Origin of the sequence: Bradyrhizobium sp. 21 (genome assembly GCF_023073335.1) — a bacterium.
Lineage (GTDB): Bacteria > Pseudomonadota > Alphaproteobacteria > Rhizobiales > Xanthobacteraceae > Bradyrhizobium.
The window spans coordinates 819,739-875,217 of the sequence record NZ_JADPJG010000035.1 but is presented as its reverse complement, the minus strand read 5'-3'; the positions used below and the strand labels follow the sequence as shown (position 1 = coordinate 875,217).

Here is a 55,479-nt window from a genome sequence, read left to right as displayed (position 1 = left end):
GCCTGCACCCACGCGGTCTTGGAGCGGGCACCGTGCAGGGGCTGGATCGCGCCGGGCCGGAACATGTAGGCGCCCTTGAACGGCAGCTTGAGCAGATCGTTCTCGGTCTTGCCCTTGACCCGCGCCCACATCCGCGGCCCCTGCTCGGTGGAATCGGTACCGGCGCCTGTGACGTAAGTGAAAATCATCTGCGGATTGAGCCGCACCAGCGTGGTCGCCGCCGCAAGCGTGAGGTCGTAGGTGAGATGGCGGTAGCGATCCTCGCTCATGCCGATCGAGGAAACGCCGAGGCAGAAGAAGCAGGCGTCGTAGCCCGTGAGCTGCGTTTCGATCGCCGAATAGTCGAGAAAATCATCGTGTGTGATCTCCGTGAGCTTGGCGTTGCGGACGCCGGTCGGGCTGCGGCCGACCACAAGCACGCGGTCGATGCCGGCATCGACCAGGCACTCACGCAAAACACCCTGCCCGACCATGCCGGTCGCGCCGAAGATGATGACCTTCATCGGGACGTCCCATCCAAGTCGCGGCTCATGCGGCGGCCGCGATCTCGTCGAAGGATATACCGGTCAACGTCGCGGAGACATCCCAAAGCATGGCTGCCGAGGCGACATCCTTTGCGTGCGGCACGATCTTCGCCGCCACTGGCGGCCCCTTCAATTCGTAGAACCCGTTCGGACCGTAATAGCCGCCGGGCCCAGCTGCCGGCGAGGTCGCCGCCAACAAGGTCGGCAGCGCGCCTTCCGCGGCGGACTGGCTGATGAAGGGCTGCAGCCACCGGCTCACACGCGACTGGAACGTGTTCGCACCCGGCCCGTTCCGAATGAGATCGGTCCGCGCGTAGCCGGGATGTGCGGCAAGGCTCGTCAGGCCCCAGCCGGCGGCGAGGCTGCGGCGCTGCAACTCCAGCGAAAACATCAACATCGCCAGCTTCGACTGACAGTATGCGCGCCAGGGGCGGTATGAATGCTTGCTTTGCAAATCGTTGAAATTGATCGCGCCGGAGCGGTGCGCGAGGCTCGACAAATTGACGATTCGAGCCGCCTTCGCCCGGCGAAGCTGCGGCAACAGCCGCGCCGTCAGCGCGTAATGGCCGAGATAATTGATGCCGAGCTGCATCTCGAAACCGTCCGCCGTCTGCCCCCGCTTCGGCAGCGCCATCACGCCGGCATTGTTGACGAGCAGGTCGAGCTGCTCGTTGCCGGCGGCAAAGCGCCTGGTAAAATCGGCGACGGAGGCGAGGCTGGCGAGGTCGAGATGCTCATAGGCGATCAGCGCATTGGGAAAGCGCTCGCAAATGCCATCGATCGTGCGCAGCCCCTTTGCGTCGTTGCGCCCGGTGAGTATGACAATGGCACCGGCGCCCGCCAGCGCCATCGCCGTCTCGTAGCCGAGACCGCCCGTCGCTCCGGTCACGACCGCGGTCTTGCCGCTGAGGGAGGGGATGTCTGCCGTGGTCCAGTCGGTCATTCCAGATCTCCGTTCGGGGCTGGAAAAGGCCCGCGACCGGCCCTAAATGTGCACTGGGTGCAAGTTTGCAAGAGGTGAAATGATTTGAAGGTTTCGAAGCTCGCCAGGAAATCGGTCAGCAAGCGCACCAAGCCATTGCCGGCGGGCGTAAAATCCTCCGATGGCTCCGGCCTGCGCCAGCGCAAGCTGCAGGCGACCCGCGAGCGGCTGGCCCGCGCGGCGATGGCGCTGTTCCTGAAGCGCGGCTTCGAGGCCACGACCATCGACGACATCGCGGCCGCGGCGGACGTGTCGCGACGCAGCTTCTTCCACTATTTCGCCTCCAAAGAGGACGTGGTCGCGGCCTGGCAGGAAGGCGCCGCCGCCGCGCTGGTCGCGGAGGTCGCCGCGCGGCCGGCGGACGAATCCATGCTGACCGCGGCGGAGAATGCGATCGCAACGGCCGTCAAGCGGATTGATCCAGGGGAGGCTGCGGCGATGTCGCGGCTCAAGCGCGACAATCCCGCGCTTCGGGCCCGCGACCAGCTCAAATACGAGAAGCTCGAACGCGCCTTGGCCGAGGGGCTTTCGCAGCGCGCCAAAAACAAATCGGACAAGCTGAAGGCACAGCTCGTCGCCATGATCGCCACCGGCGCGATGCGCGTCGGCGGCGAGAGCTGGATGGGCGAAGGGGCGCGGGAGCAGCCGGAGGTTTTCGTCAAGCGCACCTTCGATGCGATCAGGGCGATTTTGAAGTGAGGCGCCTGCTCACTCCTTGAAGAACGCCAGCAGGTCCGCGTTGATGGTCTCGGCGTGCGTGGTCGGCATGCCGTGCGGGAAACCCTTGTAGGTCTTCAGCGTGCCGTTCTTGAGCAGCTTGGCCGACAGCGGCGCGGAATCGGCGTAAGGCACGATCTGGTCGTCGTCGCCATGCATCACCAGCACCGGCACGTTGATCTTCTTCAAATCCTCGGTGAAGTCGGTCTGCGAGAACGCGACGATGCCGTCGTAATGCGCCTTCGCGCCGCCCATCATGCCCTGGCGCCACCAATTCTGGATCACCGCTTCCGACGGCTTTGCGCCGGGACGGTTGTAGCCGTAGAACGGGCCGGCGGGGAGATCGCGATAGAATTGCGTGCGGCTGGCGGCGAGTTGCGCCTGGAGACCGTCGAACACGCTCTTCGGCAGGCCGCCGGGATTGGCGGCGGTCTGCACCATCAGCGGCGGCACCGCCGAGAGGATCGCGGCCTTCGCCACCCGGCTCTCGCCGTGGCGGGCGATGTAATGCACGACCTCGCCGCCGCCGGTGGAGTGGCCGACATGGATGGCGTTCTTGAGGTCGAGATGGGCCGTCACGGCCGCCAGATCGTCGGCATAATGATCCATGTCGTGGCCGTCGGCGACCTGCGATGAGCGACCATGGCCGCGGCGGTCATGCGCGATGACGCGGTAACCGCGCGCGACGAAGAACAGCATCTGCGTGTCCCAATCGTCTGATGACAGCGGCCAGCCATGGCTGAACACGATCGGCTGGCCACTTCCCCAGTCCTTGAAAAAAATCTCGACACCGTCTTTGGTGGTGATGGTGGGCATGAATGGCTCCTTGAACGATCAGACGAATGCCATCGGCTTGTAGCGGCGCCAGGCGCCGATGGTGAGCAGCACGAAGAACACCAGCACGATGCCCTGCACCACGGCGAACACCGGGCCTCCCGGCGGCGCCGGCGCCACGGCGGGTGCGAGCGCGGCAAGCGCGGGCACCTTGAGGAACGATTGGATCACCAGCACGAAGACGTTGAAATAGAGCGAGACCATCGCGGTCACGATGTAGACCGGACGCCAGACGCCTGCGCGCTTCATGCCGTAGAGCGCGATGCAGGCGATCGCGAGCAGCACCAGCGAGATGATGCCGATGATATGCGACGGCAGCAGCTCCTTGAACGGAAACAGGAAGCCGGTGGCGCTGGTGAGGATCGTGAACAGCAGGAAGATCGCGGTGAGGCCCGGCATCGGCTTCGAGCCGAGCAGGCCGAACATGACGACGAGGCCCGCCGCGATGCCGATCAGACTGATGATGACATGGACGATCGTAAAGGCGGGCAAGCTCAGTCCAAGAACCATGACATCTCTCCTACTCGTCTCGCATTGAGATCAGCGGATTGATATTACGGTCCTCATCGGATTGCCACCTGCGCGGCTGTCACATATGCGCGTGCAGCCATGCGTCGTCGTGCGAATCGATAAACGCATGGCTGAATTTTTTGCAACGCTGTCACAAATGACGGCAGACTTTCGACGAAGGTTGAATCGCTCACACTTCCTTGGTGTCGAAGATCAGAAGGTCGGCGCCGCCGCTGGCGAATTTCGGCACGTCGGCGCCGGTCGCCTTGCCTTCTGGGCTGGCGAATGCCGCCTGGATGTCGGCCGCGCTGTCAAAGGTGAGAATGGCGACCAGATGAACTCCGGAGGGACCGGCGGGGGAGCCGACCGGTCCTTTGCTGACGGCGTATTTCTTCAGGCCGGGAAGTTTCTTCGCGAGCGGAATGTGGGTCTCGACATAGTACTTGTCGAAGGCCGCAGCATCCGTGGGCGTCTTGTAGAGCACGACGATTTCAGCCATTGAGTTCCTCCCATTTGAATCTTTGTTTTGTATCAAACCCTCATGGTGAGGAGGCGCCACAGCGCCGTCTCGAACCATGCAGGCCCGGCCGTTCGTTCCCGGGCCTCGATCCTCGAGACGCCGCTATCGCGGCTCCTCAGGATGAGGGGATAGTCTGTGGGACGCGGCAAGATGGCAAGCCACATTCGACTTGCCATTCCCTTGTCTTGTCCTTGATCAGAGCGCCGGTTTTGCGGCGTCGCCGAGATAGCCGTGCAGGGACGCCACGACCTGCGCGCCTTCGCCGATGGCGCCACCGACGCGCTTGACCGAGCCGGAGCGGACATCGCCGACGGCGTAGACGCCGGGGACGGAGGTCTCCAACGGCGCCACCAGCCGGCCCTGGTTCTGCTCGGACTGTGAGCCTGTGACGACGAAGCCGCCGCGATCGAGCGTCACGCCGCAGCCGTCGAGCCAGTTGGTGGCGGGATCTGCGCCCACGAACAAAAAGAGATTGCGGATGTCGGCGGAATCCTCCTCCATCGACAGCCGGCTCTTCCAGCGGATGCGCCGCAGCAGCGAGGCCTCGTCGCCCTCGAGCGCCGTGATCTCGGTATTGAACAGCAATTCGATGTTCGGCGTCGCTTCGATGCGCTCGATGAGATAGCGCGACATGCTGGCGCCCAGGCCGCCGCCGCGGATGATCATCAGCACCTTCTTGGCGTGCCCGGACAGGAAGACCGCCGCCTGCCCCGCCGAATTGCCGGCGCCGACGAGGGCCACCTCTTCGCCGGCACAGAGCCGCGCCTCCACCGGCGAAGCCCAATACCAGACGCCGCGTCCCTCGAACGTGTCGAGGCTCTCGATCTCCGGCCGGCGATAGCGGGCGCCGCTTGCGACCACCACCGCGCGCGACCGCAAGGTGTCGCCGCAATCCAGCGCCAGCGCGAAGGTGCCGGCACTGCGCGAGCAATCCAGCGAACTCACCGACATCGGGATCATGATCTCGGCGCCGAACTTCTGCGCCTGGGTGAAGGCGCGCCCCGCCAGCGCCTGGCCCGAAATGCCGGTCGGAAAGCCGAGATAGTTTTCGATGCGCGCGCTGGCGCCGGCCTGGCCGCCGAAGGCGCGGGTGTCGAGCACCGCCACCGAGAGACCTTCGGAGGCCGCGTAGACCGCGGTCGCAAGTCCTGCCGGACCGCAGCCGACGATCGCGACGTCGTAGATGCGGTCGTCCTTGGCACCGCCGATCATGCCGATGGCGCGGCCGAGCTCGGTTTCGCCGGGATTGCGCAGCACGCTGCCGTCGGCGGTAACGACCAGCGGCCAATCCTCCGGCTTCGGGGAATAGCGCGCGATGATCTCGGCGGCGTCATGCTCGCTGTTGGGATCGAGCAGATGATGCGGCTGGCCGTTGCGGGTGAGAAAGCCTTGCAGGCGCACCACGCCGGCGGAGTTCGACGGCCCGATCAGCACGGGGCCGCCGATGCCGCCCTGGATCAGATTGACCCGGCGCAGGATCAGCGCGCGCATGATGCGCTCGCCAAGCTCGGCTTCGGTCACCAGCAGTGCACGCAGCCGGTCCGGCGGGACGAGCAGCACCTCGACGTCGCCCTCGGCACGTCCGTCGACCAGCGCCGGCCGGCCCGAGAGCTGGCCCAGTTCGGCCAGGAACTGCCCCGGCCCCTGGTCGATGACGGGAGTGACGTGGCCGAGCCCGTCGCGCTGGGTGATGGCGACATGACCCGACAGCACCACGAACATGCCGGGTCCCTGCTTGCCGGTCTCGAACAGGAGCTCGCCGTCTTTATATCGCCTGAGCGTGCCGAAATGGCGCAGGCGCTCGATCTCGGCAGGCCCCAGCGTCGGAAAGGTCTGCTCGGGGCGCGTGAACTGCGCCATGAGCGCGTTCCTGTCGGTTCGTTGCACCTCGTCCTGCGCCATCGTCATTCTCGCTCATTCCAAAACATTAGCCGCCGGATTTCCCGGCGGTCCCCTCATCTAGGGAACCATCTTCATTCTGCGAGGGGTCGGCACTTGCGGCGCGTTCGCGCGCCTGCAGCTTCCGCCGCTTCAGGTTTTCGCGCAGCGCCGATTTCAGCCGGTCGTCGCGGGACGCCCTCGCCTGTCCCGGGTCTTGCTTCGGGTCCTGCTTCGGGTCCTGCTTGGGGTCTTGCCTGGTGCTCTTGCCGTTCTCGTCAGCCATCACGGAGTCCATCACAACGACCGGCGATAACATGCCCCAGGATTTCTGCCCAAGGACTCATGCCCAAAAGATTCACGCCCAAGGAATGCGGCAGCTCAAGAGGCCCGTGCGATCCGATCGTGCGAAACGCGAAATGGATCGAATCCGGCGCATCGGGCAACTGGCCAGTTGGGCGGGGAATATCGGAACTCGAATGGGCGGAAAGTCGGTCGATTCGAGCCAAAATCGCCATTTCGGCCTCGATATCGACCCGATTTTCTCGCTTTGCCAGGTCCTGCAAGCTTGCACAGGAGGGGGGCTTGTGGCAGATATCGGCCCGCTTGGTAGGCCCCTCGTGGCGGCCGATTCTTATCCCAGCACATGCTGCCGTAGCTCAGTGGTAGAGCACTCCATTGGTAATGGAGAGGTCGACAGTTCAATCCTGTCTGGCAGCACCATTCCCTGGGTCACATCACACACAGATCAGCGTTCTCGCGGCACCGGACGCCCGAGTTTTGCTCTTTTCCGTCACCCTCTTTAAGTGAAGAGGGCGCAGGGAAGGCCGGGTGCCGGCTGGCACCCACGGTCCGCTGCGCGAAAATGTAGCGCAAAGAGACCGCACAGCAGCATACAGGTGTAGCCCATCACTCGGCCTTCCCTGCGCAGTGGGTTGACGGCTTATGTCGCGCTCTCCCCGGCGACGAGTTCCTTTTTGTCACCGTCGCCTTGCGAATTGACGATGCATCGAGACCCGGTTGAGCCCGATCCATCTCCGCAAGGCTTGACCGTAGCAACGACGGCCAGGACCACACGATTTTGCCGTACGCAGCGATCCGGCTTCGCCCAAAGGCTTCGCCGGACACAGGCGCCGTTCGTCCGCACGCAACAGGGCCTCACGAGGTTCATCTCGCCCTGGTCCCGCCTTCGCGTGCCCGACGCTGCCGCGTCCACCGCACCCCGATCCACGTTCGTTACGACGGACGATCGCCCCTCTCCTTGGGCCGGGATGGGCGATGGATACCGCAATTCCGAATTTCGGTAAAGTGGAATATTTTTGCGGCGGGGGATTGACGAAATTCTGAGGGGAGGCGGGTGTTTTGCCCGACGGGTTAAGTCGACGCAGGCGGTATCTGCCCCAGTTCGTAGGATGAGTAGAGCGAAGCGAAACCTATCACGCAGGCAGCTCGTGAGGATGAATATCGCTTCGCGCCACCCATCCTGCGCGAACTAGAAGACCTTGTCGCAAGGCGCCGACACACATGCAATATATGGCGCCGATTGTCGATGCTGCGGAACTAGGGGATGAGGGATGCCGGCTTACGTCGTTGGGTTGCACCAGATCACAGACCACTCCAAGTTCGAGGAGTACAAGGCCGGAATAGGACCGATGGTCGCAAAATATGGTGGCCGCTATCTGACGCGAGGTGAAAATCTCAAGATGCCCGAGGGCGGATACTGGACGCCAGAGCGTGTTGTGGTGATCGAGTTTCCGAACATGGCCGCGATTGATGCCTGGTACACATCTCCCGAATATCAACCGTTGATCGAGCTACGCAAGGCCTGTCAAAGCACGAACGACATGACGTTCTTCATGGACGGCATTTAGGAGTTCGTAGGATGGGCAGAGCGACTCGTCCGCCGTAGCTCGAAGAGCGAAGGCGGAAGCGAAACCCATCGAGGCCTTGCCTGATGACGAAACACGATGGGTTTCGCAAGGGCTCTACCCATCCTACGCGCCATCAATTGTCGTCACCCGCCTGGTGTCCTGCAAAACGATCGTCGGCGCGGCGCAGCCGTCGGCATAGCTCGCGATTGATGTTTTGCAGGACGATCACATAGGCGTGGATATCGGTCTTGTAGCAGGCGTAGAGATTTTTGGCCGTCAGCTCGTACAGCACCGTCGGAGACTCCGCGACCACCGTGGCGGAGCGATTTTGCATTTCGATCAGCGTCATTTCACCGAAGAAATCGCCGGGTTGCAGAACGGAAATCGGGATGATGCTGCCCGCATTTGCCCGCTTGCTCACCGCCAGCCGACCGGATTTGACGATGAACATGGAGCGTCCCGGCTCGCCTTCCGCCACGACGGTCGCGCCACCATCAAAGCGGCACTCGACCAGCATCGACGTCAGGAGGTCGAGGCTTGGGTCCGGAAGACCGCCGAAGAACGGCGTCGCGAGCAGGAACGTTTTCAGGTCGGGGGCACTGACAACCATCGGGCAAGGATATGCTCCCCGGCTATCTGCGGCAAGCAAGGCGCAGACCGGAACCGATGACGCCTCTCGTGTTCAAACAATGCGATGACGGGACAGGACAGGTTTTGCAAGTGCTCTGCCCATCCTACGCGCGGCAGATCTACCGCCGGCCTCTGCGCCATGACGCACCGATCAGCCAGAACACGAACCTGACAAACATGATCGCGGCCGTGATCTGGATCCAAAGGAAACCACCGAGCTCACGCAGGACAATTTCGGCTTGGGCGCCCCAATAGCCGGGAAGCGAATCACCGACCGCTTCAATAGCGTGCGTGCCGGTCCGCAGGGCCCATCGGAGCCACTCAGGCTTGTAAAAAAGCGTAGCGCCGAGCAAAACCCACGTCAGCAAAGCAGTGCTGACTCTAAAGGAGTGCACCTTGGCGTGGTGCTTGATCGCCGCGAATCGTCCATTTTCTGCGGCAGGGGCCATGTTACTTTCCTATTCGAAGCCTACGGTTCCGGCGCGTAGGATGGTGGAGGGAAAGCGAAACCCATCACACATCGGCGGCGTGCAAGCATGATGGGTTTCGCAAAGTGCTCTACCCATCCTACGCGCGCAACGTCCGCCTTCTCCAGAGATCGCCGATGACCTTGATGGTTGCCGCAAGCACGGCTGCGCAAAGCGCGACCTTCGAGATTGTCTCCATCGTCCCCTCGATCAGCAGGCAATGGGCCACGCTTCCTGCGACGATGACGATCGCGAGTGGAATATGGACGATGCGCCAGGTTCGCAGGCGCAGTCCCAATCGCCGGCGCAGGAGCGCCAGCAGCGCGACGGTGAAGATGGCCCACATGGCGATCACGCCAAAGGGGGAGAACGGCGTCGGCGACGAGAAGGTCAAGGCGTCGATCATGTCGGGCGGACTGGTGATCCAGAGGCCGGCGACATGAATCACCACCGCCAGCACCAGCGCGCCGCCGATCCAGTGATGGGCGCGCCGTCCACGATAGGCTGACAGGCCCGGCAAATATCCGCCGACCAGAAGGGGCTGAACGAGCACGAGACCCAGCGCGATGATCCCGGCGAAGCCGGCCAATATGTAGACCGGACCGCGCCATGCGAGCTGCTCGCTTCCCGCTGCAGCAGCGATCGGCACGCCGATGGCCAAAGCAAGGGCGACCCAGATCAGGGTCACCTTCGCCCGTCCCCACCCCGTCTTTCGCAACCCGGTCAGGCCGGCTGCAGGACGAAGTGCGCCTCCAGGCTGGTTTCCTTGGCGCTCCGCATCACGGGACGGAGAAAGACGGTTTTGAATTCACCGCTGTCATAGGCGAGGTGACCATGCGGCTGGCCGAAGATGGGAATGATCTGCGGCATCTCCAGCCGGAACTTTCCGTCCTTGTCGGTGAGCGTCGCGCCATGACTTTGCGGCTCGTGCTCTTGCCCTTCGGTCGTGTGCGCCCAGATCTGGATACGCTGCCCGGCCAGCGGAGCCCCGTCGCCGGCGCGGCGCACGGTGCCAGACATCCAGAAGCCGCCCTTGCCGATCCGCTCCACGATCGCCGCGCCCTTGCGATAGTTGTTCGCGCCGCCCGACATCGTCTCGGTCGGCGCGAGGCCGTCCGCGCGGGCCGGCAACAGCAGGCCGGAAGCTCCCGCTGCCAGGATGGAGCCGCCTGCGACGAGGAGACTTCGGCGGTTGAGTACGACCATGGTCATGTCGGTTCCTCCTGGCGGCGTGCGATTGCTCTACCGATGATACAACACCAGGGGACGCAACTGGTCGCAATAACGGTGTTGTGAACGGTGACGCAGGCCGCTCGGAGGCCGTAAGATGGGTAGAGCGAAATCCATCAGGGCCTTGTGCGATGAGGACACATGATGGGTTTCGCAAGTGCTCTACCCATCCTACGCGCGAACACTACATGTGATGCTTGCAGACGCATCGCATCCATCCGGTAGCCCCATGATCCCCTTCTCCGTGCTCGACCTCGCGCCCATCCGTCAGGGTGGCGATGCGTCGCAGGCGTTTGCCAATTCGCTCGATCTCGCCCGGCATGCCGAGGGCTGGGGCTACGAGCGGTTCTGGCTGGCCGAGCATCACAACATGACGGGCATCGCCAGCGCGGCGACGTCGGTGGTGATCGGGCACATAGCGGGCGGGACCAGGACGATCCGAGTCGGGTCCGGCGGGATCATGCTGCCGAACCACTCGCCGCTGATCATTGCCGAGCAGTTCGGCACGCTGGCCTCGCTCTATCCCGGGCGGATTGATCTCGGGCTCGGCCGCGCGCCCGGCACCGACCAGCTCACCGCACGGGCGCTGCGGCGCGACCTCGCGACGAGTTCGGAGAACTTTCCGCACGACGTGCTGGAATTGCAGGCGCTGCTCGGCGACGTCAAGCCGAACCAGACCATCCGTGCCGTGCCCGGCATGGGCACGAAGGTGCCGCTCTGGATCCTGGGATCGAGCACCTTTGGCGCGCAGCTTGCGGCGATGCTGGGCCTGCCGTTCGCGTTCGCCTCGCATTTCGCGCCGCAAATGATGATGCCGGCGCTGCGCGAATATCGCGCGCGCTTCGAGCCCTCGGCGCAGCTCGACAAGCCCCATGCGATGGTCGGCGTCAACGTGTTCGCTGCCGACAGCGACGCGGAGGCGCAGCGCATGTTCTCCTCGCTGCAGCAGCAGTTCATCAATTTGCGCCGCGGCACGCCCGGCCCGCTGCCGCCGCCGACTGACGACATGGACGCGCTGTGGTCGCCGGCCGAAAAGGCCATGGTCGCCCAGTCGCTGTCCTGCTCCGCGGTCGGCTCGCCTGAAATGGTCGAGCAGAAGCTGAAGGCGCTGATCGCCGAGACCGGCGCGGACGAGCTGATGACCACGGGGCAGATCTACGACCACACCGCACGGCTGCGCTCGTTCGAGATCGCGGCCGAGATACGGGACAGGCTGGCGGCGTGAGCAGCGGTTTCGCCTGCGGCCCATCCTTCGAGACGCCCGCCTTAGGCGGGCTCCTCAGGATGAGGACGGAGTGCTCGGCAGGCATTTGACGAGCAGCGATGCGGCTTAGCCTCATCCTGAGGAGACCGCGGAGCGGTCGTCACGAAGGACGAGGCGTGCGCTCAGAGCCTCAGTCGGCAAACCCAAACAGTTTCGCCGGATTGTGCACCAAAATCTTCTCCAGCGTCGCCTGGTCGGGCGCGTAGCGGTACATCAGTTCGAGCAGATCGGCGTCGTTGGGCGGCTGCTTGACCGAGACCGGATGCGGCCAGTCGCTGGCCCAGACGCAGCGGTCGCTAGCGGCCTCGATATAGGCGCGCGCGATCGGGATCACGTCGTCGTAGGGCGGGCCGGCCTTCGAGGTCTTCTCGCCGAGCGACAGCATCACCCAGAAATTACCCTTGGCGAGCAGCTCGAGCATCTTGCGCAGGTTCGGATCGTCCTTGCCGGCCTCGGGGTCGGGCCGTGCCATGTGGTCGATCAGCACGGGCACGTCGAGATTTTCGTATTTGGCGACGCTGGAGACGATGCCGTCCTTCTCCGGCTGGATCTTGACGTACCAGCCGAGCTCGCGGATACGGGCGATGGCACGGGCAAAGTCGTGATCCGACAGCACGGCGCCGAGCTCCTGGCGGAAGCTGAAGCGCGCGCCGCGCACGCCTGCATCATGCAGCCTGGCGAGATAGGAATCGTTCGCCTCCGCGAACACCAGCGCGTTGGCGCAGCCACGATAGTTCGGGCCCATAGCGACGAGGCCGTCGAGCACGACGGCATGATCGGCGCCATAGGTGGTGGTCTGCACGATGATGCCGCGCTCGATGCCGAGCGTCTTGTGCACGCGCAACGCCGCTTCCCAGGTCGCGGTCGGCATCCGATAGGCAGCGCCGGGACGCTCCGGATATTTGTCCACGGGACCGAGCACGTGAAACTGGCTGTCGACGGTCTTGGGCGGCGGCGCCTTGACCGGACGGCGCGGGTTAGGGTCGAACGGCAGATAGGTCGGCATGCGCAAAACTCCCTCAGTCGATCACGGCAGTGAAGTCGCACTGCACCAGCGCGCCGCCGTCCATATTGTCCATCGACAGCGCGTGGCGCGCCGGGCGCGAATGCTCGTCCGGAAACATCTTGAGCCACTCGACATTGACGGGGCCGCGCTGCGTACGGTCCTTCAACCACACCGTCATCTTGATGATGTCGTCCATGGTGCCGCCGGCGGCCTCCACCGTTGCCTTCATATGCGCGAACATGTTGGCGCATTGCGCGTCGAGACTCTCCGGCATCACGCCGGCGCCATCGCGGCCGAGGATGACACCCGACATCACGAGATTGCCGATGCGGCAGGCGTTAGGGATCGGATTGGCGTGCTTGAAACCGCCGATATGAATGCTCTTGCGCCGCGTGTGGCCCGTCATGGTGCGCTCCCGCTTTATTGTTGGTTCAGACGAACTGGCACGACACCGAGCCGAATGCGCCATAGTCGGCATGAAACGTATCGCCGCGGCGGATGTCGACGGGACGCGTGAACGATCCCGCCAGCACCACCTCGCCGGCCGCGAGATGTTCGTCATGCGGCGCGAGACGGTTGGCGAGCCAGGCGATGCCGTTCGCCGGGTGATTGAGCACGCCGGCGGCAAGTCCGGTCTCCTCGACCTCGCCGTTGCGGAACAGCAGCGCACCGATCCAGCGCATGTCCGCATCCATCGGGCGGAACGGCCGGCCGCCGAGCACCAGCGCGGCGTTCGCGGCGTTGTCCGAGATCGTGTCCATGACCTTGCGCGCCTTGCCCGTTTCAGGGTCGACGCGGTGCATGCGCGTCTCCAGGATCTCCAGCGCCGGGGTCACGTAGTCGGTGGCGTTGAGGACGTCGAAGATGGTGCAATCGGGCCCGCGCAGCGGCGCCTTCAGCACGAAGGCGAGCTCGACCTCGATCCGCGGCGCGTGAAAACGGTCGAACGGGATAGGCGTGGCATCGGCATAGAACATGTCGGCGAACAGCACGCCGTAATCGGGCTCTTTGATGCCGACCGCGTTCTGCATCGCCTTCGAAGTGAGGCCGATCTTGTGGCCCTTGATGATTCGGCCGCGGCCGAGCTGGAGTTTTGTCCAGGCCCGCTGAACCGCGTAGGCATCCTCGATGCTGAAACCCGGATAGTCCTTCGAGAACATCGTGATCAGCGTCTTGCTGCGCTCGGCTTCATCCAGGCGCGCGGCAAGGCGTTCGATCGTGGAGGCATCCAGCATGGCTTACTGCTCCGCTGCGACGGTATTGCGCAGCACGCCGATACGGCTGGACTCGACCTCGACGACGTCGCCGACTTTCAGCCAGCGCGGCGGATCGAAGCGAACGCCCGCGCCGGTCGGCGTGCCCGTCACGATCATGTCGCCGGGCTTCAAGGTGGCGAAGCTGGAGAGATAGGAGATCAGATAGTCGAACGGAAACATCAGCCGCTCGGTCGTGTCCTGCTGCCGCACCTCGCCGTTGACGCGCGTGATGATGTCATGAGGCCCGCGCGGGTCGAGCTCGTCCGCCGTGACGATCCACGGGCCGATGCTGCCGGAGCGGTCGAAGTTCTTGCCCTGCGTGACGTTGAACTTGCCGTGGCGCAGCCAGTCGCGGATCGTGCCCTCGTTGCACAGCGTCATGCCGAAGATGTGCGCCCAGGCCTTTTCGCGCGGGATGTGACGGCCGCCCTGGCCGATCACGATGACGAGCTCGCCTTCGTAATCGAGCTGCTCGGATACGTGCGGCTTCTCCAGCGGCTGGCCGGAGCCGGTCATCGAGGACATGCTGCGCACGAACAGGCTCGGATATTTGGGCAGGTCCGAGCTGTCTTTGTATTCGGCATTGCGCTCGGCGTAGTTGACGCCGATGCACCAGAGCTTTTCCGGCGCGAGCACCGGCGGAAGCAGCACGAGATCGTCGAGTGCGTGGTCCGGCTTTTGTCCGGCGACGGCTTCCTGCGCATCGGCGAGCGCATTGGCCGCGATCAGCGCCTTCACGTCGGAGAAGTCGCGGCCGATCCGCCTGGTCAGATCGACCACACCGCCTTCAACGGCGGCACCATAGCGCGGCTCTCCGTCCAGGAGATAGCTTACGAGTCGCATTGTCGTTCTCCAATAATTTCGAGGTGCGCCCAGTAGCGGCGCGCTCAGTCGGTCGATTTGGGGGTCTGGAACACGCCGCGCAGCGTCACGATCTCGCCGAGGCGGGCGTAGCGCGGGCCGCCGATGCGGGCGATCGGGTCGAGCGCCGCGGTCTCGACCTTGCCGTCGTTGACGAGGCCATCGCGGATGTGGAACATCACGACTTCGCCGACGATCAGCCGGCTGCGGGCGTCGCCGAATTCCAGGCACTGCCGGAAGCGGCATTCCATCGCGACTGGCGCAACGCTAAGCCGCGGCACCTTGATGCGTTCGCTGGCGAGCGTCTCCAGGCCAAGCTCGGAGACCTCGCTGATCTCGGGCGGATGCTCGACCGAGCTGTCGTGCACCGCCTGCATCAGCGGCGTATCGGCGATGTGGATGACATATTCCTCGGTATCGAGGATGTTGTGCGCGGTGTCCTTGTAGTCACTTCCCTTGCGGCCGACGCTGATGGCCAGCATCGGCGGCTTCTGCGAGACGAAGGTGAAGGCGCTGAAGGGGGCGAGGTTGAGCACGCCGCTCCGCGACAGGCTCGTCACCCAGGCGATGGGGCGCGGCACCACGATGCCGGTCATCAGCCGGTAGATGCGCTCGGCGCCGAGCTCGGTGGGGTCGATCCGCATCGATCAATCCGCCTTGATGTTGGCCTTGCGCACGACCGGAATCCATTTGGCGTCCTCGCGCTCGAGATAGGCCTTGAACTCGTCCGGCGTCATCGCGACGGCTTCGCCGCCGAGCTTTTCGAACTTGTCGACCACGGCGGGGTCTTTCAGGATCGCGGTCAGTGCCTCGTGCAACTTGTCGATCACAGGCGCCGGCGTGCCCGCGGGCGCGAACAGGCCGGTGAAGGTCTGGCCGTCAAAATCCTTGTAGCCGAGCTCGGCAAAGGTCGGCACGTCAGGCAGCGACTTCAGGCGGTGCGGGCTGGTGACGGCGAGCGCGCGGAACAGGCCGGCCTTGATGTGCTGCAGGCTGACCGTGAGCTGGTCGAACGCGAACTGCACCTGGCCGCCGAGCAGGTCGTTGATCGCCGGCGCATTGCCGCGGTAGTGCGCGGTGACCCATTGCAGGTCGAGGTTGGACTGCATCAGCTCGCTGAGCAGATGGTTGGTGGTGCCGGGACCGGGCGAGGCCATCGTCAGCTTGCCGGGCTCGCGCTTGGCGAGGTCGATGAATTCCTTGAACGTCGTCGCCTGCACCGACGGATGCACCTCGAGCACCAGCGGCGTCATCGAGATCGTCGTGATCGGCAGGAAGTCCTTCTTCCAATTGTAGGCGTCGCGCTTGTTGATCTCGGTCGCGAACAGCACCGGGCCGTTGGCGCCGACGAACAGCGTGTAGCCGTCGGGCGCGGATTTCGCGAAAGCCTCGCCCGCGATCATGCCGCCCGCGCCGGCCTTGTTCTCGATGATGAAGGGCTGGCCGAGCTTTTCCTGGAGCTTGTCGGCGACGATGCGCGCAGCGCTGTCGACATTGCCTCCAGCCGGATAGGGCACGATCAGCTTGACGCTGCGCGCCGGCCATTGCTGGCCCGACGCCGGTCCCGCCAGCATCGCCGTGACGGCAGCTATGGCAATCCAGATTAATCTCATGTTAACCTCCCGGCGGCGCTTCCAATTCCACGTCGAATGCCCAGACGTTCCGCATGGCATCTCGATCGGAGCGCAATCTCCAGATGCGCGCTTTACCTGTCGAGTAAATTGTGGCGTTCTTGTCCATATGATGGACAAGACGACTTCCGCGAAATCCGCCCGCCGCATGACGGAACCGCGACAGGGCGCGCAGACGATCCGGCGCGCGCTCGCGGTGCTGCGCATTCTCGCCGCAGGCCGCGAAGACGGCGTGCCGCTGGCCGAGGTGGTGCGGGCGACTGGCCTCACCCGTCCGACCGTGCATCGCATCGTCCACGTGCTGATCGAGGAAGGCATCGTCGAACGGCACGACAAAACCGGCCGTTACGCGATCGGCAACCAGGTGCCGGAGCTCGCGCTGGCACGGGCCCGGCCGTCGCGGCTGCTGATCGCGGCAAATCCGTCGCTGCAACGTGCGTCCACCGAGATCGGCGACACGCTGTTCCTGACGGTGCGGACCGGCAACGATACGCTGTGCATCGATCGCAGGATCGGAATCTATCCGATCCAGGTGCTGTCGATCGAGGTCGGCGCGCGCCGGCCGCTCGGCGTCTCCAGCGCCGGCGTCGCCATCCTCGCCGCGATGTCGGCGCAGGACGCGCGAAAGATCATCGCAGCCAACGAGAAGAGATACGAGGCCTACCAGACCGATGTTGCGACGGTACTCGGCCAGGTCACCGCCGCGCGGCGGCGGGGATACGGCATGAGGGAGATCGGCCTGGTGCAGGGCACGAAATCGATCTCGACCTGGATCAAGACGCCGGACGGCCGCCCTGCGGCCGCGATGACCGTCTCCGCCGTTCGAACGAGGCTCGGCCCCCGCCGCGAGCAGGAGGTCGCGGAGATCCTGCTGCGCGAGGCGCGGATCATCGAGCAGGCGATCCGGGGTTAGCTTCGCCTCTCCCCGCTTGCGGCGAGAGGCCGACGCGCGAAGCGCGGCGGGTGAGGGGGACTCTCCACGAATTCAACCTTCACCGTCGTCGCGGAGAGAGCCCCTCACCCCAACCCTCTCCCCGTAAGAACGGGGCGAGGGAGCGCACCATCGATGCGGCCCTGTCAATGGGCTGACTTCGCGCGCATTTTTGTGGCACAAGAGCCGCCTCGCCGACCGACCAACGAGGCCACGCATGCCCGCGCCAAAACCGCCTGACTTCGAGACCCTGAGCCTGCATGCGGGCCAGCATCCGGATCCCGCGACCGGTGCCCGCGCGGTGCCGATCTACCAGACCACCTCCTACGTGTTCCAGGATTCCGATCACGCCGCCGCGCTGTTCAATCTCGAACGCGCCGGCCACATCTATACGCGCATCTCCAATCCGACCACCGGCGTGCTGGAGGAGCGGCTCGCGGCGCTGGAAGGTGGCGTCGGCGCGATCTGCACAGCGAGCGGCATGGCCGCGCTGCATCTCGCCATCGCCACGCTTCTGAACGCCGGCGATCATATCGTGGCGTCGAGCTCGCTCTATGGCGGCACCATCAATCTGCTGGCGCACACGCTGCCGCGCTTCGGCATCACCACCACCTTTGTGAAGCCGCGCGACCTCGACGCCTTCCGCGCGGCGATCAAGCCGAACACGAAACTGGTGATCGGCGAGACCATCGGCAATCCCGGGCTGGAGGTGCTCGATATTCCCAAGGTCGCGGCGATCGCGCATGACGCAAAAATTCCGCTGCTGATCGACAACACCTTTGCCACGCCCTATCTCAGCCGGCCGATCGAGCTCGGCGCCGACATCGTCATGCATTCGGCGACCAAATGGATCGGCGGCCACGGCATCGCGATCGGCGGCGCCATCATCGACGGCGGCCGCTTCGACTGGCGCGGCTCTGGCAAGTTCGGCGTGCTGACCGAGCCCTATGGCGGCTATCACGGCATCGTCTTCGACGAGCAGTTCGGAACCGCCGCCTTCATCATGCGCGCCCGCACCGAAGGCCTGCGCGATTTCGGCGCCTGCCTGTCGCCGACCAACGCGTTCCAGCTCTTGCAGGGCGTCGAGACGCTCGGCGTGCGCATGGACCGCCACATGCAGAACACGCACCTCGTGCTGGAAGCACTGAAAGCCAACAAGGCGGTGGATTGGGTGCTGCATCCCTCGCTCGAGGATCACACGGACTACCAGCTCGCAAAACAATTGCTGCCGCGCGGCGCCGGCTCGATCGTTTCCTTCGGCATCAAGGGCGGCCGACCTGCGGGCCGCAAGTTCATCGAGGCGCTGCGCATGGTCAGTCATCTTGCCAATGTCGGCGATGCCAAGACGCTGGTGATCCATCCTGCCTCGACCACGCATCAGCAGATGGACGCCGAGCAGCTCAAGACAGCCGGCATCGGCGAAGAGCTGGTGCGGCTGTCGGTCGGCATCGAAACGGCAAGCGACATCATCGACGATCTCTCCCAAGCGCTGCGCATATCGCAAAAGGTCTGACACCATGAAGCTCTCCGTCAACGGCGCCGAGGTGTTTGTCGCAACCGGCGGCCGCGACTTCGACAAATCCCTGCCCGCGGTCGTCTTCCTCCACGGCGCCGGCTTTGATCGTTCGACCTGGGCGCTGCACACGCGCTGGTTCGCCCATCACGGTTTTGCGGTGCTGGCGCCTGATATGCCCGGTCACGGCCGCTCCCCTGGACCTTCGCTTGGCAGCATCGCGGAGATGGCCAACTGGACGGCCGCGCTGCTCGATGCGGCAGGCATCGCGAAGGCGCATTTGATCGGCCATTCCATGGGATCGCTGATCGCGCTGGAGACGGCGGCACGGCATCCCGAAAAGGTCTCCGCGCTGAGCCTGATCGGCACGGCCGCGACCATGACGGTCGGCCCGGATCTGCTGAAGGCAGCCGAAGCCAACGACCAGGACGCCGTCGACATGGTCTCGATCTGGGGCCTCGGCTTCAACGCCGAGCTCGGCGGCAGCCTCGCGCCGGGACTGTGGATGCATGGCGGCGCGCAGGCCGTGTTGAAGCATTGCGAGCCGGGCGTGCTGTTCCGGGATTTGTCGGCCTGCAATGCTTACGCGAATGCGCTTCAAGCGGCCGCGAGCGTGAAGGTGCCTGCGACCCTCATCCTCGGCGAGCGCGATATGATGACGCCGGTAAAGGCGGGCAAGGCGCTCGCCGCGGCGATCCCGCATGCGAAGACCGTTGTGGTGCCGGGCGCCGGCCACATGATCATGGCCGAACGTCCGGACGAGCTGCTGGCAGCGCTCCGGAACTGAACGGATCGATCGTCCGTCTTGCGCGTTGCGGTCAGACGTCCCTGGACATCTCGAAGGGAACCCGCCATGCCAAGACAGGAAGTGATCCGCAAGGCCAAGCAGGACAAGCGCGTCGGCAAATCGGCAAGCACGCAGGCCGGCGAATTCGTCAAGGACGAGATCGACAAAATCAGAAAAGGCGAGCACGGCGCACGCTCGACAAAGCAAGCCATCGCCATCGGCCTCTCCGAAGCGCGCCGCGCCGGCGTCGATTTGCCGCCGCCCCGCAAGGGGCGCACCAAGAAATCGACGCGCCGTAGCGCCAAATATGCCTATGAGGTCGGCCAGGGCGAACGGCATCCGAAGCGGCGGCCACGCGTTGCAAAGGCGGTCAAGCAGGTGCTGAAGAAGGAACCACGCAGCACGGCCTCTCGCAGCGCTCTGTCGCGGCAGGCCAAGCAGGCCGCAAGCCGCCGCAGTGCCGCCGCGCGCTCGGCAGCAGCCAGCAAGGCATCCCGCACCAAGGGCGCCAAGACCCGATCCGCTGCCGCCAAGAAGGCGGCGCGCACCAGAGCGCACCGCCGGAGCTGATCGGGCACGCAGACGTTCCGCCCCGCGCCACGAACGGCATCTCTCGCGACAAGTTCAACCGCAGAGCAAGCGCCGCATGATATCCTTGCACCTCTGGACGCAGCTGCGGGAGTTTGACATGTCAGGGAATTTCCAGGGACGCACGGCGCTCGTCACCGGCGGGTCGCGCGGAATTGGCGCCGCCGTCTGTCGCGCGCTGGCCGAAGCCGGCGCCGCCGTGGCGATCAACTGCCGCGAGCGGATCGGACAGCCCGAGCAGTTGGCGGACGAAATCAGCAAGCGCGGCGGACGCGCCATCGCTGTTGCGGCCGACGTGTCGCAGCGCGACGCAGTGGCTGGAATGGTCAAGCGCGTCACGGCCGAGTTCGGCCCCATCGACATCCTCGTCAACAATGCCGGCATCGCCATCACGCGCGGGGTCGATGACCTCACCGAAGACGATTTCGACCGCACCATCCTGGTCAATCTGAAATCCGTGTTCCTGTGTACACAGGCGGTGCTGCCGGCCATGCGCGCGAAAAAATGGGGCCGCATCGTCAACATCTCCTCCGGCGCAGCGCGCGGCGCCGGCTCGATCGGCCCGCACTACAATGCGTCCAAGGCCGGCATGGAAGGGCTCACGCGAGGATATGCTGCGCGGCTGGTGAAGGAAGGCATCACCGTCAACGCGGTCGCACCGTCGTTGATCGAGACCGACATGATGAGCGGCCAACCCCAGCTCGTCAGCCGCATCCCGCTCGGCCGCTTCGGCACGGCGGACGAGGTGGCGAAAGCCGTGATGCTGCTGGTCGACAATGCCTACATGACGGGGCAGACGATCGCGCTGAGCGGCGGGATGGCGTTCAACTAAGGGAGATCTTCCTTCTCTTCTGGTGGGAGAAGGAAGCACACTCACCACATCGTCGCGGCGGCGCGCTCCGGCCAGATGCGGTCGTACTCGGCACCGCCGACCTTGTTCTCGCTCATCTCGGCGAGGATCTGTCCAGGCGTCGGCAGGGTCTCGGGGTCGATGCGCTTGTCGGGATTCCAGAGGTCGGAGCGGACGATGGCGCGGGCGCATTGAAAGTAGATTTCGTCGACGTTCATCACCATAACGCTGCGCGGCGCCTTGCCTTCGACCTTGAAGGAGGCCAGCAGCTCAGGATCGACCGAGAGATGCGCCCGGCCATTGGCGCGGACCGCATTGCCGGAGCCGGGGATCAGGAACATGAATGACACCCGAGGATCGCGCACGATGTTGCGCAGGGAATCAACCCGGTTGTTGCCGCGGCGATCCGGCAGCATCAGCGTCTTGGGATCGTGGACACGAACGAAGCCGGGGAGATCGCCGCGCGGCGAGCAGTCGATGCCCTCCGGCCCGATGGTGGCGAGCGCGGCAAACGGCGCCTTCTCGATGAAGACCCGGTAGAGCGGCGTGACGTGGTCGGCGACTTTCACGGTCGAGGCGTCGTTGGTGGCGCCGTAGATGGCTTCGAGCTGTTCGACCGTTTCGATCACCGACATTCCGTTCTCCTGATTGCGCCGGCTATTCGTGCCAGCTTTCGTTCCTGATCACGCGCACGAGGTGGCGGCTGTGGTATTCCGCGCTGCCCGCATTGAGGATGGTGACATCGGCATTGGCCGACGCATCGTCGACGCTGCGCCCGAGGCGGTCGGCGAGATTGCCGTCGGTGTGCCGGGCGCGGGCGGCAAGCCGCTGCGCCAGCACGTCCGGCGGCGCCGTGATCGCGACCACCACGACATTTGCATATGTCTGGCGCAGCGCCCCGATCACCGTGCGTGAGACGTTGGCGACAACCGCGCGACCGGCACGGATGTCATCGTTGATTTCGAGCGGCAGGGCGTAGGAATGCCCATGCGCCTCCCAATACACCGCGAAGTCGCCATGCTCCCGCGCACGACGAAACTGGTCGGGGGTCATCGCCATGTTGTCCTCGTCGGCGGAGGATTCACGCGTCACGACACGGCGCGGAAAGACGACATCGTGGTCGTCGATGCAGGCCGCCTGCGCGAGCCGCAGAAGTGTGTCCTTGCCGGCGCCGCTGGGACCGACCACGAGCACCAGCCGTCCGGGTCCGATCCCGCCTGCTTCGTCCGCGGCCATGGTCGCGGTCTCGCTCATGCGACGCGGTTTCCTTCGCGCCAGACGCTGCGGACGACGGGGACGTCGCCCGCAACATGCACGCGGATCAAATCGGCGCGCTTGCCAACGGCAACTTCACCCCGATCGGACAGGCCAACCGCCTCGGCGGGCGCCTTCGTCACGGTGCGAACCGCCGCCGGCAGGCTGATCGCGGGCACATGCTCCGGCAATTGCAGCGCGGCCATCAGAAGACTGGACGGGATGTAGTCCGACGACAGGATGTCGAGCAGGCCTTCGCGGGCGAGATCGACCGCGGCGATGTTGCCGGAGTGCGAGCCGCCGCGCACCACGTTCGGCGCGCCCATCAGGATGCCAATGCCGGCCTGATGCAGACCGCGCGCGGCCTCCAGCGTGGTCGGGAACTCGGCGACCGAAACGCCATCGCGCAGGGCGTCCGCCACGTTTTCCTCGGTGGTGTCGTCATGGCTGGCGAGCGGGATCTTGTACTCATGCGCCAGCGCCACGATCTCGCGCATGTTGGCCGCGGCATAGAGCTTCTGATATTCGAAGCGTTTTGCGAACAACTCGTCGAGCTCGGCGTCGGTCTTGCCACCGTTCTTGCCGCGATAATAGTCGCGCAGCTTTCCTTCATCGCGGAACTGGCGCTGACCAGGCGTATGGTCCATCAGCGACATCAAGCGGACGTCGGGACGATCGATCAACTCCCTGGCTTCCTCGACTACGCTCGGCATCGGTATTTCGCAGCGCAGATGCAGGAAGTGATCGGCGCGCAGAAAATTGGCATCGCGGGCGGTGGTGATGGCGGCGGCGAGCACGCCGGCGCGGCCATCGACGTCCTCGGCACCGTCCTCGCGCCAGACCCGGAGCGAGTCGAACACCGTGGTGATGCCCGAGGTCGCGAGCTGGCCGTCATAGGAGATCACGGCCGCGACCGGATTCCAGAACACTTTTGGGCGCGGTACGTAATGCGCTTCGAGATGGTCGGTGTGGAGTTCGATCAGGCCGGGCATGATCAGGTCGCCGCCGGCATCCTCTGCCCCCGCAGGCGCCCTGCCCGCACCGATCTCGGCGATGCGTCCATCAACAAGAGCAAGCCAGCCCTGCTCGATCACCCGTTCCGCCAGCACGATCCTGGCGTTGGCGATCAATGTTTCCTTCGGCTTGGCGTTCATTTCCCTCTTCCTTCAGGCGGCGGCAAAGCTGGTGACGTCAACGATACGGTCGGCAATCAGATGACGGATTTCGTCGTCATGGACAATGGCGACCATGGCGACGCCCTGGCGTTTTTTCTCGGCGACCAGCTCGACCACGACGGCGCGGTTGGCGGCATCCAGCGAGGCGGTGGGCTCGTCGAGCAGCAGGATCGGCAGCTCCGAGATGAAGCCGCGCGCGATGTTGACGCGCTGCTGCTCGCCGCCGGAGAAGGTCGCGGGCGGAAGCTGCCAGAGCCGCTCGGGGATGTTGAGACGGTGCAGGAGCTCACCTGCGCGGGCTTGCGCCTCGGCGCGCGCCAGCCCGTTGACGATCAGGGGCTCGGCGACCACGTCGATGGTTGCCACCCGCGGCACCGCCCGCAAAAACTGGCTGACATAGCCGATGGTGGAGCGGCGGACGTTGAGAACCTGCCGCGGCTCCGCCGTCGCGAGATCGACCACCGCGCCGCGATGACGGATGCCGATGCGGCCGGAATCGCAGCGGTAATTGCCGAAGATCATCTTCAGGATCGACGATTTGCCGGCACCTGATGGCCCCGACAGCACGACGCATTCGCCCGGATTGACGTGAAACGACACGCCGCTGACGACCGGCAGCTCGATGCCGCCCTGCAGGTGCATCGTAAAAGTCTTCCTGGCGTCGGCGATGTCGATCATGGCGGTCATTGCGGGACTCATGTTGGAAGGCTCATGTTGGAAATTATGGCGGCAGAATCGAGGAAACGAGGAGTTGCGTATAGGGCTCGCGCGGATCGTCGAGCACCTGGTCGGTGAGGCCGGTCTCAATGACGCGGCCGCCCTTCATCACCATCACGCGATGCGACAGCAGGCGCGCCACTGCCAGGTCGTGGGTGACGATGATGACGGCGAGGTGCAGCTCTGCAACGAGGCTGCGCACGAGATCGAGCAGGCGCGCCTGTACCGAGACATCGAGGCCGCCGGTCGGCTCGTCCATGAACACCAGCCGCGGCTCGGTGACGAGATTGCGCGCGATCTGGAGACGCTGGCGCATGCCGCCGGAATAGGTCCGCGGCGCGTCGTCGATGCGTGCGATGTCGATCTCGACGCGGGTGAGCCAGTCCGACGCGGTATCGCGGATGCGGCCGTAGTGATTCCAACCCACCGCCATCAGCCGCTCGCCGACATTGGCGCCGGCCGAGACCGCCATGCGCAGGCCCTGCGCGGGATCCTGGTGCACATAGCCCCAGTCGGTGCGGTACAGGAAGCGCCGCTCGGCTTCGCCAAGCGTCGCGAGATCGCGCGTGATCCCATCACGCATCCGGTAAGAGACCTCGCCGCCGCTCGGCGTGAGCTGTCCCGACAGCATCTGCAGCAACGTCGACTTGCCCGAGCCGGATTCGCCGACGATCGCCAGCACTTCGCCGGGATAGAGCGAGAACGACACGTCGCGGCACGCGGCGATGCGGCCATAGGATTTGCTGAGGGATTTCGCGACCAGCAATGGCTCAACATTCTCGAGCATGTCGTGATCAGCCATGTGAGCCCGCCTTCTCCTTGTACGGCGCGGCGCTGAGGCTGCCGTGATGGCCGGCGGCCTGGCGGCCCTCGCAATAATCGGTGTCGGAGCAGACGAACATGCGCCCGCCCTTGTCGTCGGTGACGATCTCATCGAGATAGGAATTCTCCGCGGCGCACAGCGCGCAGGGCGCGTTGAAACGATACGGCTCGAAGGGGTGGTCCTCGAAATCGAGCGACACGACTTTCGTGTAGGGCGGAATCGCGTAGATGCGCTTCTCGCGGCCGGCGCCGAACAATTGCAGCGCCGGGCAATTGTCCATCTTGGGATTGTCGAATTTCGGTGTCGGCGACGGGTCCATCACGTAGCGCGCGTTGACCTTGACCGGATAGGCGTAGGCCGTCGCGATATGGCCGAAGCGGGCGATGTCCTCGTAGAGCTTCACATGCATCAGGCCGTATTCGGCGAGCGCATGCATGCGCCGCGTCTCGGTTTCGCGCGGCTCGAGGAAACGGAGGGGTTCGGGGATCGGCACCTGATAGACCAGCACCTGATTTTCGTGCAGCGCCGTCTCGGGGATGCGATGGCGGGTCTGGATCACGGTCGCATCTTCCGTCGCGGTGGTCGTGGCGACGCCGGCGGTCTTGGCGAAGAATTTGCGGATCGAGATCGCGTTGGTGGTGTCGTCGGAACCCTGGTCGATCACCTTCAGCACGTCCTGCGGCCCAAGAATCGCGGCGGTGACCTGCACGCCGCCGGTGCCCCAGCCATAAGGCATCGGCATTTCGCGGCTGGCGAACGGCACCTGATAGCCGGGGATCGCGATGGCTTTCAGGATCGCGCGTCGGATCATCCGCTTGGTCTGTTCGTCGAGATAGGCGAAATTATAGGCGGGCGCGTTCATTCCGCGGCCTCCTTCATGACGCCGGGCGCATTGGCCTCAGTGAATTCCTTGCGTAGCTTGCGCAACAGGCCGAGCTCGGACTGGAAGTCGACATAATGCGGCAGCTTCAGATGCTCGACGAAGCCGGTCGCCTGGACGTTGTCCGAATGCGACATCACGAATTCCTCATCTTGCGCCGGGGCGAGTGCCTCTTCGCCGAGCTCGCGGGCACGCAGTGCGCGGTCGACCAGCGCCATCGACATGGTCTTGCGCTCGCTCTGGCCGAAGGCGAGGCCATAGCCGCGGGTGAAGCACGGTGCTTCCGTCGCGGAGCCCTTGAACTGGTTGACCATCTGGCACTCGGTGAGCTCGATCGAGCCGAGCGGCACGGCGAAGCCGACGTCTTCCGCCGAAAATTCGACCTCGACCTCGCCGAAGCGGATCTCGCCGGCGAAGGGATGGTTGCGGCCGTAGCCGCGCTGGGTGGAATAACCCATCGCCAGCAGAAAACCTTCGTCGCCGCGCGCGAGGTTCTGCAGGCGCAAATCGCGGTCGGCCGGGAAATTCAGCGGCTCGCGGGTGAGGTCGCCGACGCTCGCGCCCTCTTCGGCCTGCGGCGAGGATTCGATCAGGCCGTCGCGGCCGAGAATGTCGGTCACGCGCGGCGTCGGTACGGTCGATGCTTCGGCCGTCGCCGGCGTTTCCGGAACGAAACCCTGGGCGAGCGAGGGATCGAGCAAGCGATGCGTATAATCGAAGGTCGGGCCAAGGATCTGGCCGCCGGGAATGTCCTTGAAGGTCGAGGACACCCGCCGCCGCACCCGCATCGCGCCGGTCTCGACCGGCTCGCTGGCGCCGAAGCGCGGCAGCGTGGCGCGGAAGGCGCGAACCAGAAAGATCGCCTCGATCAAATCGCCGCGCGCCTGCTTGATCGCGAGCGCCGCGAGCTCGCGGTCATAGAGCGAGCCCTCGCTCATGACGCGGTCCACGGCGAGACCGAGCTGCTCCGAAATCTGGTCGAGGGAAATTTCCGGGACGCTCTGGTCGCCACGCCGCACATTTGCGAGCAGGCGATGGGCGTTCTCGATGGCGCGCTCGCCGCCTTTGACTGCGACATACATGCGACTAGCTTCCCTTGTTCACGACCCGCGTGGTGCGGGGGATCGCAACCACGGCGTCATCGGCGACCAGCACCATATCGATGCCGCGCGGAAACAGCGTTTCATTGACGCGCAGGCGATCGAACAGGTCGAACGGCCTGATCGACGCCTGGAGCGTCGCGACACCGTCGATGCCGGGGCCGCGCAGCTCGAAGCTGCGTCCCGACTCCAAGCTCTCGACCTGAAGGATCAATGTGGTCGAACGATCCGGATATTCGCTGGTGCCGAGCGCGAAGCGCTCGAGCGCCGGGAGCGAGGCGCCGTCGCTGATGAGCGCGAAGCTGGCGATCGAGGAGTCCTGGATGACCGGCGCACCGGTATGGAACTTCAGCCATTTCGCGACATCGGAGCTTTCCGACATGCGCGCATCGAGCCAGAGCGGCGTGTCGTGATCGAACAGCGTCAGCGCGATCGCGGCCGTGCCGCGCATCATCGTATGCGACGTGCCGGCCGTCGGCACGATGCGCTGGACCGATCCCGGCCGCGCCATCGCGTCCATCACCGAGCGAAAGGTCGATTGCGCCGACAGCACCTTGTCGGCGAAACCGGGGGGAAGTTCCGCAATCGTGGTCATGATCTCACCCCTCACCGCGCACCATGGTGTAGAAATCAACCTTCGTCGCGGCGGTCTCGGCCGCAGCGTGCTTGCGCCTGATCATAAGCTGCTCACGCAACGGCCCGATAACGTCCCGCTCCACCGCGCCGCCGAAATCCCTCGACTGCACCAGCGCATCGCATAGCGCGATCAGCCGCGCCTTCTCGCCGTCGCGGCCGAGCGTGTAACCGAATCCGACCTCGCCGCTCGCGAGCCTGACCGCGGCGCGCGACACCGTCGCTTCGCCGAGGTTGAACGGCGCGCCGTCGCCGCCGACCCGGCCGCGTAGCATGACGAGGCCGTTTTCCGGCGCGCGCAGATCCTGATGCGCCGGCAGGGCGAGAGCGCGGAGGCGAGCGGCGATCTCGCCCGCCTCCGCGTGCGCCAGCACGGCCATCGCGGCCTGGCGCTGGGCTTGCTGATTGTTGTTCTGGGTCACCAAATCCACCGGGCTTTTTGCCGAACTTGCCGAATCCAAGTTGTCTATGATACTAGACAACTTGATACGGGAGCGCCATGACTGTTTCGTGACAAAGCTGTGATTTCTGGAGTAGCTTCGCGGCCACATGAGCATGCAGGACACAGCTTCCTCGGGCGTCGCGCTGTGGCGCCTCGTTGCCGACGGCATCGAACGCGGCATCGCCGACGGCCGCTTTGCGGCCGGCGACAAGCTGCCGGGCGAGATGGAGATCGCCGAAACCTATCGCGTGAACCGCCACACCGTGCGGCGCGCGCTGGCCGCCCTTGCCGAGCGCGGCATCGTGCGGGCCGAACGCGGCAGCGGAACCTATGTCGAGACGCAGAAGCTCGCTTATCCGCTGCGCTCGCGGACCCGTTTCTCCGAGATCGTCGGCGCCGACGGCCGCGAACCGCATGGCCGGCTGATCGAGGCGTCCGATGATGTCGCGACCCGCGAACTGGCGCGGGAACTTGGATTGAAGGCCGGCGCACCGCTGATTCGGATCGAGGCGATGCGCCTCGCCGACCGCACGCCGATCTGTGTCTCCACGACGTGGCTGTCGGCGCAGCTGTTCCCGGGTGCGGGCGACGTCTTTGCCGCGACACGGTCGATGACGAAACTGCTCGAGCATTACGGCATCCGTGACTATCGCCGCGGCGCCACCCGCATCACCGCCGGCATCGTGGACGCCACCGACGCCGCGCGGCTCGAGCTGGCGCTGGGACGTCCGATCCTGGTGGTCGACGCGACCGACCACGATCTCGACGGCAAGCCGCTGGTGACCAAGCATTCGCGCTTCGCTGCGGAGCGGGTGGAGTTTTTGGTGGAGTCGTAGCAACCATTAAATGGAAGCTACGGCACCTACGATCAGGCCACAGCCCGCGGCCCGATGATCGCAAACCGCAGCTTGCTCGAGATGAAATCGATCGCGGCGACCGCGACCAGGATCATCAGGATCAGGAACGACACCTTCTGCCATTCCAGCACGCGGATCTGCTCGGCGAGCTGGAGGCCGATGCCGCCGGCGCCGACAATGCCGATGATGGTGGCCGAGCGCGTGTTGGATTCGATGAAATACAGCACTTGGCCGGCGATCACGGGCAGCACCTGCGGCAACAGGCCGAAGCGGATCTCGTGCAGCGCACTGCCGCCGGAGGCACGGATCCCCTCGACCTGCTTCTTGTCGGCGCCCTCAATCGCCTCCGAGAACAGTTTGCCGAAGGCGCCGAAATCCGACACGGCGATGGCGAGCACACCGGCGAACGGGCCGAGCCCGACCACGTTGATCCACACCAGCGCCCAGATCAGCGTGTCGACGCCGCGGATCGAATCCAGGAAGCGTCGCACGGGGAAGCGCAGGACACTCGACGGCACCACGTTGCGCGCCGCGAGCAGGCTGACGGGAAGTGCGAAGACGGCGGCCAGCGTGGTGCCGAGCAGCGCGATCGACAGCGTCTCGCCCATCGCTTTCAGGTAGACCGGCAGCGACGAGCCGGGATCCGGCGGGATCATCATCACGCTGATCCAGCCGAGCTGGCTCAGCCCTGCGAAGAACCGCGACGGCGAGAAATCGAGATCGACGAGGCCGTAGACCAGGATCGCGAGGGCCGTGACGATCATCGCGGGCATGGCGAGCCGCGCCGAGGCCGGCCGGTCGAACACGTCGGGATAGCGTGCGCGAAGCGCTGCGGTGTCGACCTCCCGGGGCGCTGTCACGACCGCGCCTCCTTGCCGAACAGGCGACCGCGCAGCCAGCCGGTGCTGATGTCTATGATAAAGACCGTGACGATGATGGTGAGCAGGATGGCGCTGACATCGGAGTAATAGAACTTGCGGATGGCGACGACGAGCTCCTGGCCGATGCCGCCGGCGCCGACGAAGCCCATCACGGAAGCTTCGCGAACGTTGATCTCGAAGCGCAGCAGCGCATAGCTGGCGTAGCCCGCGGTGACCTGCGGCACGATCGCAAAACGCATGCAGGACAGCCAGCTCGCGCCGGTCGAGCGGATGCCTTCGACCGGCTTCATGTCGGCATTCTCGACGATCTCCGAGAACAGTTTTCCGAGCGCCCCGGTGGAGTGGATCGCGATCGCGAGCACGCCGGCCATCGGTCCGAGCCCGAAGGCGATCACGAAGATCAGCGCGAAGACGATGCCGGGCACGGTGCGGGCAAATTCGAGCAGGCGGCGCACGACGAAGCGCAGCCAGGACGACGGCGACGTATTCTCAGCCGCGAAAAAATTCAGGGCGAAGGCAAGGGTCGCGCCGATCAGCGTGCCGACGTAACTGATCAGCAGCGTCTCGCCCAGCATCCTCAGCCATTTGCGCCAGCCCCACAGCCACTCGCCGACATCGGTCCAGACCCGCTGGCCATTGTCGAGGGTGAAGATGCGGTCGAAATAGCTGAGGAAATTGCCGAAATAGGTGAACAGCGTGCGCAAATTCACCTCGGCGCCGACCGCGGCGAGAACCAGCGCGGCGGCGAAGATCACGGCGCCCAGCAGCAGGCGCCACCGCCGGCGCGCGACGGCTTGACCATAGGCAGCGTTCAGCACAGCCAATTGCTGCTCGGGGAGGATCGAAACCGCGACTGTCATCAGATCAGGGAGAGTGGCTGGTCAAAAGAGAAAGAGCCGGGTCCATCGACCCGGCTCCAGTGCATCGTCCCGAGATCAGGACGCCTTCTTCTTACGCAGTGCATCGACGAACTTGATCAGTTCGATCGTGCCATCCCAGTCCTTGGTGGTGGCGGGATGGAAACCCTTCTTCTGGCCGTCCTGGAGGCGATCGAAGGCCACCTTGTCCTTGGCCGGAGCATCGAAGAACGCCTTCGTGATCGCCGCCTTGGCGTCGTCCGGCAGGTCGGAGTTATAGGCGTAGGGACCGTTGATGATCGCCGCCGACTTGTGGATGACGCGGAAATCGTCCTTCTTCATCGGCGAGCCGTCGGCATTCTTCAGCATGCCCTTGGTCAGCATCTGCGCCAGCGTCGAATCGTCGTCGCTGGTCCACTGGTTGGCGGCGACGTCGACCGTGCCCTGCGCCAGCGCCAGCATCGCGTTCTCGTGGCTGCCGGTGAAGACGACCTTGCCGAAATAGCTGTCGGCGTCGGCGATGCCCATCTTGTCGAGCTCGAAGCGCGGCACGTTGTTGCCGGAGGTCGAGTTCGGGTCGACCAGGCCGAGGTTTTTGCCCTTGAGGTCGTCGATCTTCTTGTAGGCGCTGCTCGCCTTGACGAAGAACACCGAATAGTAGCCGGTCGAGCCGTCGGCGTTGATGTCGTTGGCGAAGGCGTCGGTCTTGACGCCGGTCAGGCGGGCGCGCGCGAACGAGGCCGAGCCGTAGCTGGCGATGTGGATGTTGCCGGCGCGCTGGCCTTCGATCACAGCGGCATAGTCGTTGGCGATGCGCAGCGTGACCTTCACGCCCAATTCCTTGGAGAGATAGCTCATGAACGGCGCCCAGCGCTCGGTGACGCCGGAGGCGTTCTCGGCCGGAACGACCGCGAAGGTCAGCTCGGGATATTTGGCTTTCCAGTCGTCGGCGGAGGCGGAAGCCGTGAACGCGAGCGCGGCGGCGCCGGCAAGAACTAATCTGCGAGTGATCATGATACCCTCTTCATCGGTTGGGGTCGGTTGCGCAAAAACTGAAAACCAAACAGGCGCGGCTCAAGCGGCCGCGGCCGTTCCAAGTGCCGGAACGCCCTCGGGCGCCGGGACAGGCGTGCCACCCATGACATCGGCGGCTTCGAGATCGTAGAGCTCGCGGGCAACGTGATCGGTCAGCTCAGCCGGCACGCCGTCGAACACCACGCGGCCCTGCGCCATGCCGATCAGGCGGTCGCAATAGGAGCGCGCCAGATCGAGCGAATGCAGATTGCAGAGCACGGTGATGCCGAAATGCTTGTTGATGCGCAGCAGGGCGTCCATCACGATCTTGGTATTGCGCGGGTCGAGCGAGGCGATCGGCTCGTCGGCAAGGATGATGTCGGGCTGCTGTACCAGCGCGCGGGCGATCGCGACACGCTGCTGCTGGCCGCCGGAGAGCTGGTCGGCGCGCTGGGCGGCGAGCGAAGCGATATCGAACTGCTCGAGCGCCGACATCGCCAGCGCCTTGTCCTGCTCGGGCCAGGTCTGCGTCAGCGAGCGCCAGGCCGGCATTGTCGCGAGGCGCCCCATCAGGACGTTGGTGAGCACGTCGAGCCGGCCGACCAGGTTGAACTGCTGGAAGATCATGGCCGAACGCGCCCGCCACTGCCGCAGCTCCTTGCCGCGCAACGCGGTGACGTCGAGCCCGTCGAACAGGATGCGGCCCTGTGTCGGCGTCGCCAGCCGGTTGATCATGCGCAGCATCGTCGACTTGCCTGCGCCGGACCGTCCGATCACTCCGACGAAGCCGCCGGGGGAAATTTGAAACGAAGCGTCGTCCACCGCGGCTTTTGCGCCGAAGCGGCACGTCAGACCTTCAACCACCAGCATGCAGGGCTCCAGAGTAGCCGGGACCCACCGCTATCGCCGGCACTTGACACTTGTGTGACATGCGCATTGCAGTGCGGCGATCCTACACACCTCATCCCCTGTCATCGCGACGTCATGACATTGTCATCAAGCCGCTCGATGAGAAGCGCCTGCCCACGAACTACGGATGCAACATGGCCGGCCAAACGCTCTCGGTTCACCCGACCATCGACGCTTCCGCGAAGCTCCACGAGACCAGGCTCGGCGCCTATACTGAAGTCGGCGCGCGCACGATCCTGCACGACGTGACGATGGCCGATTACTCCTATGTCGTGAACGACGCCCAGATCACCTACACCACCGTCGGAAAATTCTGCTCGATTGCGGCGATGACCAGGATCAATCCGGGCAATCACCCGATGCACCGCGCCACGCAGGCGCACTTCACCTACCGTTCGAGTGCCTATTTCGAGGGCGAAAGTGACGACACGGAATTCTTCGACTGGCGACGCCAGCATCACGTCCATATCGGCCATGACGTCTGGATCGGCCATGGGGCGATCGTGCTGCCGGGCCGCAACATCGGCACCGGCGCGGTGATCGCGGCGGGCGCCGTCGTCACCAAGGACGTGCCGGCTTACACCATCGTCGCCGGCAATCCGGCGCACATCGTCCGCCGCCGTTTCTCGGAAGACGTCGCCGGACGGCTCGCCAGACTCGCCTGGTGGGACTGGAATCACGACAAATTGCGCGAAGCATTGCCGAATTTCCGCAAGCTTGGGATTGAAGATTTCCTCGCAACATATGAAGCACGGGCACGTTCTCTCACCAGCAAGAAAAGCGCGGTCGCGTGACAGACATTCTCATTGAAGGCGGCCGGGCCCTGATCGGCAACGCGCTGGTCGAAACCTCGCTCCTCGTGTCCGGGACGAACATTGCAGAGCTCGATGCTTCTCGCGGCCGGGCGCGGCTGGCGATCGATGCGCGCGGCCTGCTTGTCCTGCCCGGCATCGTCGATCTGCATGGCGATGCCTTCGAGCGCCAGATGATGCCGCGCGCCGGCGTCGACTTCCCGATCGACATCGCGCTCGCCGACAGCGACCGCCAGGCGATCAGCAACGGCATCACCACGGTGTTTCACGCCACGACCTGTTCGTGGGAGCCGGGCCTGCGCAGCGCCGACAATGCGCGCGGCCTGATGGAGGCGATCGAACGGCAGCGTCCGCAATTCGCCGCCGACACCCGCTTCCATCTGCGCCACGAGACCTACAATCTCGACGCCGAGCAAGAGATGAGCCAGTGGCTCGCCGAGGGCCGCGTCGACCTGTTCGCCTTCAACGACCATATGGACGGCACGGTTGGGGACATGGCCAAGCCCCGCAAGCGAAACCGCATGGTGGAGCGGACCGGCCTGTCGGGCGACGATTTCGATCGGCTGGTCGGACACATCGTGTCCCGCGCTGCGGATGTGCCGGCTTCCGTGTCACGGCTGGCCGCAGCGGCTCGCGCCGCCGAGGTGCGGATGCTCTCGCACGACGATGCGACGCCGGCGATGCGCCAGGGCTTTCGCGCCATGGGCGTGGCGATCGCGGAGTTTCCCATCAACGAGGAGACGGCACGGGAGGCGGCAAGCCACGGTGACGCCATTGTCTACGGCGCCCCGAACGTCGTGCGCGGCGGCAGCCACACCGGCTGGACCAAGGCATCCGACATGATCGCCAAGGGGCTCTGCTCGGTGCTGGCGTCGGACTACTACTATCCCGCGCAGCTGCTCGCGGCGTTCCGCCTCGCCGCCGATGGCGTGCTGCCGCTGACCGAAGCCTGGAACCTGGTCTCTGCCGCGCCCGCACGCGCCACCGGGCTCACCGATCGCGGCGTGCTCGCGGAAGGACGGCGCGCGGACGTTCTGCTGGTCGACGACAGCGTGCCGCTGCGGCCACGGCTCGTGGCCGTCGTCGCGGGTGGAAAGCTCGTGCACCTCACCGAGGCGACGCGGCTGCTCGCAGCAATGGCAACGCCGCGCGAGGCTGTCGTTGCGGCCTAAACCGGTTATGCTCGGACGATGACAGGTTCTCCCCGCTACGCGATCTATTTTGCCGCCGGCGCCGACAGCGCCCTCTCCCGCTTCGGCGCCGAGCTGCTCGGCTACGATGCCTATACCGGCGATGAATTGCCTTTTCCCGCCGACGCGTTGCATGTCGCGCCGGATTGGCGCGACATCACCGCCGATCCCCGCAAATACGGCTTTCACGGCACGCTGAAGGCGCCGATGGCGCTCGCGCCCGGCAAGACAGAGGCCGAGCTGATGGCAGCCTGCGCGACCTTCGCCGGCGAGGCGCGGACGATCCCGGTCATCCGGCCGGTCGTCGATTCCATCAGCGGATTTATTGCCGTGATACCCGCGGAGCCGGCCGGCGATCTCCAGCAGCTCGCCGCCGATTGCGTCCGCGATTTCGATTCATTCCGTCCGGTTCTGACGGAGGAAGATCGCGCGCGGCGCAAGCCGGAGAAGCTGAGCGAACGGCAGCGCGACTATCTCGATCGCTGGGGCTATCCCTACGTAATGGAGGAATTCCGCTTCCACATGACGCTGACGGGGCGGCTGGACGTGGAGCGACGCGGGCCGATTCTGGAGATGCTGCGGGCGCGATTTGCGACGCTCGGTCTCGACACGCTCGCGATCGGTCGCATCGCGCTGTTCAGGCAGGACGATGCCGGGGCGCGGTTTCGCATTGTCGGCGAGTGGAAGCTGGTTAGTTAGCCGGGATCGCACGACACCCTTGGTGTCGTCCCGGCGAAGGCCGGAACCGATAACCACAAGACACCGTTTGGCGAAGACTCGGAGTGACCAGCTCGCCCCATAACTACTCCCTGGGGCTATGGGTCCCGGCCTTCGCCGGGACGACAGCTGAGATATTCAACGGCAGGGGAGCAAGCCGCCCCTACTTCCCCCACCGCAGCGCCAGCGCGTCGCGCTCTTTCGCCAGCTCCAGCAAGCCTGCGCGCGTCGCCGGGTGCAGCGGCTGGAGCGGATGCCGCACCATGTCGGACTTGATCACGCCGCCGGCCTGCATCATCGCCTTGCAGGCGATCAGGCCGCATTGCCGGTTCTCGTAATTGATCAGCGGCAGCCAGCGTTCGTAGGCGGCTTTCGCCGCTTCGCGTTGGCCTGCGAAATAGGGATCGACGATCTGGCGGATGCCGTCGGGATAGCCGCCGCCGGTCATCGCGCCGGTGGCGCCGGCATCGAGATCGGCGAGCAGCGTGATCGCCTCCTCGCCGTCCCAAGGGCCTTCGATATCGCTGCCGCCCAATTCGATCAGGCTGCGCAGCTTTGACGCCGCGCCGGGCACCTCGATCTTGAAATAGCGGATGTTGGCGAAGTCGCGCGCCAGTCGCGCGAGCAGATCGACCGACAGCGGCGTGCCGGCCACAGGCGCATCCTGGATCATGATCGGAATATTGATCGCGCCCGACAGCACCTTGAAGAATTCGACGACGCCCTTCTCGGGCACGCGGAAGGTCGCGCCGTGATAGGGCGGCATCACCATCACCATGGCGGCACCGGCCGCTTCGGCCTGCTGGCTGCGCGCGGCGCAGACGGCCGAGCTGAAATGCGTGGTGGTGACGATCACGGGAACGCGGCCGGCGACATGCTCCAGCACCGCATGCATCAGGGTTTCGCGCTCGGCATCGGTGAGCACGAACTGCTCGGAGAAATTGGCGAGGATGCACAGACCATTCGAGCCGGCATCGATCATGAAATCGATGCAGCGGCGTTGTCCCTCGAGGTCGAGCTCGCCGCGCGCGTCGAAGATGGTCGGTGCGACCGGGAACACGCCGCGATAGGGGCGTTGGGCCTTGTGGTGTGGCGTGGCCGGCATCGAACTCTCCATCCCTGCTCTTCTCTTACATCTGCCGCGGCGCTCGCGCGGCGCCACAGATGTAGCCGCCGCGCGCATCGGCGGCAATGCCAATGGCGTGACGTTGGGACGGAGGATTGTCGAAACTATGCCGTCTTCACGGCACCCAGGAAGCCCTCGACCGCGACGCGCAGACGATCGGCGTCGCCCGACATCTTCTTCACGGATTCCGACAGCACCGTGCCCGCGTTGCCGGTCTCCTGATTGAGCTTGGCGACGCTGCCGATGGTGTCGGTGACCTCGCGGGTTCCCTGCGCGGCCTGCTGGAAGTTGCGCGAGATCTCGGTGGTGGCCGCGCGCTGCTGCTCGACGGCGGCCGCAATCGCCGTCATCTTCTCGTCGATGCCGCTGATGGCACCGCCGATGGAGCGAATGGCGGTCACCGCCTGGCCCGTCGCGCCCTGGATCTCCGCGACCTGGCGCGAGATTTCTTCCGTCGCCGTTGCGGTCTGGGCGGCGAGGCTCTTGACCTCGCCGGCGACCACGGCAAAGCCGCGGCCGGCCTCGCCCGCGCGCGCCGCTTCGATGGTGGCGTTCAACGCCAGAAGGTTGGTCTGGCCGGCAATGGCGTTGATCATCTTCACGACCTCACCGATGCGGCTCGCGGTCTGATCGAGGATCTCGACCGTGGCATTGGTCCGCTCGGCCTGCGACACGGCCTCGCGGGCCTCACGGGCGCTCGACTGCACCTGCGCGGAAATCTCGCCGACGGAGGCGGACAGCTCTTCCGTCGCGGCTGCGATGGTCTCGAGATTGTTGGTGGCCTGCTCGGCCGAAGCGGAGACCGCCGCGGTCTGGCTGCTCGATTCCGACACCAGCGTGCGCACGTCGGTCGCGGTGGCGTCGAGCTCCCTCGCCGACGCAGCAACACTGTGGATCACCGCCTGCACGGTGTCGTCAAAGGTGCGGCAGGCATCATCGACGGTGCCCGAGCGAGCAAGTTGCAATGCCTGCTGTGATTCGCGTTCCTGGCCGAGACGCTCGGCGGTCGCAGCACTTTCGCGCAGGCTTTCGAGCGCGGCCGCCATGGTGCCGAACTCGTCGGGATGTCTGGATTGTGGCACCGGCGTTGCGTAGTCGCGGGCGCTGATCTTGGCGATGGCGCCGAGGATGGCCCGCACCGGGCGCATCAGGCGATTGCGTACCACGAACACGCCGGCCAGGGTCACGGCCAGCGCGAGCAGGAACGCGAGCGACTGCACGACGAGATTGGTGAGCGCCTTGGCTTGCACGGTCTCCGCGCGCGCGATCGACTGGTCGAGCGCCTGGTTGGCGACCGCGACGATGGACGCGAAGGGCGACTGACACAGCGCATTCCATTCCGAGGCGGGCATCGCGGGCTTGCCGCTTCCGTCGAAGTTCTTGGTGAGCTCTCCGATCTGCTTGAGGACGCCATCGGTCTTGGCCTTCGCCTCCGTCGCTGCCGCAACCAGCGTCGGCGCCACGTCGGGCGCAGCCAGCAACTCGGCCATGCCCGCCCAGCCGGAGGCGATCGTGCCGTCCCACTGCGCGACTGACCGCTTCTGAGCGTCGTCAAGCGGTTTGCTGCCGTTGACGTTCGAGCGGAGCGCCGAACAATGGATTCCATAACGGTCGCGCACCTGCCAGGCGAAGCGGCGGACCTGGATCATGCGAGCAATGAAGGGATCGTCCATCCAGGCGCGGTTCGACACCGCGGTGGACGCCAGATTGGCGGTATCGATGACCTTGGTGACGGAATCGTACCAGGAATTGGTCCGCTCGATCTTGCGATCGCCGCGCGGAAGCCTGGCCTCGTCATAGAACAGCTGGAATTTCGGCACGGCTTCGTCCCAGCGCTGCTTCAACGTGCCAGCGAGTTCGACGCGGCGGGCGAAGTCGACGGTGGCGAGCGCTGCGCCGACGGCATCATAGCCGCCCTGCTCGGCCTTCTCGGCCGCCCCGAGTTTTGCCCGCGGGTCGTCCTCGCCGAGGATCGCGCTCTGAGCATCGCCGCGATTGTTGCGCAGCGCGAGCACGCCATGGAAGATGGCCTTGTCGGCGGCGGCAAGCCGCGCGGTTTCCAGACTATCGCTGTAGCGGCCGAACGCCCCGACCATCTGGATGGCCGTGGAGGTCAGCGCACCGGCGGCCAGCAGGGCCATCAAGGTCAGGAGCAGCGAGCTTACCGATTTCTTAAATATTGCCATGGGGTCACAAGGGGGCCTCGGGAGGGGCCACATTGCATCGCGACATGCCAATGTTTGGTTAAGGTTTCAATCGAATGGGAGCAGATCCGCCTGCACGCTTTCAGGCGGCCCGCGATCTTCCTACGCAACCTTGGTGAAATCCGGCGGCCGACGCTCCGCAAACGCCGTGAACGCCTCACGCGCTTCGGCGGTTCGCAGGCGCTGCGCGAACTGTTCGCCCTCCGCATTCATCTGCGCGACCAAAGCCTCGCCATTGCGCATCAACTTCTTGGCGGCGGTGAGCGCGCCGGCCGGCTGGCGGGCAAGACGCTGCGCCAGCGCGAGCGCCTCAGCATCGAGCTTGTCGAGCGGCACCACGCGGTTGGCGAGACCCCATTCCAGCGCCGATTTGGCCGGCACCGTCTCGCCCAGCGCGAACATCTCGTAGGCGCGGGCGTAGCCGATGCGCGCCGGCATCAGCAGGCTGGACGCCGCCTCCGGCACCAGCGCCAGACTGACGAAGGGCGTCGACAATTGCGCGTTGTCGGCGAGCACGACGAGGTCGCAGTGCAAGAGCATCGTGGTGCCGACGCCGACGGCGCGGCCCTGCACGGCGGCCACCAACGGCCGGGTGCAGCGCGCCAGCGACTGGATGAAGCGCACGACGTTGCGGCTGCCTTCGGACTTGCCCGCTGCGACCGCCGCGAATTCGCCGACGTCGTTGCCGGCGGTGAACATGTCGCCCTCGCCGCGGATCAGGATCACGCGGGCGGACGGATCGGACTCGGCGGATTCGATTGCATCGGCGAGCTTGCCATACATCGCATCCGTCAGCGCGTTCTTCTTGTCGGGCCGCGCCAGCGTCAGCGTGAGGATACCACCGTTGTTCTCGGTCCGGACGTGCTCTGTCATGGGTCTGCTCCCTCTATTCCTATAGATCTCTTACAAGCTCTTTTGATAGATCTCTTGAAAGCTCTCTTGGAAACTTGTTTTGAATGCTCGTCAGCCAGCGCGCGACGATATCGATCTCCGCGCTGGTAAATCCGTCCGTCAGCGCCGCGTTGACCTCTGCCGCCTTGGCCTTGGCCTGTGCGAGCGCGGTGCGGCCCTTCGGTGTTAGAAAGACCCGCCAGGCGCGCCCGTCCTCGCGATCGGCCCGTCGCTCGATCAGTTTGGCGGCTGCGGTGCGATCGACCAGGCCGGAAATGCCGGCCGGCCCCAGATCGAGTGCCGCCCCCGCCTCGCCCATCAAGACGCCGTCCTGCTTGCCGAGGATGAACAGGAGTCCAGCCTGGGCCGGCGTCACCTCGCTCGAAGGCTGCGCCGCCATCCAGCGCTGCAACCGTCGTTGCGCGACGCTCAGCAGGTAGATCAGCCGATGACGCCTCGCGCCCGCCGCTTTATTTCGCATGCGAAGCATTTAGGCGAGGCAGGGAACGTTGTCAATGAGGGGGCTAGACCGACGCGGCGCGGCAACCGTCCAGGAACAGCGCCGCGCAGGTCCGCACCCGGCGCTCGATCTCCTTGCGTGAGGGCAGCGGCATGCCGCCATAGATCGCCGCGCGCTGCGGCGCAGATGCGACCATGCCGATCAGCATGCCGGCGACTTCCTCCGCATCGCCGATGGCGATGCGCTTGCGCCTGACCTGGACCCGCAGCCAGCCGGCAAGCGCCCTGACTGTGCGTGAGATGCCATTGTTGTAGAAGTTCGCCGCGAGCTCGGGGAATGCAGCGGATTCCTGCAGCACCATGCGCTGCAACGCCACGACCTCCGGATCGAGCCCGAGATCGGCGCAGGCGAGCAGCGCGGCGCGCAAGCCGGTTTCGATATCGACGTCGTCGCCGGCCTGGAGATCGACGGCGGACAGCAGCCGCTCCAGCCGATCGGCGCACATCGCCTCGAACAGCGCGGCCTTGCCGGGAAACAGCCGATACAGCGTCTTGGTGGAAATGCCGGCGCGACGCGCCAGCTCTTCGGTGCTGGTCGCGGCATAACCTTCGATAGCGAACGTATGCCGCGCGGCCTCAAGGACGATGTGCCTCGTTTCCTCGTCGCTCCGCACCGGTGGACGCCCCCGGGGTCGGCCTTCCCGTTCCGATTTTGCCTGAGCCATGTCTTTAAATGATGACTGTCATTCCATTGACAATTCCAAAGCTAACCTCATTTTGGAAATTATCAAGTTTCCTAATTCAGGGGAGCCGGCCATGACCGTCCACACCACCCCATCTGCTGCCACCCAAACCACCCTTCCAGCGAGCGCGCTGGACGGGATCCTGCCCGGTGCGACGACCGCCGCTCGCGCAAAAAAGCTCAATCTTCGCAAGCTGTTGCTGACGGGGGCGGCGCTCGTCGCGCTGGCCGGCGCGAGCTGGTATGGCTACGATTACTGGACCGTCGGGCAGTACCTCGTCTCCACTGATGACGCCTATGTGAAGGCAGACAACACCACCATTGCGCCGAAGGTCAGCGGTTATCTCAACCGGGTTCTGGTCGCCGATAACGAGCATGTGAAGGCCGGGCAGGTGCTCGCCCGGATCGACGACCGCGACTTCCGCGTCGCGCTCGACCAGGCCCGCGCCGACGTGCAGGCGGCGAACGCGACCATCGCCAGCAAGGAAGCCCAGCTCGACGTCCAGCAGGCGGTGATCAAGGCCGCGCGCGCCACGCTCGATGTCGATCAGGCTAATCTCACTTTCGCCGCGCAGGACAACAAGCGCTACACCGATCTCGCCGCGTCCGGATCGGGCAGCCTTCAGAACGCGCAGCAGGCCCAGTCGCGCATTGCCTCCGCGCAGGCGACGCTCGAACGCGACAGCGCCAACCTCACCTCCGCTCTCAAGCAGGTCGATCTGCTCAAGGCCGAGATCGTGCAGGCACAGGCGGCGGCGGCACGCACCGAGGCCGTGCAGCATCAGACCGAACTGAACCTCGGCTACACCACCGTGGTCTCCCCGATCGACGGTGTCGTCGGCAACCGCTCCTTGCGCATCGGCCAGTTCGTGCAGGCGGGCACGCAATTGATGTCGATCGTGCCGACTGATGGCGCCTATGTCGTCGCCAATTTCAAGGAAACGCAGCTCACCCACGTTCAACCCGGTCAGACCGTCGATATCGAGGTCGACATGTTCCCCGGCCAGATCGTGCACGGGCGCGTCGATTCCATCGCGCCGGCCAGCGGCCAGGAATTCGCGCTGCTGCCGCCGGACAACGCCACCGGCAATTTCACCAAGGTGGTGCAGCGCATCCCCGTCAAGATCGCGCTCGACGCCGAGCATGGACCCGCGATTGCGCTCCGGCCCGGCATGTCCGTGATCCCGACGATTGCAACACGTTCAGCCGCGCGGACCGCGAACGCGGCCGCACGCAAGGCAACATCCAAGACAACCCCCACGGCAAAGCTGGTTTCCGGAGGATCGTGCCATGTCAAACAGCCTCTCGTTGCCGACGTCCGCAACATCTGATCGTCCACTCGCGGATTCCAACCGCGCGAGCGCCGCCGTCTGGATCGCCGTGCTCGCCGCCATGATCGGCTCGTTCATGGCCATCCTGAACATCCAGATCACCAATGCCTCGCTGGCCAACATCGAGGGTGGCATCGGCACCGGCGCCGACAACGGCTCCTGGATCTCGACGTCGTATTTGATCGGCGAGATCATCGTGATCCCGCTGACCGATTACATGAGCCGCGTGTTCTCGTTCCGCCGCTACATGCTGGCGAGCGCGACATTGTTCGCGGCGTTCTCGGTCGCCTGCGCCTTCACCCATGATCTGCCGTCGATGATCGCGATGCGCGGCCTGCAGGGCTTTGCCGGCGGCGTGCTGATCCCGATGGCGTTCACGCTGGTCCTGACCAAGCTGCCGAAGCCGCAGCAGCCGGTCGGGCTGGCGATCTTCGCGCTGTCCGTCACCTTTGCCCCCGCGATCGGCCCGACCATCGGCGGCTATCTCACCGAAAACTACGGTTGGCGCACCATCTTCTTTGTCAACGTGATCCCTACCGCCGTGATGGTGGCCGCGCTCTCTCTGACGCTGGAACGGCAGAAGATGCAGCTTGGCCTTTTGAAGGAAGGCGACTGGGCCGGCATCGTCACCATGGCGATCGGGCTGTCGGCCCTGCAGGCCGTGCTCGAGGAAGGCAACAAGGACGACTGGTTCTCCTCGCCCTTCATCGTCAAGCTGGCGATCATCGCGACCGTCAGCCTGACGCTGTTCGTCGCGATCGAATTGTCGATCGAGAAGCCGCTGATCCGGCTGCGCCTGCTGACGCAACGCAATTTCGGCTTCGGCACTCTCGCGATGACGATGGTCGGCTTCGCGCTGTTCGGCTCTGTCTATATGCTGCCGGCCTATCTCGGCCAGGCGCAGGGCTACAATGCCGAGCAGATCGGCAACGTGCTGGCCTGGACCGGCCTGCCCCAGCTCGTGCTGATCCCGCTGATCCCGAAACTGATGCAGCGCTTCGACACGCGCTACATCGCGATCACCGGCCTTCTGATCTTTGCCTATAGCTGTTTCATGAACACGGCGATGTCGCCGGACTACGCGGGCGACCAGCTCTGGATTCCGAACATCGTGCGCGCCGTGGGACAAGCCATGGTGCTGACCCCGCTGACCTCGGTGCTGACGGGCGGCATCGCGCCGCAGGATGCGGCCGCGGCCTCCGGCATCAGCAACATGTTCCGCAATCTCGGCGGCGCGATCGGCACGGCAACGCTCGCCACCATCATCACCAAGCGCGAGCAGTTCCACTCCAACATCATCGGCCAGTCGGTCACGCTCGGCCGCGAGGAGGTCCGCTCCCGCATCGCGCAGATGACGGACTATTTCGTCGCCCACGGCATGCCTGATCCCAACGCCGCGCGCGAGCAGGCCATCATCGCACTCGGCAAGACCGTGAAGCGCCAGGCGCTGGTGATGGGCTATTCCGACGCCTTTGCCGTGATCGGCGCGGTGCTGGTGATCGCCGCAATCGCGGTGCTGCTGACGCGGAGGGTGAAGGCGGGAGGCGGGCCGGCGCATTAGGGCTTCGCCCATCCATTGAAATTTGTCGCGGCCGTTATGCTTGACGGCCGTCTTCTTTTGTGTTCCTTATTTGTTCTCTTCAATCATAGATTGTCTCGGAGATCTTTCGTGATGGATAGTATGCGTGGAGAGAACCAGCCGACCCAACTCATCATTCATAATGACGACGATACGCCGGACCAATTCGTGGTCGATCTGCTCCGTCAGGTCTTCGGCAAGTCGGAGCGCGAGGCGGCCGCGCTGATCACCCAGATCGAGCAGAAGGACAAGGCGGTTTGCGGGCCTTACCCGCAAGCTGTCGCCGATGCCTTGTTGAAATCTGCACAACAACGCATTTCCATGGAAGGCCACGACCTGCAGATCACGATCGAGGCAATCAAGACCGTTTGCGAGCTTTGCGAAAAGCCCGAGGGGCAGGTAAGCGTGCGGATCGGGAGCCGCACCATCTGGCTGTGCAGCGATTGCAATCAGGCCGCCGAAAGCAAGGCCGACGAACGGGAAGAAGAATTCGACTATGCCTGCGACGTCCTTGATTGGCACTTTGCCAGCACCGCGCGCAGCAAGCTCGTGACCACGATCCGCCAATTTCCCGGCCACATGCGGGTCGATGTCCAGTCGGCGATCGATCGGCTCTTCGACAAAGCCATCAGATTGTTCGGGCTGAGCGAGGAGCAGCGCTACGAAACGCTCTCGATTTCGCGGCTTCTCAAGGACGGCCGCTATGCGGTCGCGATTGCCCCGCTGCAGTATTCTGACGTCGACATAGGCGAGAAGAGCCCGATCAAGTGTCTGGATAACGGGCTATGGCTTTGCGAGCAGGATGGTCTGCGCTATGCGGTTTTGCTCTGCGCTCACCGCGAATACAGCCGCGAGCCCGGAATTCGGATCGAGATCCTGGTGCCGACAGGTTCCTCCGGCGCGGCTCTCACCCAGCAATGCTTCGGCGAACTGGAAGAGGCCGTGCAAACCGCGCGGACCTATCGCGGCAAGATCCTGTCGCTCGATGCCGACGCCGACTATCGCGGGCGCTCGCGCGGGATCACCGTGCATCGATTGCCGCCGGTCGCGCGCAACGAGGTGATCCTGCCGGAGCAGACCTTGCGCCTGCTCGATCGCAACGTGCTGAATTTCGTCGGCATCCGCGATCAATTGCGCCGGCTTGGCCAGTCGACACGCAAGGGCATTTTGCTGTACGGACCGCCGGGCACAGGTAAGACCCACACGATCCGCTATCTCGCAACACATTTGCCCCGGCATACGACGCTGATCATCACCGCCGAGCAGATCGGCCTTCTCGGCGCTTATATGAGTCTGGCGCGATTGCTCCAGCCGTCGATGGTGGTGATCGAGGACGTCGATCTCATCGCCCGCGACCGCGATGACATGGGACCGTGCGAGGAATCCATGCTGAACAAGCTGCTCAACGAGATGGACGGACTGAAGGAGGATGCGGACATCCTGTTCGTCCTGACCACCAACCGTCCGGAGGACCTCGAGGGTGCCCTCGCCGGTCGCCCGGGTCGCATCGATCAGGCGATCGAAGTGCCGCTCCCTGACGAGACTGGCCGCGGCAAGCTGGTCCGGCTCTACGGCAAGGGACTGCCGCTCGACGAAGCCGTCGTCGCCGAGGCGGGGCGGCGCAGCGAAGGTACGAGTTGTGCCTTCATCAAGGAGTTGATGCGACGGCTGGCGCAAGGAAGCATCGCGCGGGACGGCGGCAACTCCGTGATCTCCGCCGATATCGACGAGGCGCTTGACGACATGCTGTTCTCCGGCGGTCGGCTCAACGCGCAGCTCCTCGGCGGCGCGCAGGCGATGGCTATCGGCTGACGCTTCGTCTGACGTAGCGCACCTGCTACGGCGCGCAAGTAAAGCTCGATGCTTCCGCCACCGATCCCTGCTTGTAATGCGGCCAGGCCGGCCAGCGGCACAGCGGCAGCGTGCGGAGCGCCGCAAACGACGGCGCCTCGACCTTCTGCTCAGTGACTTCGAGGTCGCCGGGCGCCTTGCCGTTCTCGACCCAGTCGACCAGCGCGCTCAGCATGTCGACATTGGCCGGCGCGCCGGAGCCGACATGGTCGACGCCGGGCGCGGTGTAGAGCCGCGCGAATTCGGCAGTCTCGGCCTTGCCGAGCTTGCGCTCGACGCTCTCGAAATAGCGGATGCCGGCATAGGGGCTCTGCGCGTAGTCGGCCATGTGCTCGAGCATGATCAGCCGGCCGCCGCGGGCGCGGAAGCGGCTGAGATCGGGGTCGGTCGAATCCATCAACTTCGACACTTCGAGCAGCCGCGCCTTGTGGTCCTCCACCTTGTACGTGGTGACGTCGAGCTTGGGATCGCGCGCGAACACATATTGGATGCCGCCGGCGCCGTAGATCCAGGCGATGCCGTTGTTGGGCGCAGGCGGCTGCGCGGGCGGCGCCGTGCCGAGCCACCACGCGACCCAGCCGCCGGTCGGCCCGACCGCCGGCGTGTCCTCGCCTGACACGCCCCAGCCGGGATAGTCGTCAAGGCCATTGGCGAGCGTGAACGGGAATTTGTAGGTCGCATGCAGGGTATCGATCGCCTTGATCTGTGCGTCGGCGAGGCACTGATCTCCGCTCTGGCCGGCGGCGCAGCGCAGCGTTTCGACCTTGAACGCTGCCTTGCAGGCGACAGGATTTTGCACCAGCAAGTCATCGGAGCCGTCGGCCTTGTCGCAAGCGGCCCGCACGGCGTCGCCGACGAGCTTCACCTGCGCCGGATTGATCCAGCCTTCACCCATGGTCGCGAGCCCCGAGCGGGTGCCGGCATGCTGCAAGCCGACCCAGTTGATCACGGGCACGCGGGCAAAAATGCCGTCGAAATCGTCGGGATAGCGCTGCGCCATGGTCAGGCCTTCGCGGCCGCCTTCGGACGAGCCCATGAAGTACATTTTTTCCGGCGTCTTGCCGTAGGCGCGCTGCATCAGCCCAACGGCGGCGTCGCGCACCTTCTTGTAGGCGCGATGGGCGAAGTTCTCGAAGGCTTCGTCATTCAGCGCGAAGACCTGCGGCGGCTCGCCCTGCCTGGTCTCGTGACCGGAATCGGTGCCGTAAGTGACAAAGCCGCGCGCGAGCGGCGACGGCTTATCGAAGGGATAGGCCGGCGGCAGCGCCAGACCCGTGATCAGCACGCCGTTGAATCCGCCGCCGCCATATTGCAGCGAGCGGCCGTTCCATTCGACGGGCAAGTTGACCTGGAATTTGATCGGCGGCGCCTTGGGATCGGTGGGATCGATATGGCCGAGCACCTTGCAGAAACCGGGATTGGCGGGCGTGACGCGCCCCGACGGCGTGGGCCCGCGTTCGGCAACAGTCAGTTGCGACGGCGCCAGCAAATTCGCCGAATCGATCTTCACGGCGTCAGTGCCGCCGACGAGGCCCTTGCAGACGGTGTCGGCGTCCCCGGCCAGCATCGCCGCCGAAGCGGAGTTCGCGCCCAGCGCGGCCGCCGTACCCAGGAGCAAGACCCACAGCTTCGCACGCACTTGCGCCATCGTTTCCCCCCGCTTTTTCTGTTCTCGTTCGTTCGACAGGAGACTGCATTCAAGGCGACCTCCGCCCGGCCGTCAATGACGCTAGTGCTCGAACACCAGCCGCGCGCCGACCGTGCCGTCGAGGGCGCGGATCTGCTGGAGCAGTGTACTTGAATCCTGGCCGCCGAGGTCGGCGTCGAGCACGACGTAACCGAGGTCGCCGGCGGTCTCCAGATATTGCGCGACGATGTTGATGTCGCGCTGGAGAAAGACCTCGTTCAACCGACGCAGCATGCCAGGCACGTTGCGATGAACATGGCTGAAGCGCGCGCCGGCGGGACGCAGATGCAGCTGCACCTCCGGGAAATTCACCGCCCCCGTGGTCGATCCGGTGATGAAATAGTCGACCAGCTTGCGCGCCACTTCGCCGCCGATGCGTTCCTGCGCCTCCTCGGTCGAGCCGCCGATATGCGGGGTGAGGATGACATTGCCGAGACCCTGCAGCGGGCTCTTGAAACGATCGGAGTTCGAAGATGGCTCGACCGGAAACACATCGATGGCGGCGCCGGCGAGATGGCCGTCGCGCAAGACGCCAGCAAGCGCATCGAGATCGACGACGGTGCCGCGGCTGTTGTTGATCAGGAGCGAGCCTGGTTTCATCGCCCGCAGCTCCTTCTCGCCGATCATGCCTGATGTCTCCGGCGTCTCCGGCACGTGCAGGCTGACGACGTCGCTCTGCGCCAGCAGCTCTTCCAGCTTCTCGACCGGCTCGGTGTTGCCGTGGCGGAGCTTGTCGGTGCGGTCGAAATAGATCACGCGCATGCCAATGGCCTCGGCCAGCGTCGAGAGCTGCGAGCCGATATTGCCGTAGCCGATAATGCCGAGGGTGCGGCCGCGCACCTCGCGGCTGCCGGTCGCCGACTTGTCCCAGCCGCCGTCGTGCGCCGAGACTGAGCGCGGGAAGATGCGCCGCAACAGCATCACGATCTCGCCGATCACGAGCTCGGCGACGCTGCGGGTGTTGGAGAACGGCGCGTTGAACACGGGAATGCCGCGCTTGCGCGCCGCCAGGAGATCGACCTGGTTGGTGCCGACGCTGAAGCAGCCGACCGCGAGAAGCTGATCGGCCGCCGCCAGCACCTCATCGGTGATCTGGGTGCGCGAGCGGATGCCGAGCAACGACACGCCCTTGAGCGCCTGGCGCAGCGCCTCGCCGTCCAGCGCCTTGGTCAGGCGTTCGACATTGGTGAAGCCCGCGCTCCTGAACAGGTCGACAGCACTGTCATTGACACCTTCGAGCAGCAGCGCCTTCGCGTTCCGCTCAGGGTTTTGGCCTGGGGCTGGCATCAAAGTCTCCGTGGGTCACAGCTTTGCCGCAGCTCTTAGACCGCGGGGGATGCGCAGCACAATAGGGTTGGATACGGGGAGACGATGGCGGGGTGGTCGTCAGATCACGTAAAACCCGTGCGTGCCGTCGAGGCGCAGCTGGTCGACGAGACCATATTCCCAGTCGAGATAGGCCTGCATCGCGGCTTCCGCGACGTCGGTGCCTTCATAGGGCCGGCGGTAGCGGTGCGCCGGGTCGGGCTTGGGCAGGACGCGCGGCGGGCCCATCTCGAGCGCGCCTTCATAACCGCCTTCGCGCACATAGACCTCCCAGCCCATCTGCGCCAGCCAGGACGCCGTCATGTCGGCGCGGACACCCATGTCGTCGGTCAGGAGGATGCGCGCCCCACGCACCGGCGCGGCCATGTCGGTTTCCTGGACGAGCTGGCCGCCGGGATAATGGCGAAAGCCGGGGAGATGGCCGGCTGCATACTCCTCGGCGTCGCGCACGTCGAAGCGATAGAGCGTGCGATCCGTCTGCGCGACAAGCGCAGCCATCTCGCTGGCGCCGATGTGGCGAACACCGGCGCGGTAGGCGACGTCGCGCGCGTTGGCTGGGCCGCCCTCGAACGGCCCGATCGCGCCGCGCCGGTCGGCGCCGTGATCGAGCGCGCGCCGCGCCAACGTCCAGCCGATGGTGCCGTTGCGCAGCGCGCGGACCTTGTTGGGCACGCCGGCATTGATCAGCGACTGGGTGCCGATGATCGAGCGGGTGCGGCCGGCGCAATTGACGATGATCGTGGTGTCGGCATCGGGTGCCGCCTGCCCTGCCCGCAGCACCAGCTCCGCGCCGGGCACGCTGACCGAGCCCGGAATGTTCATGGTGGCATATTCGTCGAAGCGGCGGACGTCGAGGATGGTGATGTTGGCCTTGTCCGCGATGAGTTTTGCCACCTCGTCGGCACTGAACGAGGGCGTGTGCCTGCGCGACTCGACCAGCTCGCCAAAGGCCTTGGAATACGAATTGACGTCCTCGAAGATTTGATAGCCGGCCGCGCGCCAGGCCTTCAGTCCGCCGTCGAGCGCGTGAACGTTGGTATAGCCGAGCGCCGCGAGGCGTTCGACGCCGGACGCCACCAGTCCTTCGCCGTCGTCATAGAGCACGATCGGCACATTCTGGCGCGGCAGCCTGACCTCAGCTTCGATCTCGATCCGGTCCGCGGCCATGTTCGCCGCGAACAGCGGATGTCCCGTCGCAAAACCGGCTTCGTGCCTGAGATCGAGCAGCGCGATCTCCTCGCGGAGCAGCAGTGCACGGCGGATATCGGCGGGAGTGACGGTCGAAAGCTTCATGGCACGAACCTTGACGAGGGCGAGCCATGGGCTTTTGAACGATTGCCGCGCGCTTGGCTAGCCTTCGTGTCCGCTCACTCGCCAGGAACGAGCCGCCCGAGCGGCGGCTGCACCGGGCGCCGCAGCTTGCGGCGTGACAGATAAAGTAAAATGCCGGTGACCGCGAACAGCGGCATCAGCGCCGCCGCAATCATGAATGCGAGCTTTCCCGGCCAGCCCAGAAACGCGCCGCGGTGGATGTCGAGCACGTTGGCGACGATTTTCTCGCCGAGCGACTTGTCGGCATAGCGCTCCGCGGAGAGCACCTGACCGGTGACGGCATCGACGCGGAATTCGTCGCGCGTGGTGTCGAGCGTGGAATCCTTGCCCCACGACCGGATCCGGATCGCCGTGCCCGGGCCGGCCGGCAGCGTCAGCAACGCCTTGGAGAATCGGCTGCCCTCTTGGCGCAGAAAGGCCGCCCACGCGCGATCAAAGCCGATCGGTTGTGCCATCTCGCTGCCGGTGTCACGCGACGCCTTTGTGGGCATCCTGGGCTGCATCTTCGCCGCGGCGGCCTCCGGACGCGACAGCAACCAGACGACACCGTCCTTGTACCAGTCGAACGAGTACCAAAGCCCGGTCAGCGTCATCACCAGATAGACGGGCAGGACCCAGGTGCCGATCACGGCATGCAGCGAGCGGTGCAGACCGCGGCCACTGAGCCCGAGATTCGGCTTCAGCCACATCTTCACGCTGCCGGCGCGACGCGGCCAGCGCAGCACGAGGCCCGAGACCAGCATCACGATCAAGCCAAGCGCGGCAACGCCCGTGATCTGGCGTCCCCAGCCCTTGGCGTCGCCGGGGATGAGCAGCCAACGGTGCAACCGGCGCACGGTCGCGAAGAACTCCTCGGCACGCGGCGAGCCCAGCACATGCGCGTCATAGGGGTCGACATAGAGAGATGCCGGCCGCTCGCCCTGCTCGTCGCGCCCAAAACGGACACGCACCGCCGCCGAGGGATCGCTCGACAGCGTGACGGCTGCAACCTTGCCGACATCCTGCGCGGCCTTCAGCCGGGCGACCAGCTCATCCGGCAGCAGCGGCGGCGCCTGACGCGGCACAACCTGCATGATGCCGGCGTTGAGATGATCGACGATCTCGTCCTCGAAACTCATGATCGCGCCGGTCAGCGCGATCAGCGACAGCAACAGCGCGAGCACGAGGCCTGCGATGGAGTGGAGCTGGAGCAGGACAGCCTTGATGCTCTGTCCCCGCCTACTCATCGAAGCCGACCTTTTTGATCAGCGCGAGCGCGGCCTGCTGATGCGCGGCAACCCGATCGACCGGCATCGCATCAGCATCAAACGAGCCCATCTCGGCTACGATGGGAGCACGCTCCGCCGCCGCAACCACAGGATATTCCAGCTCGGCGGCGGCAAAGGTCCGTTGCGCCGCAGGCGTGACCAGGAACTCGAGCAGTTGTCGCGCGGCCTCAGGATGCGGGGCGTGTTTCGCGACGGCCGCACCGGTGAGGTTCACATGCGTGCCGCCGCCTTTGAAAGTCGTCGGCACCGCCTTGACCTCCATCCCCCATGCGCGCCAGTCGGCACCTTCCCGTCCGTCGCGCAATTGCGCCAACGCCACGGTGTTGCCGATGCCGATCTCGCAGGTGCCTTGCGCGATCTCGCGGATCACGTCGTTGTCCTTGCCGGCAGGCTTGTGGACGAGATTGGCCTTCAGGCCGGTGAGCCAGGCCTCCGTCGCGGCCTCGCCATGATGGGCGAGATAGGCCGCGACCAATGCGACGTTGTTCTGATGCAGCGGTGCACGCATGCACAATTTGCCACGCCATTGCGGGCCTGCGAGGTCTTCATAATCGATCGCAGCGAGCGCGCTGTCCTTGCGCGCAAATGCAACGCGCGGACGGAGGGCGAGCGCGAACCATTGCGCACCGTTGCCGCGCAAGTTGGCCGGCACGCCCTGTTCGATGCGCGCCGACGAAAGGGCCTGCGTCAGGCCGCGGTCGGCAAGCTGCTTGGTCTTGTCGAGCCCGATGGTCACGAGCACGTCCGCCGGCGACGCCGTGTCTTCCGACACCAGGCGCTTGACGAGATTGTCTTCTGTGAAGACGACATTCACCTTGATGCCGCTCGCGTCCGTGAAAACCGCGATGACAGGCGCGATCAGGGCAGCCTCCCTGGTCGAATAGAGCGTGATTTCGTCGGCGCGACTGGCTGCCGCCATGCAGGCGGACACCAGCGCGATCAGCACCGCTATGGTTTTGCGCCCGACGGCCATCGCTAGAACTTCACCGTTGCCGAGAGAGACACGCGGCGCGCGTCACCGATGGCAACGTTCAGATTGTTGACGGCGGAGGGATAGTAGACGGTGTCGAACAGGTTCTTGACGTTGAACTGATAGATCACCGGCGTGTTCTGGTATTTCGTCTCATAGGTCGCGAACATATCCGCGACGACATACGACGGCAGGAAAAAGCTGTTGATCGCATCGCCGGGACGGTCGCCGACATAGCGCGCGCCGCCGCCAAGGCGGAGCTGGCCCGGCAACGCAGTACCGAAATCATAAACCAGATAGAGCGAGGCCGTATTCAAGGCGACGTTCTGCAGCTTCCTGCCGAGCAACGTCAGGTCATCGGACTCCCTCACGCGGGCGTCGGTATAGCCGTAGCTCCCGATCAGAGCCCAGCTGTCGGTGAGCCGGCCGGTGACGTCCAACTCGACTCCGCGCGAACGGGCACGGCCGACAGTGTGGACCTCCACCACGTTCGCGCTGTTCGTCTTCGTGGTCTGGACGTTCTTCTTGTCGAGGTCGTAAAGTGCAACCGTTCCGGAAATGCGCCTGTTGAAATCGAACTTGACGCCGGTCTCGTAGGAAACCCCTTCTTCCGGCGCAACATTGGAGTCGATCACGATGCCGATCGGCGCGATGGTCGAATTCGGCTTCAGCGACTGGGTGTAGCTCGCATAGAGCGAGATCTGGTCGGTGAGCTTGAAGATGGCACCGCCGAGCGGAAGCACCTTGTCCTGGGACACGTTGGTGTTGGTGTTGAATGGCAGTTTTCCGCGCCCGGCAATTTGATCGTAATCCATGTAGCGCACGCCGCCGACCAGCGCGAACCGTTCGGTCAGATGCAGCGTGTCCTGGACAAACATCGACCATTGGCCAAGCTTGTCGGTCTGCGCGCTGTCAGGATTCGACACCGTCGTGCCCGGGCCAACCAGTCCGTAGACGGGATTGTAGACATTGATGGCGGGCGTCGCCTGCCGGATCAGATTGTCGCGATAGATGGTGCGATATTGGCCATCGCCGCCGAACACCAAATCATTGCGCATGTCGCCGAGCCAGAAACCGCCCGAGACATAGGACGTTCCGTAGCTGACATTGCTGAGCGAGCCCTGCGTGCCGTCGTTGCTGCGCGTCTCGACGCCGGTTGTGAAGTTGAGGGTAGAGATGCGGAGCTGGTTGGCGCTGAAAGTCTCGGTGTTGTAGCTGTAGCCGGCATAGAGCTTCCAGTCCTGGTTGAGACGATGCTCGACTGAGGCCTGGATCAGATCGGACGTGCCCCAAGTGTTGTTGAAGGGCTCGTCGAGCCGGCGCGTGGTGGGCACCGCCAGCGGCGCCTTGGTCACCGGATTGAACGCGGTGCCGCGATCGAACGGATAGATGAACTCGCGATGCTCGTAGTTGAGCTGCACCGTCGTGTCCTGGCCGTACCAGGCCAGTGACGGCGCGACCAGCATCTCGCGGTGACGTCCGAAATTGCGCCAGTAGTCCTCGCTGACACCATAGCCGATGAAGCGATAGGCAAGGCCTTGGTCTCCAATCGGACCGGTGACGTCGAGCAGTCCGTCGGCGCCGGTTTTCGAGGCACTGAAGGCCGAGCCGAGCAGCGTCACCGAGCCGTGCTGATAGAGCTCTGGCCGCTTGCTCATGGTGTTGACGATGCCGCCGGGATCCATGATGCCGTAGAGCAGCGAAGCCGGCCCCTTCAGCACCTCGACGCTCTCGACCGCGGAATTGAAACTGCGGCCCTGCACCAGCGGCATGCCGTTGCGCATGATCGAGCCGTCGCGATTGTCACCGAAGCCACGGCGGATCACCGCGTCCTGGCTGCCGGCCAGCGTGTTGGTCTGGGTGATGCCGGAGACATTGATGAGCGCATCATCGATGTTGCGCGGCAGCTGGTCCTTCAACACCTGTGCGGGAACGACGTTGACGGACTGCGAGGTGTCGAGCGGCGAGGCGCCGTTGCGCAGCGTCGTCGCGCTCGGCATCGCGCGGTAGCCAAGCTTTGCTGCCTGTTGCGCGGCGGCTTCTGCGGCCGCGCGTTCCGATATGGTCGGCGCTGCGGGCGCTGAATTGCGGCTGCGCTGGCGCGCGGCCGTTTGCGTGCGGCGCGGAGATTGTTCCGATGCGCGAGCGATCTTCGGCCGCTGCGCCGGCGCTTCCACCGTCACCGGCGGCAGGGCCGATTGCGCCTGCGCGCCCGTCGTGTTGGAGGGGGATTCCGCGAGCAGCACCGCTGCACCGATGAGAAGACCTGCACGGCGCTTGCCGGCACGAGTTCGACGGCCGCGGACACGCTGGCCATCCAGATGGGCACGCACTTTCGATTCACTTCCAAGTCAGACACAGCGTTGAAGCCAGCGCGTCTAACAGCCGCTGTGAGGGAAGAGAACCGTAAGCGGGCTTGAATCGCTCTAGTGTTGAATCATTCTAGATGCGGACAGGCGCCATTCGGCAATCGTCGATTGATGGTGGGGTGAACGCAACACGCTGCGCGAGAATTCGCGGCAACGTGTCGCGGTGTTGCACGATCTCACGCGATGGCAGGAACCATCAGTTCGTCCAGCTTCCGCTTGAGCGCAGCACCATCAGACAACGCACGCAACGGCGGGCGCACACGCAGCCAGCTTGCATCGTCGGTCTGTGCCGCGAGGATGGCCTTCAGCGTCGCGAGGAAGGATGGCGATTTCACCACGATGTCAACCGCAGCCTGCATGCGTACCTCGACATCCTTGCCGTCGATCATGCCCTTGACCAGCTCGGGCGCGATATTGGCCATACCGCAGATGGTGCCGGCACCGCCGGCGGCGATCGCGCGGGTGATGTCAACCTCGTTGCCGACGGTGATGGCGAGCTCGGGTGCGGCGGCGCGGAACGCCTGGAATTGCTTGAAGTCGCCGCTCGAGTCTTTCAAGCCGGCGACCACCTTGCCGTAGCGCTTGCGCAGATTCGCGGCGACGCTGGTCGGAATCGCGACGCCCGAGATCTGCGGGATGTGATACAGGTAGGCGCGCAGGCGATCGTCGGCGACGCCATCGAGGATCGCCGCAAAGGCATCCTCGATGCCTTCGGGGGTGACGCTGCGGTCGAAGTAAGGCGGCAGCAACAGCACGTGGCGCAGGCCCAGGCCGAGCACGGCGCGCGTCAATGCGATGCTGTCGCTGATGGCGGGGAAGCCGCCGCCGATCCCAATTCGTTCCGGCGCAACGCCGGCCTTGAGCACGGCTTCGATGGTCGCGACGCGCTCGCTGACGTTGAAGGAGGTACCCTCGCCGGTGGTGCCGAACAGCACGACACCGTCGACGCCCTTGCCGAAGAGCTTTTTGGCGTGAGCCGCGAGCCGGGGGTGATCCACGCTGCCATCGGTCGCCAGCGGCGTCGCCGACGCCACCCAGAACCCGCGAATTGCCTCCGTCATCACACCACCCATTGCTGCGGCTTCGCACCAAGCCCGCTCCTCGCGAGGAGGGGCCTTGTCGAGCCTTGTTTTTGCTTTACTTTTGGCCTTGTACCTTACATACAAGAAACACGCAAATCCTTTCCGCCGCCACGGCGCGCATGAGACGCAGCCAGATTCTGAGGAGGTCTCG

Annotated in this window: 58 protein-coding genes and 1 tRNA gene (1 of these 59 only partly in view); 16 read left to right on the top strand and 43 right to left on the bottom strand. The window is 65.0% G+C overall.

Annotation, left to right across the window (positions count from 1 at the left end; translation table 11 throughout):
• Positions 1 to 503, bottom strand: the 5' portion of a protein-coding gene (locus IVB31_RS32810) for an epimerase (RefSeq protein WP_247332208.1). The gene continues 157 nt to the left of window position 1, outside the view; the window shows 503 of its 660 coding nt (coding positions 1-503); its start codon is at positions 501 to 503; its stop codon lies off the left edge, out of view.
• A gap of 25 nt (positions 504 to 528) precedes the next feature.
• Positions 529 to 1,467: an SDR family oxidoreductase gene (locus IVB31_RS32805; protein WP_247332207.1), complete on the bottom strand. Its 939-nt coding sequence runs from the start codon at positions 1,465 to 1,467 to the stop codon at positions 529 to 531.
• A gap of 84 nt (positions 1,468 to 1,551) precedes the next feature.
• Between IVB31_RS32805 and IVB31_RS32800 the strand changes: the two genes are divergently transcribed.
• Positions 1,552 to 2,205, top strand: a complete 654-nt coding sequence (locus IVB31_RS32800; RefSeq protein ID WP_247332206.1) for a TetR/AcrR family transcriptional regulator — start codon at positions 1,552 to 1,554, stop codon at positions 2,203 to 2,205.
• A 9-nt stretch (positions 2,206 to 2,214) separates the two neighbouring features.
• Here the strand turns inward: IVB31_RS32800 and IVB31_RS32795 are convergent, their stop codons facing one another.
• From IVB31_RS32795 to IVB31_RS32770, 6 genes are all read right to left on the bottom strand, one after another.
• Positions 2,215 to 3,039, bottom strand: coding sequence for an alpha/beta hydrolase (locus IVB31_RS32795; protein ID WP_247332205.1), 825 nt, complete (start codon positions 3,037 to 3,039; stop codon positions 2,215 to 2,217).
• 18 nt (positions 3,040 to 3,057) lie between these two features.
• Entirely contained in the window at positions 3,058 to 3,567 is a 510-nt protein-coding gene (locus IVB31_RS32790) for a hypothetical protein (protein WP_247332204.1), read from the bottom strand.
• 190 nt (positions 3,568 to 3,757) lie between these two features.
• A complete protein-coding gene (locus tag IVB31_RS32785) occupies positions 3,758 to 4,066 on the bottom strand; it encodes an EthD family reductase (protein WP_247332202.1) in 309 nt (102 codons plus the stop codon).
• 216 nt (positions 4,067 to 4,282) lie between these two features.
• A complete protein-coding gene (locus IVB31_RS32780) occupies positions 4,283 to 5,989 on the bottom strand; it encodes an FAD-dependent oxidoreductase (RefSeq protein ID WP_247332397.1) in 1,707 nt (568 codons plus the stop codon).
• Between the two features lie 25 nt (positions 5,990 to 6,014).
• Positions 6,015 to 6,251, bottom strand: a complete 237-nt coding sequence (locus IVB31_RS32775) for a hypothetical protein (protein WP_247332200.1) — start codon at positions 6,249 to 6,251, stop codon at positions 6,015 to 6,017.
• Positions 6,244 to 6,531 carry a hypothetical protein gene (locus IVB31_RS32770; protein ID WP_247332199.1) on the bottom strand — a complete coding sequence of 96 codons (288 nt, stop codon included), beginning with the start codon at positions 6,529 to 6,531 and terminating at the stop codon, positions 6,244 to 6,246. The genes IVB31_RS32775 and IVB31_RS32770 overlap by 8 nt, the downstream gene beginning before the upstream one ends.
• Positions 6,532 to 6,613: 82 nt before the next feature.
• On the opposite strand from IVB31_RS32770, the gene IVB31_RS32765 reads away from it, so the two are divergent.
• Together IVB31_RS32765 and IVB31_RS32760 are read left to right on the top strand one after the other, a co-directional pair.
• Positions 6,614 to 6,688 (top strand) — tRNA-Thr (locus tag IVB31_RS32765).
• A gap of 851 nt (positions 6,689 to 7,539) precedes the next feature.
• Positions 7,540 to 7,836, top strand: a complete 297-nt coding sequence (locus tag IVB31_RS32760) for a DUF1330 domain-containing protein (RefSeq protein ID WP_247332198.1) — start codon at positions 7,540 to 7,542, stop codon at positions 7,834 to 7,836.
• A gap of 133 nt (positions 7,837 to 7,969) precedes the next feature.
• Here IVB31_RS32760 and IVB31_RS32755 read toward each other — a convergent pair whose 3' ends face one another.
• From IVB31_RS32755 to IVB31_RS32740, 4 genes are all read right to left on the bottom strand, one after another.
• Complete coding sequence (locus IVB31_RS32755) at positions 7,970 to 8,446, bottom strand: cyclic nucleotide-binding domain-containing protein (RefSeq protein ID WP_247332197.1); 477 nt, start codon at positions 8,444 to 8,446, stop codon at positions 7,970 to 7,972.
• A gap of 139 nt (positions 8,447 to 8,585) precedes the next feature.
• Complete coding sequence (locus IVB31_RS32750; protein WP_247332196.1) at positions 8,586 to 8,915, bottom strand: hypothetical protein; 330 nt, start codon at positions 8,913 to 8,915, stop codon at positions 8,586 to 8,588.
• A gap of 118 nt (positions 8,916 to 9,033) precedes the next feature.
• Positions 9,034 to 9,621: a ferric reductase-like transmembrane domain-containing protein gene (locus IVB31_RS32745; protein ID WP_247332195.1), complete on the bottom strand. Its 588-nt coding sequence runs from the start codon at positions 9,619 to 9,621 to the stop codon at positions 9,034 to 9,036.
• A gap of 35 nt (positions 9,622 to 9,656) precedes the next feature.
• Entirely contained in the window at positions 9,657 to 10,145 is a 489-nt protein-coding gene (locus tag IVB31_RS32740) for a Twin-arginine translocation pathway signal (protein WP_247332194.1), read from the bottom strand.
• Between the two features lie 247 nt (positions 10,146 to 10,392).
• On the opposite strand from IVB31_RS32740, the gene IVB31_RS32735 reads away from it, so the two are divergent.
• Positions 10,393 to 11,388, top strand: a complete 996-nt coding sequence (locus IVB31_RS32735; protein WP_247332193.1) for an LLM class flavin-dependent oxidoreductase — start codon at positions 10,393 to 10,395, stop codon at positions 11,386 to 11,388.
• 169 nt (positions 11,389 to 11,557) lie between these two features.
• Here IVB31_RS32735 and IVB31_RS32730 read toward each other — a convergent pair whose 3' ends face one another.
• Genes IVB31_RS32730 through IVB31_RS32705 form a run of 6 tightly spaced genes read right to left on the bottom strand, consistent with a single transcriptional unit; the run spans position 11,558 to position 16,163 of the window.
• Positions 11,558 to 12,433 carry an amidohydrolase family protein gene (locus IVB31_RS32730; protein ID WP_247332189.1) on the bottom strand — a complete coding sequence of 292 codons (876 nt, stop codon included), beginning with the start codon at positions 12,431 to 12,433 and terminating at the stop codon, positions 11,558 to 11,560.
• A 13-nt stretch (positions 12,434 to 12,446) separates the two neighbouring features.
• Positions 12,447 to 12,839 carry a RidA family protein gene (locus IVB31_RS32725; protein WP_247332187.1) on the bottom strand — a complete coding sequence of 131 codons (393 nt, stop codon included), beginning with the start codon at positions 12,837 to 12,839 and terminating at the stop codon, positions 12,447 to 12,449.
• 25 nt (positions 12,840 to 12,864) lie between these two features.
• Positions 12,865 to 13,668 (bottom strand): 2-oxo-hept-4-ene-1,7-dioate hydratase, encoded by an 804-nt coding sequence (gene hpaH, locus IVB31_RS32720; RefSeq protein WP_247332184.1) that lies wholly within the window; start codon positions 13,666 to 13,668, stop codon positions 12,865 to 12,867.
• Positions 13,669 to 13,671: 3 nt separating this feature from the next.
• A complete protein-coding gene (locus IVB31_RS32715) occupies positions 13,672 to 14,532 on the bottom strand; it encodes a fumarylacetoacetate hydrolase family protein (RefSeq protein ID WP_247332182.1) in 861 nt (286 codons plus the stop codon).
• A 44-nt stretch (positions 14,533 to 14,576) separates the two neighbouring features.
• Positions 14,577 to 15,194 (bottom strand): flavin reductase family protein, encoded by a 618-nt coding sequence (locus IVB31_RS32710; RefSeq protein WP_247332181.1) that lies wholly within the window; start codon positions 15,192 to 15,194, stop codon positions 14,577 to 14,579.
• Between the two features lie 3 nt (positions 15,195 to 15,197).
• Positions 15,198 to 16,163, bottom strand: coding sequence for a tripartite tricarboxylate transporter substrate binding protein (locus IVB31_RS32705; protein ID WP_247332180.1), 966 nt, complete (start codon positions 16,161 to 16,163; stop codon positions 15,198 to 15,200).
• 130 nt (positions 16,164 to 16,293) lie between these two features.
• On the opposite strand from IVB31_RS32705, the gene IVB31_RS32700 reads away from it, so the two are divergent.
• The 5 genes from IVB31_RS32700 (at position 16,294) to IVB31_RS32680 (ending at position 20,832) form a co-directional block, all read left to right on the top strand.
• On the top strand, positions 16,294 to 17,094 hold the full coding sequence (locus IVB31_RS32700) for an IclR family transcriptional regulator (RefSeq protein ID WP_247332394.1): 801 nt from the start codon (positions 16,294 to 16,296) through the stop codon (positions 17,092 to 17,094).
• A gap of 235 nt (positions 17,095 to 17,329) precedes the next feature.
• A complete protein-coding gene (locus tag IVB31_RS32695) occupies positions 17,330 to 18,625 on the top strand; it encodes an O-acetylhomoserine aminocarboxypropyltransferase (protein ID WP_247332179.1) in 1,296 nt (431 codons plus the stop codon).
• Positions 18,626 to 18,629: 4 nt separating this feature from the next.
• Positions 18,630 to 19,412: an alpha/beta hydrolase gene (locus IVB31_RS32690; protein ID WP_247332178.1), complete on the top strand. Its 783-nt coding sequence runs from the start codon at positions 18,630 to 18,632 to the stop codon at positions 19,410 to 19,412.
• 66 nt (positions 19,413 to 19,478) lie between these two features.
• Positions 19,479 to 19,982, top strand: coding sequence for a DUF6496 domain-containing protein (locus IVB31_RS32685; RefSeq protein WP_247332177.1), 504 nt, complete (start codon positions 19,479 to 19,481; stop codon positions 19,980 to 19,982).
• A gap of 118 nt (positions 19,983 to 20,100) precedes the next feature.
• Entirely contained in the window at positions 20,101 to 20,832 is a 732-nt protein-coding gene (locus IVB31_RS32680; protein ID WP_247332176.1) for a 3-oxoacyl-ACP reductase family protein, read from the top strand.
• Between the two features lie 41 nt (positions 20,833 to 20,873).
• Here the strand turns inward: IVB31_RS32680 and IVB31_RS32675 are convergent, their stop codons facing one another.
• Genes IVB31_RS32675 through phnG form a run of 9 tightly spaced genes read right to left on the bottom strand, consistent with a single transcriptional unit; the run spans position 20,874 to position 27,863 of the window.
• Positions 20,874 to 21,485 (bottom strand): pyridoxamine 5'-phosphate oxidase family protein, encoded by a 612-nt coding sequence (locus IVB31_RS32675; protein WP_247332175.1) that lies wholly within the window; start codon positions 21,483 to 21,485, stop codon positions 20,874 to 20,876.
• Between the two features lie 22 nt (positions 21,486 to 21,507).
• Entirely contained in the window at positions 21,508 to 22,104 is a 597-nt protein-coding gene (phnN, locus tag IVB31_RS32670) for a phosphonate metabolism protein/1,5-bisphosphokinase (PRPP-forming) PhnN (protein ID WP_247332174.1), read from the bottom strand.
• Entirely contained in the window at positions 22,101 to 23,258 is a 1,158-nt protein-coding gene (locus IVB31_RS32665; protein WP_247332172.1) for an alpha-D-ribose 1-methylphosphonate 5-triphosphate diphosphatase, read from the bottom strand. Before IVB31_RS32665 ends, phnN begins: the two co-directional genes overlap by 4 nt.
• Before the next feature lie 12 nt (positions 23,259 to 23,270).
• A complete protein-coding gene (gene phnL, locus IVB31_RS32660; protein WP_247332171.1) occupies positions 23,271 to 23,966 on the bottom strand; it encodes a phosphonate C-P lyase system protein PhnL in 696 nt (231 codons plus the stop codon).
• Between the two features lie 34 nt (positions 23,967 to 24,000).
• Positions 24,001 to 24,798: a phosphonate C-P lyase system protein PhnK gene (gene phnK, locus IVB31_RS32655; RefSeq protein ID WP_247332170.1), complete on the bottom strand. Its 798-nt coding sequence runs from the start codon at positions 24,796 to 24,798 to the stop codon at positions 24,001 to 24,003.
• On the bottom strand, positions 24,791 to 25,681 hold the full coding sequence (locus IVB31_RS32650; protein WP_247332169.1) for an alpha-D-ribose 1-methylphosphonate 5-phosphate C-P-lyase PhnJ: 891 nt from the start codon (positions 25,679 to 25,681) through the stop codon (positions 24,791 to 24,793). Before IVB31_RS32650 ends, phnK begins: the two co-directional genes overlap by 8 nt.
• Entirely contained in the window at positions 25,678 to 26,781 is a 1,104-nt protein-coding gene (locus IVB31_RS32645; RefSeq protein ID WP_247332168.1) for a carbon-phosphorus lyase complex subunit PhnI, read from the bottom strand. The genes IVB31_RS32650 and IVB31_RS32645 overlap by 4 nt, the downstream gene beginning before the upstream one ends.
• 4 nt (positions 26,782 to 26,785) lie before the next feature.
• Positions 26,786 to 27,394: a phosphonate C-P lyase system protein PhnH gene (gene phnH, locus IVB31_RS32640; RefSeq protein ID WP_247332167.1), complete on the bottom strand. Its 609-nt coding sequence runs from the start codon at positions 27,392 to 27,394 to the stop codon at positions 26,786 to 26,788.
• A 4-nt stretch (positions 27,395 to 27,398) separates the two neighbouring features.
• Positions 27,399 to 27,863: a phosphonate C-P lyase system protein PhnG gene (gene phnG, locus IVB31_RS32635; protein WP_247332391.1), complete on the bottom strand. Its 465-nt coding sequence runs from the start codon at positions 27,861 to 27,863 to the stop codon at positions 27,399 to 27,401.
• 118 nt (positions 27,864 to 27,981) lie between these two features.
• Here phnG and phnF point away from each other — a divergent pair, with 118 nt between their 5' ends.
• Positions 27,982 to 28,710: a phosphonate metabolism transcriptional regulator PhnF gene (gene phnF, locus IVB31_RS32630; RefSeq protein WP_247332166.1), complete on the top strand. Its 729-nt coding sequence runs from the start codon at positions 27,982 to 27,984 to the stop codon at positions 28,708 to 28,710.
• Between the two features lie 32 nt (positions 28,711 to 28,742).
• Here phnF and phnE (IVB31_RS32625) read toward each other — a convergent pair whose 3' ends face one another.
• From phnE (IVB31_RS32625) to phnC, 4 genes are all read right to left on the bottom strand, one after another.
• A complete protein-coding gene (gene phnE, locus IVB31_RS32625; RefSeq protein WP_247332165.1) occupies positions 28,743 to 29,591 on the bottom strand; it encodes a phosphonate ABC transporter, permease protein PhnE in 849 nt (282 codons plus the stop codon).
• A complete protein-coding gene (gene phnE, locus IVB31_RS32620) occupies positions 29,588 to 30,472 on the bottom strand; it encodes a phosphonate ABC transporter, permease protein PhnE (protein ID WP_247332164.1) in 885 nt (294 codons plus the stop codon). The genes phnE (IVB31_RS32625) and phnE (IVB31_RS32620) overlap by 4 nt, the downstream gene beginning before the upstream one ends.
• Positions 30,473 to 30,547: 75 nt before the next feature.
• On the bottom strand, positions 30,548 to 31,483 hold the full coding sequence (gene phnD / locus IVB31_RS32615) for a phosphonate ABC transporter substrate-binding protein (protein ID WP_247332161.1): 936 nt from the start codon (positions 31,481 to 31,483) through the stop codon (positions 30,548 to 30,550).
• A 60-nt stretch (positions 31,484 to 31,543) separates the two neighbouring features.
• On the bottom strand, positions 31,544 to 32,353 hold the full coding sequence (gene phnC, locus IVB31_RS32610) for a phosphonate ABC transporter ATP-binding protein (protein WP_247332159.1): 810 nt from the start codon (positions 32,351 to 32,353) through the stop codon (positions 31,544 to 31,546).
• Positions 32,354 to 32,526: 173 nt separating this feature from the next.
• Between phnC and IVB31_RS32605 the strand changes: the two genes are divergently transcribed.
• From IVB31_RS32605 to IVB31_RS32595, 3 genes are read left to right on the top strand one after another with little or no spacing between them, the layout of a single operon-like run.
• Complete coding sequence (locus IVB31_RS32605) at positions 32,527 to 33,186, top strand: chloramphenicol acetyltransferase (protein WP_247332158.1); 660 nt, start codon at positions 32,527 to 32,529, stop codon at positions 33,184 to 33,186.
• Complete coding sequence (locus IVB31_RS32600; protein ID WP_247332157.1) at positions 33,183 to 34,376, top strand: alpha-D-ribose 1-methylphosphonate 5-triphosphate diphosphatase; 1,194 nt, start codon at positions 33,183 to 33,185, stop codon at positions 34,374 to 34,376. The genes IVB31_RS32605 and IVB31_RS32600 overlap by 4 nt, the downstream gene beginning before the upstream one ends.
• A gap of 18 nt (positions 34,377 to 34,394) precedes the next feature.
• Positions 34,395 to 35,093: a DUF1045 domain-containing protein gene (locus tag IVB31_RS32595; protein ID WP_247332156.1), complete on the top strand. Its 699-nt coding sequence runs from the start codon at positions 34,395 to 34,397 to the stop codon at positions 35,091 to 35,093.
• Positions 35,094 to 35,274: 181 nt separating this feature from the next.
• Here the strand turns inward: IVB31_RS32595 and IVB31_RS32590 are convergent, their stop codons facing one another.
• From IVB31_RS32590 to IVB31_RS32570, 5 genes are all read right to left on the bottom strand, one after another.
• The gene (locus IVB31_RS32590; RefSeq protein WP_247332155.1) at positions 35,275 to 36,216 is read right to left on the bottom strand and encodes a dihydrodipicolinate synthase family protein; all 942 of its coding nucleotides are present in this window, start codon (positions 36,214 to 36,216) and stop codon (positions 35,275 to 35,277) included.
• Positions 36,217 to 36,341: 125 nt separating this feature from the next.
• On the bottom strand, positions 36,342 to 38,423 hold the full coding sequence (locus tag IVB31_RS32585) for a methyl-accepting chemotaxis protein (protein ID WP_247332154.1): 2,082 nt from the start codon (positions 38,421 to 38,423) through the stop codon (positions 36,342 to 36,344).
• A gap of 120 nt (positions 38,424 to 38,543) precedes the next feature.
• On the bottom strand, positions 38,544 to 39,314 hold the full coding sequence (locus tag IVB31_RS32580) for an enoyl-CoA hydratase (protein WP_247332153.1): 771 nt from the start codon (positions 39,312 to 39,314) through the stop codon (positions 38,544 to 38,546).
• Positions 39,315 to 39,333: 19 nt separating this feature from the next.
• A complete protein-coding gene (locus tag IVB31_RS32575; protein WP_247332152.1) occupies positions 39,334 to 39,813 on the bottom strand; it encodes a MarR family winged helix-turn-helix transcriptional regulator in 480 nt (159 codons plus the stop codon).
• Between the two features lie 43 nt (positions 39,814 to 39,856).
• Positions 39,857 to 40,465 (bottom strand): TetR/AcrR family transcriptional regulator, encoded by a 609-nt coding sequence (locus IVB31_RS32570; RefSeq protein WP_346730903.1) that lies wholly within the window; start codon positions 40,463 to 40,465, stop codon positions 39,857 to 39,859.
• Positions 40,466 to 40,607: 142 nt separating this feature from the next.
• On the opposite strand from IVB31_RS32570, the gene IVB31_RS32565 reads away from it, so the two are divergent.
• The 3 genes from IVB31_RS32565 to IVB31_RS32555 all read left to right on the top strand — a co-directional run bounded on the left by IVB31_RS32565 (position 40,608) and on the right by IVB31_RS32555 (position 45,255).
• Positions 40,608 to 41,864: an HlyD family secretion protein gene (locus IVB31_RS32565; RefSeq protein ID WP_247332150.1), complete on the top strand. Its 1,257-nt coding sequence runs from the start codon at positions 40,608 to 40,610 to the stop codon at positions 41,862 to 41,864.
• Positions 41,824 to 43,425, top strand: a complete 1,602-nt coding sequence (locus IVB31_RS32560; protein WP_256464363.1) for a DHA2 family efflux MFS transporter permease subunit — start codon at positions 41,824 to 41,826, stop codon at positions 43,423 to 43,425. The genes IVB31_RS32565 and IVB31_RS32560 overlap by 41 nt, the downstream gene beginning before the upstream one ends.
• Before the next feature lie 111 nt (positions 43,426 to 43,536).
• Complete coding sequence (locus tag IVB31_RS32555; RefSeq protein WP_247332384.1) at positions 43,537 to 45,255, top strand: ATP-dependent Clp protease adaptor ClpS; 1,719 nt, start codon at positions 43,537 to 43,539, stop codon at positions 45,253 to 45,255.
• Between the two features lie 25 nt (positions 45,256 to 45,280).
• Here the strand turns inward: IVB31_RS32555 and IVB31_RS32550 are convergent, their stop codons facing one another.
• From IVB31_RS32550 to IVB31_RS32520, 7 genes are all read right to left on the bottom strand, one after another.
• Positions 45,281 to 46,942 (bottom strand): tannase/feruloyl esterase family alpha/beta hydrolase, encoded by a 1,662-nt coding sequence (locus tag IVB31_RS32550; RefSeq protein WP_247332148.1) that lies wholly within the window; start codon positions 46,940 to 46,942, stop codon positions 45,281 to 45,283.
• Between the two features lie 81 nt (positions 46,943 to 47,023).
• The gene (gene serA, locus IVB31_RS32545; protein ID WP_247332146.1) at positions 47,024 to 48,268 is read right to left on the bottom strand and encodes a phosphoglycerate dehydrogenase; all 1,245 of its coding nucleotides are present in this window, start codon (positions 48,266 to 48,268) and stop codon (positions 47,024 to 47,026) included.
• Between the two features lie 99 nt (positions 48,269 to 48,367).
• Positions 48,368 to 49,600: a rhodanese-like domain-containing protein gene (locus IVB31_RS32540; protein ID WP_247332143.1), complete on the bottom strand. Its 1,233-nt coding sequence runs from the start codon at positions 49,598 to 49,600 to the stop codon at positions 48,368 to 48,370.
• A gap of 74 nt (positions 49,601 to 49,674) precedes the next feature.
• Complete coding sequence (locus IVB31_RS32535) at positions 49,675 to 50,865, bottom strand: PepSY-associated TM helix domain-containing protein (RefSeq protein WP_247332141.1); 1,191 nt, start codon at positions 50,863 to 50,865, stop codon at positions 49,675 to 49,677.
• Positions 50,858 to 51,880: an extracellular solute-binding protein gene (locus tag IVB31_RS32530; protein ID WP_247332139.1), complete on the bottom strand. Its 1,023-nt coding sequence runs from the start codon at positions 51,878 to 51,880 to the stop codon at positions 50,858 to 50,860. Before IVB31_RS32530 ends, IVB31_RS32535 begins: the two co-directional genes overlap by 8 nt.
• Before the next feature lie 2 nt (positions 51,881 to 51,882).
• Positions 51,883 to 54,210: a TonB-dependent siderophore receptor gene (locus IVB31_RS32525; RefSeq protein WP_247332137.1), complete on the bottom strand. Its 2,328-nt coding sequence runs from the start codon at positions 54,208 to 54,210 to the stop codon at positions 51,883 to 51,885.
• Between the two features lie 212 nt (positions 54,211 to 54,422).
• On the bottom strand, positions 54,423 to 55,307 hold the full coding sequence (locus IVB31_RS32520) for a dihydrodipicolinate synthase family protein (protein WP_247332135.1): 885 nt from the start codon (positions 55,305 to 55,307) through the stop codon (positions 54,423 to 54,425).
• Positions 55,308 to 55,479 lie beyond the last annotated feature (172 nt).

Coding starts and splice junctions, on each gene's coding strand:
- IVB31_RS32805 (WP_247332207.1), bottom strand. CDS start 1,467: ATGACCGACTGGACCACGGCAGACATCCCCTCCCTCAGCGGCAAGACC.
- IVB31_RS32795 (WP_247332205.1), bottom strand. CDS start 3,039: ATGCCCACCATCACCACCAAAGACGGTGTCGAGATTTTTTTCAAGGAC.
- IVB31_RS32790 (WP_247332204.1), bottom strand. CDS start 3,567: ATGGTTCTTGGACTGAGCTTGCCCGCCTTTACGATCGTCCATGTCATC.
- IVB31_RS32785 (WP_247332202.1), bottom strand. CDS start 4,066: ATGGCTGAAATCGTCGTGCTCTACAAGACGCCCACGGATGCTGCGGCC.
- IVB31_RS32780 (WP_247332397.1), bottom strand. CDS start 5,989: ATGGCGCAGGACGAGGTGCAACGAACCGACAGGAACGCGCTCATGGCG.
- IVB31_RS32775 (WP_247332200.1), bottom strand. CDS start 6,251: ATGGCTGACGAGAACGGCAAGAGCACCAGGCAAGACCCCAAGCAGGAC.
- IVB31_RS32760 (WP_247332198.1), top strand. CDS start 7,540: ATGCCGGCTTACGTCGTTGGGTTGCACCAGATCACAGACCACTCCAAG.
- IVB31_RS32755 (WP_247332197.1), bottom strand. CDS start 8,446: ATGGTTGTCAGTGCCCCCGACCTGAAAACGTTCCTGCTCGCGACGCCG.
- IVB31_RS32750 (WP_247332196.1), bottom strand. CDS start 8,915: ATGGCCCCTGCCGCAGAAAATGGACGATTCGCGGCGATCAAGCACCAC.
- IVB31_RS32740 (WP_247332194.1), bottom strand. CDS start 10,145: ATGACCATGGTCGTACTCAACCGCCGAAGTCTCCTCGTCGCAGGCGGC.
- IVB31_RS32735 (WP_247332193.1), top strand. CDS start 10,393: ATGATCCCCTTCTCCGTGCTCGACCTCGCGCCCATCCGTCAGGGTGGC.
- IVB31_RS32730 (WP_247332189.1), bottom strand. CDS start 12,433: ATGCCGACCTATCTGCCGTTCGACCCTAACCCGCGCCGTCCGGTCAAG.
- IVB31_RS32725 (WP_247332187.1), bottom strand. CDS start 12,839: ATGACGGGCCACACGCGGCGCAAGAGCATTCATATCGGCGGTTTCAAG.
- hpaH (WP_247332184.1), bottom strand. CDS start 13,668: ATGCTGGATGCCTCCACGATCGAACGCCTTGCCGCGCGCCTGGATGAA.
- IVB31_RS32715 (WP_247332182.1), bottom strand. CDS start 14,532: ATGCGACTCGTAAGCTATCTCCTGGACGGAGAGCCGCGCTATGGTGCC.
- IVB31_RS32710 (WP_247332181.1), bottom strand. CDS start 15,194: ATGCGGATCGACCCCACCGAGCTCGGCGCCGAGCGCATCTACCGGCTG.
- IVB31_RS32705 (WP_247332180.1), bottom strand. CDS start 16,163: ATGAGATTAATCTGGATTGCCATAGCTGCCGTCACGGCGATGCTGGCG.
- IVB31_RS32700 (WP_247332394.1), top strand. CDS start 16,294: ATGGACAAGACGACTTCCGCGAAATCCGCCCGCCGCATGACGGAACCG.
- IVB31_RS32695 (WP_247332179.1), top strand. CDS start 17,330: ATGCCCGCGCCAAAACCGCCTGACTTCGAGACCCTGAGCCTGCATGCG.
- IVB31_RS32690 (WP_247332178.1), top strand. CDS start 18,630: ATGAAGCTCTCCGTCAACGGCGCCGAGGTGTTTGTCGCAACCGGCGGC.
- IVB31_RS32685 (WP_247332177.1), top strand. CDS start 19,479: ATGCCAAGACAGGAAGTGATCCGCAAGGCCAAGCAGGACAAGCGCGTC.
- IVB31_RS32680 (WP_247332176.1), top strand. CDS start 20,101: ATGTCAGGGAATTTCCAGGGACGCACGGCGCTCGTCACCGGCGGGTCG.
- IVB31_RS32675 (WP_247332175.1), bottom strand. CDS start 21,485: ATGTCGGTGATCGAAACGGTCGAACAGCTCGAAGCCATCTACGGCGCC.
- phnN (WP_247332174.1), bottom strand. CDS start 22,104: ATGAGCGAGACCGCGACCATGGCCGCGGACGAAGCAGGCGGGATCGGA.
- IVB31_RS32665 (WP_247332172.1), bottom strand. CDS start 23,258: ATGAACGCCAAGCCGAAGGAAACATTGATCGCCAACGCCAGGATCGTG.
- phnL (WP_247332171.1), bottom strand. CDS start 23,966: ATGACCGCCATGATCGACATCGCCGACGCCAGGAAGACTTTTACGATG.
- phnK (WP_247332170.1), bottom strand. CDS start 24,798: ATGGCTGATCACGACATGCTCGAGAATGTTGAGCCATTGCTGGTCGCG.
- IVB31_RS32650 (WP_247332169.1), bottom strand. CDS start 25,681: ATGAACGCGCCCGCCTATAATTTCGCCTATCTCGACGAACAGACCAAG.
- IVB31_RS32645 (WP_247332168.1), bottom strand. CDS start 26,781: ATGTATGTCGCAGTCAAAGGCGGCGAGCGCGCCATCGAGAACGCCCAT.
- phnH (WP_247332167.1), bottom strand. CDS start 27,394: ATGACCACGATTGCGGAACTTCCCCCCGGTTTCGCCGACAAGGTGCTG.
- phnF (WP_247332166.1), top strand. CDS start 27,982: ATGAGCATGCAGGACACAGCTTCCTCGGGCGTCGCGCTGTGGCGCCTC.
- phnE (WP_247332164.1), bottom strand. CDS start 30,472: ATGACAGTCGCGGTTTCGATCCTCCCCGAGCAGCAATTGGCTGTGCTG.
- phnD (WP_247332161.1), bottom strand. CDS start 31,483: ATGATCACTCGCAGATTAGTTCTTGCCGGCGCCGCCGCGCTCGCGTTC.
- phnC (WP_247332159.1), bottom strand. CDS start 32,353: ATGCTGGTGGTTGAAGGTCTGACGTGCCGCTTCGGCGCAAAAGCCGCG.
- IVB31_RS32605 (WP_247332158.1), top strand. CDS start 32,527: ATGGCCGGCCAAACGCTCTCGGTTCACCCGACCATCGACGCTTCCGCG.
- IVB31_RS32595 (WP_247332156.1), top strand. CDS start 34,395: ATGACAGGTTCTCCCCGCTACGCGATCTATTTTGCCGCCGGCGCCGAC.
- IVB31_RS32590 (WP_247332155.1), bottom strand. CDS start 36,216: ATGCCGGCCACGCCACACCACAAGGCCCAACGCCCCTATCGCGGCGTG.
- IVB31_RS32585 (WP_247332154.1), bottom strand. CDS start 38,423: ATGGCAATATTTAAGAAATCGGTAAGCTCGCTGCTCCTGACCTTGATG.
- IVB31_RS32580 (WP_247332153.1), bottom strand. CDS start 39,314: ATGACAGAGCACGTCCGGACCGAGAACAACGGTGGTATCCTCACGCTG.
- IVB31_RS32575 (WP_247332152.1), bottom strand. CDS start 39,813: ATGCGAAATAAAGCGGCGGGCGCGAGGCGTCATCGGCTGATCTACCTG.
- IVB31_RS32565 (WP_247332150.1), top strand. CDS start 40,608: ATGACCGTCCACACCACCCCATCTGCTGCCACCCAAACCACCCTTCCA.
- IVB31_RS32560 (WP_256464363.1), top strand. CDS start 41,824: ATGTCAAACAGCCTCTCGTTGCCGACGTCCGCAACATCTGATCGTCCA.
- IVB31_RS32555 (WP_247332384.1), top strand. CDS start 43,537: ATGGATAGTATGCGTGGAGAGAACCAGCCGACCCAACTCATCATTCAT.
- IVB31_RS32550 (WP_247332148.1), bottom strand. CDS start 46,942: ATGGCGCAAGTGCGTGCGAAGCTGTGGGTCTTGCTCCTGGGTACGGCG.
- serA (WP_247332146.1), bottom strand. CDS start 48,268: ATGCCAGCCCCAGGCCAAAACCCTGAGCGGAACGCGAAGGCGCTGCTG.
- IVB31_RS32540 (WP_247332143.1), bottom strand. CDS start 49,600: ATGAAGCTTTCGACCGTCACTCCCGCCGATATCCGCCGTGCACTGCTG.
- IVB31_RS32535 (WP_247332141.1), bottom strand. CDS start 50,865: ATGAGTAGGCGGGGACAGAGCATCAAGGCTGTCCTGCTCCAGCTCCAC.
- IVB31_RS32530 (WP_247332139.1), bottom strand. CDS start 51,880: ATGGCCGTCGGGCGCAAAACCATAGCGGTGCTGATCGCGCTGGTGTCC.
- IVB31_RS32520 (WP_247332135.1), bottom strand. CDS start 55,307: ATGACGGAGGCAATTCGCGGGTTCTGGGTGGCGTCGGCGACGCCGCTG.